The sequence below is a fragment of the Chryseobacterium gwangjuense genome (genome assembly GCF_021311115.1).
Classification (GTDB): Bacteria; Bacteroidota; Bacteroidia; order Flavobacteriales; family Weeksellaceae; genus Chryseobacterium; species Chryseobacterium gwangjuense.
Map to the genome: position 1 here is coordinate 57,672 of NZ_JAJTNP010000001.1, position 57,671 is coordinate 115,342.

Annotated in this window: 60 protein-coding genes (2 of these 60 cut by a window edge); 32 read left to right on the plus strand and 28 right to left on the minus strand. The window is 33.9% G+C overall.

What is annotated here, in order from left to right; genetic code table 11:
* Positions 1–191, minus strand: the beginning of a protein-coding gene (locus tag LV842_RS00175) for an MFS transporter (RefSeq protein WP_233109441.1). The gene continues 1,009 nt to the left of window position 1, outside the view; only the first 191 of its 1,200 coding nucleotides appear in the window; the start codon lies at positions 189–191; its stop codon lies off the left edge, out of view.
* Positions 192–447: 256 nt separating this feature from the next.
* Between LV842_RS00175 and LV842_RS00180 the strand changes: the two genes are divergently transcribed.
* The 7 genes from LV842_RS00180 (at position 448) to LV842_RS00210 (ending at position 7,407) form a co-directional block, all read left to right on the plus strand.
* Positions 448–1,704 (plus strand): aminotransferase class I/II-fold pyridoxal phosphate-dependent enzyme, encoded by a 1,257-nt coding sequence (locus LV842_RS00180; RefSeq protein WP_233109442.1) that lies wholly within the window; start codon positions 448–450, stop codon positions 1,702–1,704.
* An 8-nt stretch (positions 1,705–1,712) separates the two neighbouring features.
* Positions 1,713–2,351, plus strand: a complete 639-nt coding sequence (locus LV842_RS00185) for a TetR/AcrR family transcriptional regulator (RefSeq protein WP_233109443.1) — start codon at positions 1,713–1,715, stop codon at positions 2,349–2,351.
* Between the two features lie 91 nt (positions 2,352–2,442).
* Positions 2,443–3,528: a DNA polymerase III subunit gamma/tau gene (gene dnaX / locus LV842_RS00190; protein WP_233109444.1), complete on the plus strand. Its 1,086-nt coding sequence runs from the start codon at positions 2,443–2,445 to the stop codon at positions 3,526–3,528.
* Between the two features lie 290 nt (positions 3,529–3,818).
* Positions 3,819–4,139 carry a hypothetical protein gene (locus LV842_RS00195; RefSeq protein ID WP_233109445.1) on the plus strand — a complete coding sequence of 107 codons (321 nt, stop codon included), beginning with the start codon at positions 3,819–3,821 and terminating at the stop codon, positions 4,137–4,139.
* Between the two features lie 388 nt (positions 4,140–4,527).
* Entirely contained in the window at positions 4,528–5,607 is a 1,080-nt protein-coding gene (locus LV842_RS00200) for a chorismate mutase (protein ID WP_233109446.1), read from the plus strand.
* 124 nt (positions 5,608–5,731) lie between these two features.
* Positions 5,732–6,658: a ribosome small subunit-dependent GTPase A gene (gene rsgA, locus LV842_RS00205; RefSeq protein WP_233109447.1), complete on the plus strand. Its 927-nt coding sequence runs from the start codon at positions 5,732–5,734 to the stop codon at positions 6,656–6,658.
* A gap of 332 nt (positions 6,659–6,990) precedes the next feature.
* The gene (locus LV842_RS00210) at positions 6,991–7,407 is read left to right on the plus strand and encodes a nucleoside-diphosphate kinase (RefSeq protein WP_047483315.1); all 417 of its coding nucleotides are present in this window, start codon (positions 6,991–6,993) and stop codon (positions 7,405–7,407) included.
* An 89-nt stretch (positions 7,408–7,496) separates the two neighbouring features.
* Here LV842_RS00210 and LV842_RS00215 read toward each other — a convergent pair whose 3' ends face one another.
* From LV842_RS00215 to chrP, 3 genes are all read right to left on the minus strand, one after another.
* The gene (locus tag LV842_RS00215) at positions 7,497–9,341 is read right to left on the minus strand and encodes an alpha-L-fucosidase (RefSeq protein ID WP_233109448.1); all 1,845 of its coding nucleotides are present in this window, start codon (positions 9,339–9,341) and stop codon (positions 7,497–7,499) included.
* Between the two features lie 288 nt (positions 9,342–9,629).
* Positions 9,630–10,280, minus strand: a complete 651-nt coding sequence (gene rpe / locus LV842_RS00220) for a ribulose-phosphate 3-epimerase (RefSeq protein WP_233109449.1) — start codon at positions 10,278–10,280, stop codon at positions 9,630–9,632.
* Positions 10,281–10,375: 95 nt separating this feature from the next.
* Positions 10,376–11,452 carry a chryseobasin maturation metalloprotease ChrP gene (chrP, locus tag LV842_RS00225; RefSeq protein WP_233109450.1) on the minus strand — a complete coding sequence of 359 codons (1,077 nt, stop codon included), beginning with the start codon at positions 11,450–11,452 and terminating at the stop codon, positions 10,376–10,378.
* A 51-nt stretch (positions 11,453–11,503) separates the two neighbouring features.
* On the opposite strand from chrP, the gene LV842_RS00230 reads away from it, so the two are divergent.
* Entirely contained in the window at positions 11,504–12,208 is a 705-nt protein-coding gene (locus LV842_RS00230; RefSeq protein WP_233109451.1) for a DUF4294 domain-containing protein, read from the plus strand.
* Between the two features lie 30 nt (positions 12,209–12,238).
* Here the strand turns inward: LV842_RS00230 and LV842_RS00235 are convergent, their stop codons facing one another.
* Together LV842_RS00235 and mnmD are read right to left on the minus strand one after the other, a co-directional pair.
* Complete coding sequence (locus LV842_RS00235) at positions 12,239–12,655, minus strand: NUDIX domain-containing protein (protein WP_233109452.1); 417 nt, start codon at positions 12,653–12,655, stop codon at positions 12,239–12,241.
* Positions 12,656–12,813: 158 nt separating this feature from the next.
* Positions 12,814–13,488 carry a tRNA (5-methylaminomethyl-2-thiouridine)(34)-methyltransferase MnmD gene (gene mnmD, locus LV842_RS00240; protein ID WP_233109453.1) on the minus strand — a complete coding sequence of 225 codons (675 nt, stop codon included), beginning with the start codon at positions 13,486–13,488 and terminating at the stop codon, positions 12,814–12,816.
* An 84-nt stretch (positions 13,489–13,572) separates the two neighbouring features.
* Between mnmD and LV842_RS00245 the strand changes: the two genes are divergently transcribed.
* The 4 genes from LV842_RS00245 (at position 13,573) to LV842_RS00260 (ending at position 17,299) form a co-directional block, all read left to right on the plus strand.
* A complete protein-coding gene (locus LV842_RS00245; RefSeq protein ID WP_233109454.1) occupies positions 13,573–14,643 on the plus strand; it encodes a branched-chain amino acid aminotransferase in 1,071 nt (356 codons plus the stop codon).
* Between the two features lie 318 nt (positions 14,644–14,961).
* Entirely contained in the window at positions 14,962–15,474 is a 513-nt protein-coding gene (locus tag LV842_RS00250; RefSeq protein WP_233109455.1) for an FKBP-type peptidyl-prolyl cis-trans isomerase, read from the plus strand.
* Positions 15,475–15,555: 81 nt separating this feature from the next.
* Entirely contained in the window at positions 15,556–16,593 is a 1,038-nt protein-coding gene (locus LV842_RS00255) for a peptidylprolyl isomerase (RefSeq protein WP_233109456.1), read from the plus strand.
* Between the two features lie 127 nt (positions 16,594–16,720).
* Positions 16,721–17,299, plus strand: coding sequence for a hypothetical protein (locus LV842_RS00260; protein WP_233109457.1), 579 nt, complete (start codon positions 16,721–16,723; stop codon positions 17,297–17,299).
* 72 nt (positions 17,300–17,371) lie between these two features.
* On the opposite strand, the gene LV842_RS00265 is transcribed toward LV842_RS00260, so the two are convergent.
* From LV842_RS00265 to LV842_RS00285, 5 genes are read right to left on the minus strand one after another with little or no spacing between them, the layout of a single operon-like run.
* The gene (locus tag LV842_RS00265; RefSeq protein ID WP_233109458.1) at positions 17,372–17,947 is read right to left on the minus strand and encodes a hypothetical protein; all 576 of its coding nucleotides are present in this window, start codon (positions 17,945–17,947) and stop codon (positions 17,372–17,374) included.
* Positions 17,948–17,978: 31 nt separating this feature from the next.
* Complete coding sequence (nudK, locus tag LV842_RS00270; RefSeq protein ID WP_233109459.1) at positions 17,979–18,560, minus strand: GDP-mannose pyrophosphatase NudK; 582 nt, start codon at positions 18,558–18,560, stop codon at positions 17,979–17,981.
* A gap of 9 nt (positions 18,561–18,569) precedes the next feature.
* Complete coding sequence (locus LV842_RS00275; protein ID WP_233109460.1) at positions 18,570–19,481, minus strand: TIGR01777 family oxidoreductase; 912 nt, start codon at positions 19,479–19,481, stop codon at positions 18,570–18,572.
* 12 nt (positions 19,482–19,493) lie between these two features.
* Positions 19,494–19,838: a hypothetical protein gene (locus LV842_RS00280; RefSeq protein ID WP_233109461.1), complete on the minus strand. Its 345-nt coding sequence runs from the start codon at positions 19,836–19,838 to the stop codon at positions 19,494–19,496.
* Positions 19,839–19,844: 6 nt separating this feature from the next.
* Positions 19,845–20,447: an HPP family protein gene (locus LV842_RS00285; protein ID WP_233109462.1), complete on the minus strand. Its 603-nt coding sequence runs from the start codon at positions 20,445–20,447 to the stop codon at positions 19,845–19,847.
* Positions 20,448–20,622: 175 nt separating this feature from the next.
* Between LV842_RS00285 and LV842_RS00290 the strand changes: the two genes are divergently transcribed.
* The 3 genes from LV842_RS00290 (at position 20,623) to hisS (ending at position 23,004) form a co-directional block, all read left to right on the plus strand.
* The gene (locus LV842_RS00290) at positions 20,623–20,955 is read left to right on the plus strand and encodes a single-stranded DNA-binding protein (protein ID WP_233109463.1); all 333 of its coding nucleotides are present in this window, start codon (positions 20,623–20,625) and stop codon (positions 20,953–20,955) included.
* A gap of 83 nt (positions 20,956–21,038) precedes the next feature.
* Positions 21,039–21,491, plus strand: a complete 453-nt coding sequence (locus LV842_RS00295) for an HRDC domain-containing protein (protein WP_233109464.1) — start codon at positions 21,039–21,041, stop codon at positions 21,489–21,491.
* Between the two features lie 163 nt (positions 21,492–21,654).
* Positions 21,655–23,004, plus strand: coding sequence for a histidine--tRNA ligase (hisS, locus tag LV842_RS00300; RefSeq protein WP_233109465.1), 1,350 nt, complete (start codon positions 21,655–21,657; stop codon positions 23,002–23,004).
* Between the two features lie 88 nt (positions 23,005–23,092).
* Here the strand turns inward: hisS and LV842_RS00305 are convergent, their stop codons facing one another.
* Complete coding sequence (locus LV842_RS00305; protein ID WP_233109466.1) at positions 23,093–23,755, minus strand: TerD family protein; 663 nt, start codon at positions 23,753–23,755, stop codon at positions 23,093–23,095.
* Positions 23,756–23,958: 203 nt separating this feature from the next.
* Here LV842_RS00305 and LV842_RS00310 point away from each other — a divergent pair, with 203 nt between their 5' ends.
* Positions 23,959–24,759 (plus strand): class I SAM-dependent methyltransferase, encoded by an 801-nt coding sequence (locus tag LV842_RS00310; RefSeq protein ID WP_233109467.1) that lies wholly within the window; start codon positions 23,959–23,961, stop codon positions 24,757–24,759.
* A 45-nt stretch (positions 24,760–24,804) separates the two neighbouring features.
* Here the strand turns inward: LV842_RS00310 and LV842_RS00315 are convergent, their stop codons facing one another.
* Complete coding sequence (locus tag LV842_RS00315) at positions 24,805–25,041, minus strand: YtxH domain-containing protein (RefSeq protein WP_233109468.1); 237 nt, start codon at positions 25,039–25,041, stop codon at positions 24,805–24,807.
* Positions 25,042–25,356: 315 nt separating this feature from the next.
* On the opposite strand from LV842_RS00315, the gene glgB reads away from it, so the two are divergent.
* From glgB to apaG, 7 genes are all read left to right on the plus strand, one after another.
* The gene (gene glgB / locus LV842_RS00320) at positions 25,357–27,303 is read left to right on the plus strand and encodes a 1,4-alpha-glucan branching protein GlgB (protein WP_233109469.1); all 1,947 of its coding nucleotides are present in this window, start codon (positions 25,357–25,359) and stop codon (positions 27,301–27,303) included.
* A gap of 43 nt (positions 27,304–27,346) precedes the next feature.
* Positions 27,347–28,756 (plus strand): glycogen synthase, encoded by a 1,410-nt coding sequence (locus LV842_RS00325; RefSeq protein ID WP_233109470.1) that lies wholly within the window; start codon positions 27,347–27,349, stop codon positions 28,754–28,756.
* Between the two features lie 14 nt (positions 28,757–28,770).
* Entirely contained in the window at positions 28,771–30,039 is a 1,269-nt protein-coding gene (locus LV842_RS00330) for a glucose-1-phosphate adenylyltransferase (RefSeq protein WP_233109471.1), read from the plus strand.
* Between the two features lie 345 nt (positions 30,040–30,384).
* The gene (locus LV842_RS00335; protein ID WP_233109472.1) at positions 30,385–31,425 is read left to right on the plus strand and encodes an SRPBCC domain-containing protein; all 1,041 of its coding nucleotides are present in this window, start codon (positions 30,385–30,387) and stop codon (positions 31,423–31,425) included.
* 123 nt (positions 31,426–31,548) lie between these two features.
* Positions 31,549–34,362, plus strand: coding sequence for a 2-oxoglutarate dehydrogenase E1 component (locus LV842_RS00340; RefSeq protein WP_233109473.1), 2,814 nt, complete (start codon positions 31,549–31,551; stop codon positions 34,360–34,362).
* Between the two features lie 38 nt (positions 34,363–34,400).
* Positions 34,401–35,648 carry a 2-oxoglutarate dehydrogenase complex dihydrolipoyllysine-residue succinyltransferase gene (odhB, locus tag LV842_RS00345; RefSeq protein ID WP_233109474.1) on the plus strand — a complete coding sequence of 416 codons (1,248 nt, stop codon included), beginning with the start codon at positions 34,401–34,403 and terminating at the stop codon, positions 35,646–35,648.
* An 85-nt stretch (positions 35,649–35,733) separates the two neighbouring features.
* The gene (gene apaG, locus LV842_RS00350; RefSeq protein ID WP_233109475.1) at positions 35,734–36,120 is read left to right on the plus strand and encodes a Co2+/Mg2+ efflux protein ApaG; all 387 of its coding nucleotides are present in this window, start codon (positions 35,734–35,736) and stop codon (positions 36,118–36,120) included.
* Positions 36,121–36,146: 26 nt separating this feature from the next.
* Here the strand turns inward: apaG and LV842_RS00355 are convergent, their stop codons facing one another.
* Genes LV842_RS00355 through LV842_RS00370 form a run of 4 tightly spaced genes read right to left on the minus strand, consistent with a single transcriptional unit; the run spans position 36,147 to position 39,080 of the window.
* Positions 36,147–36,701, minus strand: coding sequence for a 3'-5' exonuclease (locus tag LV842_RS00355; RefSeq protein ID WP_233109476.1), 555 nt, complete (start codon positions 36,699–36,701; stop codon positions 36,147–36,149).
* 3 nt (positions 36,702–36,704) lie between these two features.
* A complete protein-coding gene (locus tag LV842_RS00360; protein WP_233109477.1) occupies positions 36,705–37,217 on the minus strand; it encodes an endonuclease V in 513 nt (170 codons plus the stop codon).
* A gap of 3 nt (positions 37,218–37,220) precedes the next feature.
* Positions 37,221–38,189: a glycosyltransferase family 2 protein gene (locus LV842_RS00365; RefSeq protein WP_233110053.1), complete on the minus strand. Its 969-nt coding sequence runs from the start codon at positions 38,187–38,189 to the stop codon at positions 37,221–37,223.
* 6 nt (positions 38,190–38,195) lie between these two features.
* A complete protein-coding gene (locus LV842_RS00370) occupies positions 38,196–39,080 on the minus strand; it encodes a lysophospholipid acyltransferase family protein (RefSeq protein ID WP_233109478.1) in 885 nt (294 codons plus the stop codon).
* Between the two features lie 79 nt (positions 39,081–39,159).
* On the opposite strand from LV842_RS00370, the gene LV842_RS00375 reads away from it, so the two are divergent.
* Positions 39,160–39,747 (plus strand): thioredoxin family protein, encoded by a 588-nt coding sequence (locus LV842_RS00375; protein ID WP_233109479.1) that lies wholly within the window; start codon positions 39,160–39,162, stop codon positions 39,745–39,747.
* 34 nt (positions 39,748–39,781) lie between these two features.
* On the opposite strand, the gene LV842_RS00380 is transcribed toward LV842_RS00375, so the two are convergent.
* From LV842_RS00380 to LV842_RS00390, 3 genes are all read right to left on the minus strand, one after another.
* Positions 39,782–41,344 (minus strand): MFS transporter, encoded by a 1,563-nt coding sequence (locus LV842_RS00380; RefSeq protein ID WP_233109480.1) that lies wholly within the window; start codon positions 41,342–41,344, stop codon positions 39,782–39,784.
* 560 nt (positions 41,345–41,904) lie between these two features.
* The gene (locus LV842_RS00385) at positions 41,905–42,951 is read right to left on the minus strand and encodes an HlyD family secretion protein (RefSeq protein WP_233109481.1); all 1,047 of its coding nucleotides are present in this window, start codon (positions 42,949–42,951) and stop codon (positions 41,905–41,907) included.
* A gap of 5 nt (positions 42,952–42,956) precedes the next feature.
* The gene (locus LV842_RS00390) at positions 42,957–44,294 is read right to left on the minus strand and encodes a TolC family protein (protein WP_233109482.1); all 1,338 of its coding nucleotides are present in this window, start codon (positions 44,292–44,294) and stop codon (positions 42,957–42,959) included.
* Positions 44,295–44,431: 137 nt separating this feature from the next.
* Here LV842_RS00390 and LV842_RS00395 point away from each other — a divergent pair, with 137 nt between their 5' ends.
* Positions 44,432–45,235, plus strand: coding sequence for a helix-turn-helix domain-containing protein (locus LV842_RS00395; protein WP_233109483.1), 804 nt, complete (start codon positions 44,432–44,434; stop codon positions 45,233–45,235).
* A 133-nt stretch (positions 45,236–45,368) separates the two neighbouring features.
* Here the strand turns inward: LV842_RS00395 and rplI are convergent, their stop codons facing one another.
* From rplI to LV842_RS00425, 6 genes are all read right to left on the minus strand, one after another.
* Entirely contained in the window at positions 45,369–45,878 is a 510-nt protein-coding gene (gene rplI / locus LV842_RS00400; protein ID WP_233109484.1) for a 50S ribosomal protein L9, read from the minus strand.
* 110 nt (positions 45,879–45,988) lie between these two features.
* Positions 45,989–46,291 carry a 30S ribosomal protein S18 gene (gene rpsR, locus LV842_RS00405; protein WP_007844708.1) on the minus strand — a complete coding sequence of 101 codons (303 nt, stop codon included), beginning with the start codon at positions 46,289–46,291 and terminating at the stop codon, positions 45,989–45,991.
* Positions 46,292–46,322: 31 nt separating this feature from the next.
* A complete protein-coding gene (rpsF, locus tag LV842_RS00410) occupies positions 46,323–46,664 on the minus strand; it encodes a 30S ribosomal protein S6 (protein WP_233109485.1) in 342 nt (113 codons plus the stop codon).
* Positions 46,665–46,798: 134 nt separating this feature from the next.
* Positions 46,799–48,151, minus strand: a complete 1,353-nt coding sequence (locus LV842_RS00415) for a chloride channel protein (RefSeq protein ID WP_233109486.1) — start codon at positions 48,149–48,151, stop codon at positions 46,799–46,801.
* Positions 48,152–48,531: 380 nt separating this feature from the next.
* Positions 48,532–49,842: a dihydrolipoamide acetyltransferase family protein gene (locus tag LV842_RS00420; RefSeq protein WP_233109487.1), complete on the minus strand. Its 1,311-nt coding sequence runs from the start codon at positions 49,840–49,842 to the stop codon at positions 48,532–48,534.
* Positions 49,843–49,905: 63 nt separating this feature from the next.
* A complete protein-coding gene (locus tag LV842_RS00425; RefSeq protein ID WP_233109488.1) occupies positions 49,906–50,733 on the minus strand; it encodes an SAM hydrolase/SAM-dependent halogenase family protein in 828 nt (275 codons plus the stop codon).
* Positions 50,734–50,863: 130 nt separating this feature from the next.
* Here LV842_RS00425 and LV842_RS00430 point away from each other — a divergent pair, with 130 nt between their 5' ends.
* The 5 genes from LV842_RS00430 (at position 50,864) to LV842_RS00450 (ending at position 54,939) form a co-directional block, all read left to right on the plus strand.
* Positions 50,864–51,820, plus strand: coding sequence for a PhoH family protein (locus LV842_RS00430; protein WP_233109489.1), 957 nt, complete (start codon positions 50,864–50,866; stop codon positions 51,818–51,820).
* A 74-nt stretch (positions 51,821–51,894) separates the two neighbouring features.
* The gene (locus LV842_RS00435; protein ID WP_233109490.1) at positions 51,895–52,551 is read left to right on the plus strand and encodes a porin family protein; all 657 of its coding nucleotides are present in this window, start codon (positions 51,895–51,897) and stop codon (positions 52,549–52,551) included.
* A gap of 112 nt (positions 52,552–52,663) precedes the next feature.
* Positions 52,664–53,173 carry a hypothetical protein gene (locus tag LV842_RS00440; protein ID WP_233109491.1) on the plus strand — a complete coding sequence of 170 codons (510 nt, stop codon included), beginning with the start codon at positions 52,664–52,666 and terminating at the stop codon, positions 53,171–53,173.
* Between the two features lie 403 nt (positions 53,174–53,576).
* The gene (locus tag LV842_RS00445) at positions 53,577–54,239 is read left to right on the plus strand and encodes an outer membrane beta-barrel protein (RefSeq protein WP_233109492.1); all 663 of its coding nucleotides are present in this window, start codon (positions 53,577–53,579) and stop codon (positions 54,237–54,239) included.
* Between the two features lie 76 nt (positions 54,240–54,315).
* A complete protein-coding gene (locus LV842_RS00450) occupies positions 54,316–54,939 on the plus strand; it encodes an outer membrane protein (protein ID WP_233109493.1) in 624 nt (207 codons plus the stop codon).
* A gap of 75 nt (positions 54,940–55,014) precedes the next feature.
* Here the strand turns inward: LV842_RS00450 and LV842_RS00455 are convergent, their stop codons facing one another.
* Positions 55,015–55,278 (minus strand): TM2 domain-containing protein, encoded by a 264-nt coding sequence (locus LV842_RS00455; protein ID WP_233109494.1) that lies wholly within the window; start codon positions 55,276–55,278, stop codon positions 55,015–55,017.
* A gap of 51 nt (positions 55,279–55,329) precedes the next feature.
* A complete protein-coding gene (ffh, locus tag LV842_RS00460; RefSeq protein ID WP_233109495.1) occupies positions 55,330–56,691 on the minus strand; it encodes a signal recognition particle protein in 1,362 nt (453 codons plus the stop codon).
* 324 nt (positions 56,692–57,015) lie between these two features.
* Here ffh and LV842_RS00465 point away from each other — a divergent pair, with 324 nt between their 5' ends.
* Positions 57,016–57,288: a hypothetical protein gene (locus LV842_RS00465; protein WP_233109496.1), complete on the plus strand. Its 273-nt coding sequence runs from the start codon at positions 57,016–57,018 to the stop codon at positions 57,286–57,288.
* 53 nt (positions 57,289–57,341) lie between these two features.
* A protein-coding gene (gene atpB / locus LV842_RS00470) for a F0F1 ATP synthase subunit A (RefSeq protein ID WP_233109497.1) crosses the window boundary here: on the plus strand, positions 57,342–57,671 show its 5' end (the start). 771 nt of this gene lie beyond the right edge of the window; 330 of the gene's 1,101 nt are visible here — the first part of the coding sequence; its start codon is at positions 57,342–57,344; its stop codon lies off the right edge, out of view.

Below are 57,671 nucleotides of genomic sequence, written 5' to 3' on the forward strand. Positions count from 1 at the left end.
ATTCCAATGGTAGAAGAGGATACTAAAAGAGAACTATTTCCGGCTCCTGTATTAAAATATTCACTTACTAAAGGAAGAAGAGGCTGAAAAAGATACAACTGTGCAAATACAGAAAGTCCGGATAAGAAGATGCCTGCTTTTATAAGTTTAAATCTATTACTGTTCTTGTCCGCTTTTTCTAAATTATTCATAATACTGTAGCTGAAATGAGATTTTTTGAAACGTACAAATTTCCTATTATTTTTTGAATGTATAAAATAATAAAGGATGGTGAAATATATAGATAAAATTGATTGAGTTATTGATTTTCATAATAAATGTTAATGTAATATATAACGTGCTGTAATTGTGAATAAAAATATGTGAAAATTTTTTTAAAAAAAGTGGAATTATTTAAGTTTAAATTATATATTTGTTATAAATAACTCCACAAACTAATAATCAAAAATGAACATAGATTTTTCTACAGCAACTTTCAAAGACTTTGAGAATATTCCGGATCTGGATATGATGGAGCGTGCTAATATTTATTATGATTTTTTAGATTATATGAAATCTAATGGGCATCGCTACAGATTACAGAATAATACAGGATGCAGTTCGGTAATGAGCGTTACTGCAGGAAATACTACAAAAGAATTCATAAGCTTTGTTACGAGTGATTATTTAGGTTTTACACAACATCCTAAGGTAAAACAAGCAGCCATTGAAGGGATAGAGAAGTTTGGCGCAGGTACTGCTGCCACTCCGCTCATCGGTGGTTATTATTCTTATCACAACGATTTAGAAGAAAAAATAGCCTCTTTTTTCGGGAGAAAGCAGGAAGAGGCGGTTATTTTTACTACAGGATATACTGCAAATAGTGCCACATTACAGATTCTGCTTCAGAAAGAAGATATTGCAATTGTAGATATGGCGGTACATGCAAGTGTATATGAAGGATGTATTTTAACAAATAGGAAGACATTTCCGCATAATAATTTAGAGGCTTTAGAACAGATTTTAAAAACCTCGGAAAATCAATATCGTACCAAATTGGTGGTTGTTGATGGAGTCTATTCTCAAGATGGAGATACAGCACCGATTGAAGAAATATATCAATTGGTAAAAAAATATAATGCTTATTTGATGGTTGATGATGTGCATGGAGTAGGGATTTTAGGAAAGACAGGAAGAGGAACCATTGAAAACACCGGGTTGCTGGATAAAATTGATATTATCACAGGAACATTCAGTAAAACATTTGGTAACTTGGGAGGATATGTGATTGCCAATAGGAGATTGACTAATTTCATCAGATTTCAATCCCGTCAACAGATATTTTCTGCAACAACTCCGCCACCTACCGCTACTGGAATTATTAAAGCCATTGAACTCATAGATGAAGAGCCGCATTGGCGCTTGAAGCTTTGGGATAACATCAATTATTTCAAAAAAGGGCTTGATGATATGGGATTAGATACCGGAACTACCTGCTCAGCAGTTATACCTGTAAAAATTGGTGACCCGCATATTACAGGAGATGTAGGGAGACTTCTTTTAGATCACGGAATATATACCAATCCGATAATATATCCCGCAGTGGCGAGAAAAGATGCGCGTATAAGGATGAGTATGACGGCAACACACGAGAGAGAGCATCTCGACAAAACATTGAACGCGTTTGAGGATATCAAAAATAAATTGCATATTGCAAAAAAATAATAAAAAACATGCCTAGAAAAGTTGTACAAGGTCCTATCCGAGATAAAGAGAAGACCAAACAAAAACTATTAGCCGCAGTTGGAAAAATTTTACGAGTTAAAGGTTATTCTGGACTAAAAGTAAGTAAAATTGCTGCAGTAGCGGGATTTGATAAAAAACTGATCTATGAGTATTTCGGAAGTACAGATAAGCTGATTGATGAGTATATCAAATCTCAGGATTACTGGAGCAGAGTAAACCAGGATAATGTAGAAGTAGATATTTCCGATGGAGGTAAAGAATTATCTAAAATGGCCATTCTGAGCCAATTTGATAATCTGAAAAAAAATAAAGAACTTCAGAAAATTATACTTTGGGGGCTTTCTGAAAATAAGGCTATTCTTAAGAAAATTGCAGATGAAAGAGAAGAGATGGGAGAGATGCTTTTTTCAAATATTGTAGATCCTTATTTTGGTGAAGAAGATGCTGTAAGATATCGTGCCATTACTGCACTCCTTGTTTCCGGAGCTTATTATCTTAATCTTTATACAGGTTATAATGCTCATAAATTCTGTGGAATCGACTTGAAAACAGAAGAAGGAAGACAGGAAATCGAAAAAGCTATCATCGAAATTATTGATTTTGCTTACAGTAAAAAAGAAAAATAAAATCATCTTTAATATTGTAAGGAGATAATTTTGTGGATAATTTGAAAACATTACACTTTCAGATTAAAACTTTATTTCTTATTTTTGACCAATGGAAAATTTTATTGTATCTGCAAGAAAGTACCGCCCACAGGAGTTTGATACCGTTGTTGGGCAATCGCACATTACAGATACATTAGAGCACGCCATTGAAGAAAACCAATTAGCTCAGGCTTTGCTTTTCTGTGGACCGAGAGGTGTGGGTAAAACCACTTGTGCCAGAATTCTGGCAAGAAAGATTAATGAAAAAGATGGGTCTGTTTCAGAAGATGGTTTTGCATACAATATCTATGAGCTGGATGCGGCGTCTAACAACTCTGTAGATGATATCAGAGAATTGATAGATCAGGTTCGTTTTGCTCCTCAGGTTGGTAAATACAAAGTATATATTATCGACGAGGTTCATATGCTGTCTTCTGCTGCGTTCAATGCATTTCTTAAGACATTGGAAGAACCACCTGCGCACGCTATTTTTATTTTAGCAACGACTGAGAAGCATAAAATCATTCCTACGATTTTGTCTCGTTGTCAGATTTATGATTTCAAAAGAATTATCATTGAAGACATTCAGGAGCATCTTAAAAAGATTGCTCAGAAAGAGAATATACAATATGAGGACGATGCTTTATATTTAATTGCCCAAAAAGCAGATGGTGCATTAAGAGACGCGCTTTCTATTTTTGACAGGCTTTCTACTTTCTCTCAGAAAAATATAACGCTGGCTAAAGCAGCGGAAGTATTAAATATTCTGGATTATGATCAATATCTTAATATCGTTGATTTAGCAAAAGAAAATAAAATTCCTGAAGTTTTATTTGCATTCAATGAAATTGTAAAGAAAGGATTCGATCCGCATATTTTTATTGCTGGGTTGGGAAATCATTTCAGAGATTTGATGATGGCTCAGAATGCTTCTACAATTGAACTGATAGAAGTTGGGGAACAGACAAAAGTTAAATTTGTGGAGCAGGCTCAGAAGTGGAATGCTCAACAGTTAATTGATGCTATTGAAATTTGCAATCACGCAGACATCAATTATAAAAACTCAAAAAATCCTAGGCTTACTGTAGAAATTGCTTTGATGCAGTTGGCCTCTTTAACGGCTAATGGAGACGTTACAAAAAAAAAAAGTTCATAATATTAGCTCCGTTTCTTAAAGAGAAACTGGAAGTTAAAATCCCTGTTCCTGCAAAACCTCAGGAAATAAAAGAAAAGCAACCTGAAACAGTAGTTGCTGTACAAGAGGAAAACATTGTTGTAAAAACTTCGAAACCTTTATCAAAACGTCCGTCTACATCAGGATTCAGCATCAATTCTTTTTTAACTAAAGAAGAAAAAGTAGAAGTAGATGAAAATGTTGCCGTAAAAACTGAAAACCTTCCTCAACATCATTTCACAGATACCGATCTTCAAGCGGAATGGAATCTCATGCTAAAACAGCTACAGAAGAAAGATCCATTTGTTTTTAATGCAGTTAAGACCTTTAAAATGTTCAAGTCAAATGAACATCAGATTACAGTTTCGTATCCTTCTGATTCTGCAAAAGTAGAATTTGATAAAATCAGCGGTGAATTCTTTAACCATTTTAAAAGAAAAGTTCATAACTATTCTATTGAAATTGAATACAAAAGAGACTTTGAAAATCTGAAGGTAGAAGTGATGACCAAAAGGAAAGTCTTCGAAAAATTTACACAAAAAAATCCGCTTCTTAAAGATCTTGATGATTTAATGAGGTTTGATTTGACATAAATTTTATATATTTGTCAAATATTTGTCCGGAAAAACATTTTTCGACAAAAACAAATTAATACAGAAAAGCTAGAAATAGACGACTTACAGTGGAAAATTTATTAAAACCATACCTGTCTACTTTTGCACCCGCTAATCACTTTTTTAGCGGTTATTTTAGTTTTTCTTCTGCTTATTTTAGAAATTTCAGAAATTATTACCGATTTAGTTATTGGTATTGCTAACTGAATTTCTTTCCAAAAAATAAATAGGATCATTGAAGTCTTCAATTCCTGTTTCCTTTAATAATAATTTTTAACGGCATTTTTTTGAAAGAATTATAAATTAACTTTATAATGAAATTGCTATTGACCCCTATTAAAAATAAGAATAAAATAAATTAACGATAATGAATTTAAAAGATTTAAAAAACGATTGGATTAATGAGTTTGCTCAACCCATGATGATTGCAGGACCATGTAGCGCGGAAAGTGAAGCTCAGATGTTGGAAACGGCAAGGAGAATAAAAGAAACCAATGCTCAGGTGCCGATTTTCCGTGCAGGAATCTGGAAACCACGTACAAAACCCAACGGATTTGAAGGAGTAGGGGTAATTGGCCTGAATTGGCTGAAAAAAGTGAAGGAAGAATACGGTTTTAAAACAGCGACGGAAGTTGCCAATGCACACCACGTTTTTGCAGCTTTGGAGGCGGATGTAGATATCCTTTGGATCGGAGCCCGTTCTACAGTAAATCCGTTTACGGTTCAGGAAATTGCGCAAGCTTTGAGAGGAACAGATAAAATCGTTTTGGTGAAAAACCCGGTCAATCCGGATTTGGCTTTGTGGGTAGGAGCTTTGGAAAGACTTTTGGGGCAAGGTATTAAAAACCTTGGAGTTATTCATAGAGGATTCTCTACGTACCAAAAAACAAAATACAGAAATAATCCGAATTGGCAGATTGCATTAGACTTTAAAAGCCAGTTCCCTAATATTCCAATGTTGATTGATCCTTCTCATATTTGTGGAAACAGAATAGGTTTGGCGGATATTACTCAGGAAGCGTTGAACGTGGGTTACCAAGGTGCTATTATCGAATCCCATAGCAATCCTGATGAAGCTTGGAGTGACGCTTCTCAGCAAATTACTCCTGAAGTTCTGGCAGAATTGATTGGTAATTTAAAAGTCAGAAATACAAATCTGGCAGGATTTGAAGGAGAAATGGGAAGACATAGAACACTGATTTCAGATCTTGATTTTCAACTGATTGAATTACTTTCGCAAAGAATGAAAATTTCCGAGAAAATTGGTAAGCTTAAAAAAGAGAATGATATTGCGATTTTTCAGCCAGAACGTTGGAAAGTAATTACTGAGTACGCGATTCAAAAGGCATTGGAAACCGGAATGTCTCAGGAATTTATAGAAAAAGTCTTCAAGGCAATTCATGAAGAATCTATTGAAGTTCAGAATAATATTATGATAGACAGATAAGACGTTGTAGAGAAAAAGTTTTAGGGCTTAGCATTTAGGAGTTGGATTTTTACACAGAACGTGTGAATTTACCTAATTCTTAAATCCTAAGCCCTAATTCCTTATATTTGCAGCAATATTGTATATGAAAGGAAAAGTCATTAAATCTACAGGAAGTTGGTATCAGGTTTTAGAATTCGAAACCGGAAAGATTTTTGAAGCCAGAATTCGTGGAAAATTCAAATTAATTAAAACCAGACTTACCAATCCGCTTGCTGTGGGAGATTTTGTTGAATTTCAATTGGAGCAGGATGATGTTGCCTGGATCACGAAAATTGAACCTCGTAGAAATTACCTGATCAGAAAATCTGTAAACCTTTCAAAAGAAGCTCATATCATTGCTTCAAATATCGATTTGGCATGTTTTATCTTTACATTAAAACATCCTGAAACTTCTCTTGGTTTTCTAGATCGTTTTTTGGCATGTTGTGAAGCTTACAATATTACCCCTTTACTCTTATTCAATAAAATTGACGTATTAAGTGAAGAAGAAATTGAAATTGTAAAAGATATAGAATTTCTGTACAATGAGATAGGATACGATTCTTTGGAAATTTCTTCATATTCAAAATTAAACTTAGACCAATTACAGGATATTCTTAAAGATAGAACTTCAGTTTTTTTCGGTCACTCAGGATGTGGAAAGTCTACTTTGGTCAATGCTTTGCAGCCGGGACTGAACTTAAAAACGTCTGAAATTTCAGATACTCACCTAAAAGGAAAACATACGACTACTTTTGCACAGATGCATTTCTGGGATTTTGGCGGAAATGTAATTGATACACCCGGAGTTCGAGAGTTTGCCATGATTGATATTGAAAAAGAAGAGGTTCAACATTACTTCCCTGAGATTTTCAAAAAAAGGGAAGAATGTAAATACCACAATTGTCTTCATGTGAATGAACCGAAATGTGCTGTTTTGGATGCTCTGGAGACAGGAGAAATTCAACATTCCAGATATTCTACCTATTTAAAATTGATGGAAGAGGCAGACGAAGCTTCTTTAAAATAACTTTAAGCTCAATTTTTATCGTTTCATATTGTATTATTGCTTTGTAATGAAGCAATAATTGAATAATTGTGTTTTATGTTGTTAATAGTTTTGCGAAATTGATAAAATAATAGCTTTTTTTTAAGGATATAAAAAAACCCAGCCGAAGCTGGGTAAAAACTAATAACCATGAAAACTCAAATTAAACATGAGAATCGCAAAAGAATAAACAATTACTGTGCCAAAATTTTCATTGTGAATTCCTCAAAAAGTTAATTTTTTGTTAAAAAAAAATTAAAATTAAAATCGGATATTTTTTTGTAATTTTGGTCACTTAAAAAAATATAACATTTATGTCTAACATTACATTCACTATGATTAAGCCTGACGCAGTTGCAGACGGACATATCGGTGCGATATTAGGTAAAATCTCTGAAGGGGGCTTTAAAATCAAAGCTTTAAAATTGACTCAGCTTACTGTTGCTGATGCTAAAAAATTCTACGAAGTACACGCTGAAAGACCATTCTATGGAGAATTGGTGGAATTTATGAGCTCAGGACCAATTGTAGCTGCTGTTTTAGAAAAAGATAATGCAGTTGAAGATTTCAGAACTTTAATTGGTTCTACTAACCCTGCAGAAGCTGCAGAAGGTACAATCAGAAAAATGTTTGCAAGAAGCATTGGAGAAAATGCTGTGCATGGTTCTGATTCTAATGAAAATGCTCTTATTGAAGCACAATTTCATTTTTCAGGAAGAGAAATTTTCTAAGAAAAAAGATTTCAAAATAAAAAGTCCGGAGAAATATCTTCGGACTTTGTTTTTTTATAAGACATAATGTCTTGATTTAAAATAATATATTACAGATTGCTTTCTATGGCTCCTACCTTTTCCCGATATAGTTCAACAGGCTTATCGAGTAAAACTGCGATTACGGTCATGTTTTTATCCAGCCTTTCTTTAGGGGTATCAATATAAATAATTCCGGGCCTGTCGCTCCAGTAGAGTTTATTATAAATATTGTGGTTAATCATAGAACCTTCCCCAACAATACGGATTCTGGAGATATTGTTTTTAATTCCTTTTAAAGCGATGGGGCCAGTTGGAACTCCTTCCACAAAAAGATAAAGGGTTTGTTGGTCTTTTGATAGAGCGCTCATTCCTGGATAATGTCCGTTGGGTAATCCTTTTCTGGTTTCGAAAAGAGCTTCAGAATGTTTACTAATCCAGCTTAAGGTTTCTTTATTTGTTTTTGAAGCTGTTGGGATTTTCATATTCAGTCCATCATTGGTTAATCCTGAGTTATTGAACATGTTTTTTCCATCATAAAGCTGTTCTGCAATTTCAAAAACGGAATTTTTTATGTTTTTATCTACTAAAATACTTTGAAGAGAGGGAGTTTCTTTCTTTACAGAATTGGAGAAACTAATTTTTTCGTTAAAGCTAAGTTCGACAACAGTAACATCCTGATCAAATTTTATGTTTGAAAAATGTACAACTAAATTTCCGTTACCTTCAGTTTTAAAATCAACTTTAGCGTTGTTGTCTCCAATAATTTTTACAGTTGTGGGAAGTGTATTTAAACCGTAAATTTTTGTAAAATCTTTTGCTTCTTCCAAGTATAAGAATAATTTTTTTTCATCTTTTGAAATGGCAGATTTTCCTTTATAATTTTCAAATGGCAATCCTTTTCTTGTTCCATAGATTGCTTCTTTATGTTTTGAGGTCCATCTTCCAAGATTCCGTAAGATTTCAACCTGTTCAGCAGGAATGCTTCCGTCTGCTTTTGGACCGATGTCTAATAATAAATTTCCACCCATGCTGATCACATCTGTCAATGTTCTTACGATCATGTTAGGTGTTTTGTAATGATTGTCAAAAGGCTGAAATCCCCAGGAATCATTCATGGTGTAGCAAAGCTCCCAAAATTTGCTTTCCGGGCTGATGACGGGAATTCCCTGTTCCGGAGTTTCATAATCACCATGGTTGTTAAGTCTTGAATTGATAATGATATTGGGATTGTATTTCTTTAAATTTTCAAGAGTTTCCGGAGCGTGCCATTCTGCTGAACTGTGTTCCCAATCTCCATCGAACCAAAGAAGATCAGGTTGGTATTGAGTCGAAAGTTCATTTAACTGGGTCTGATAATAGGTAATATAATTTTGCCAGCGCTTTGTGTCGTCTTTTAAATCATATCTTTTTTCAGTTCTGGTTTTAATATCATAATAAGGATGGCTCCAATCCGGAAGAGAGTAGTAAAGTCCGGTTTTTAACCCTGATTTTTTAAGTTCAGAAATAAACGGAGTTAATACATCTTTTTTTGCTAAAGAATTCTGAGGAATGGTAGTTGCTTTTTCAGCTTTAGAATTCCAAAGAGCTACACCATCATGATGTTTGGTGGTAATAACGGAATATTGAGCCCCGGAATCTTTTATGAGTTGAACCCAATTTTCAGGAGAATATTGTGAGGCTGAAAACCCATTCAGTTGCTTCATGTAGTTTTCATGATTGATGTAATTATTGAAAAAAGACCAGGATTCGGAAATACCGTTTACTGAATAAATTCCCCAGTGAATAAAAATTCCCAGTTTAGCATCCTGAAACCATTCCATTTTTTTATCAGTAGGTAGATGTTTTTGAGCATTGAGGTGGGAAACGGCTAAAAGTGTACCTAATAAAAAAGTTCTGGTCAGTTTATTTTTCATTTTTATTTTTTTACTAAAATAAGGAAACTAACTATGCTATAAAAGGTGGATTTGTTTTGAAAGAATTGTTTGAAGAATATGAAATACTACCGTAAAAATACGATGAAAAAATCCGTGTTTTTACGGTGTTTTTGTATAGCTATTTATTTGGAAATTTATATCGGTCTTAAATAGAGGTAATTTATTCAGGACTGATAAACACTAATAACGATTATAACTCTATTTTTTTTGAGGAAATGATAAAGGCAACCTATAGGCTGCCTTTTCATTTTATATTTAAAAATCAATTTAGATTTTTAGTAATTCAATTGTTTTTTCAGGGCTTTCAGTTGAAAATACAGCATTACCTGCAACCAAAACATCAGCTCCGGCTTCGAAAAGCTTAGAAGCATTGTCAAGATTCACCCCTCCGTCTACCTGAATAAGAGCAGTAGAGTTATTGCTAAGAATCAAATCTTTGGTTTCAGCTATTTTTTTGTAAGTATTTTCAATGAATTTCTGTCCTCCAAATCCTGGATTTACACTCATTAATAATACCAAATCTACATCGGCAATAATATCTTCCAACATTAAAACAGGTGTAGAAGGATTTAAAACAACTCCTGCTTTTGCACCCAAACTTTGAATATGATGAATGGTTCTGTGAAGGTGTGTACAAGCTTCATAATGAACAGAAACTAAATCTGCACCATGGTTGATGAATTCTTCAACATACTTTTCCGGTTCAACGATCATTAAATGCACATCTACAAACTTTTTAGCATGCTGCTGAATCGTTTTCATCACCGGAAAGCCAAATGAGATGTTGGGAACAAATCTTCCGTCCATCACATCTACGTGAAGCCAGTCTGCTTGAGAGTTGTTCAACATTTCAATGTCTCTTTGCAGATTCCCAAAGTCTGCAGATAAAAGGGAAGGAGCAATAAGCTTCGTTTTCATTTTTACTTTTTATTTTATATTAAGATATTAGTAAAAGATCAGGTACCTCTGACTTTTTACTTTTAACATCTCACTATTAGCCTTATTGTTTTTATTTAATGATACTTCAGCTTCATTTCCGGCTGTATCTTCAGAAGAGTTTCGTAGATTAATTTAATAACGTTTCCTACATCTTCTTTAGAAACCATTTCTACCGTAGTATGCATATAGCGCAAAGGTAGGGAAATTAATGCACTTGGTACACCGCCGTTGGAATGGGCAAAAGCATCAGTGTCTGTTCCCGTAGCTCTGCTTGCTGCAGCTCGTTGGTATGGTATTTTTTTAGTTTTTGCCGTGTCAATAATTAATTCTCTGATCGTGTGATGAATGCTTGGAGCAAAGAAAACAACAGGACCGGCTCCGCATTTCTGATCGCCTTCTTTTTTCTTTTCAATCATTGGAGTCGTGGTGTCGTGAGTAACATCCGTAACGATTGCGATATTAGGTTTAATGGTATCTGCAATCATGTCTGCTCCGTATAAACCTACTTCTTCCTGTACGGAATTGGTAATATATAAACCGAAAGGGATTGTTTTTTTATTTTCTTTTAAAAGACGTGCTACTTCTGCAATCATAAATCCTCCGATTCTGTTATCTAAAGCACGACAAACAAAATATCTGTCATTCATTTCAAAAAACTCATCAGGATAAGTGATCATGCAGCCTACGTAAATTCCTAAGTCTTCAACTTCCTTTTTGGAAACGGCGCCACAGTCGATAAAAATATTTTCGATTTTGGGAGTGGGTTCGTTTTGATTAGCACTTCTTGTATGAATTGCAGGCCAGCCGAAAACTCCTTTTACAATACCTTTTTCACCGTGGATATGAACTACTTTGGAAGGAGCGATAGTCTGATCTGAACCACCGTTTCTAATGACATAAATCAACCCGTCATCTGTAATATAATTTACATACCATGAGATCTCATCTGCATGAGCTTCTATTACCACTTTGAACTCGGCTTCAGGATTGATGATGCCATAACATGTGCCATAATGGTCAACCTCTATTTTATCGACATAAGGTCTTATATAATCCATCCAGATTTCCTGTCCTTTATGCTCAAAACCTGTCGGAGATGCTGTATTTAAATATTTTTCTAAAAACTTTAAAGATTTCTTTTCAAATTTCATAAAAAGGAATGATTTTTGTAGATAATTTTTGTTCTAATAAGTGTAAAAGTAATGAATTTTAGTAAAATTATTTGCCTTTTTCTTTTCTTTTTTGGAGTGGGTGTTTTTGGGCAAAAAGACTCTCTTGGGAATATTCCTTTAAGTCAATATCCACCCGAACTATTAAAAGTAGATGAATTTGGGAATAAATATTATTATGATGAAAGGCAAAAGGCCAGGTTCTATGAAATAAATGGTGAAACCGTGGTCGTAATGGATGAGCTGATGCTATTAAACAAGCCTAAATTTAATAATCAACTTGATAAAAATTACTATTACTTCCTTAATAAAAAGCTCTATAGAGTTTATCCGTTGTTTATGACAGCTTTAACTCAATATCGTGATATCCAGAAAGAAATGACTAATTTGGATAGTAAAGCGAAGAGGAAATATGTGAGAGACAGACAAAATATGCTGGCTGATCAGTATGAGAAACAGTTGAGAGATTTAACAACTACAGAAGGCCAGGTTTTTGCCAAACTTATGAATAGAGCGACTGGGCAAAATGTCTATGAGATCATAAAAGAATTAAGAGGAGGATGGAGTGCATTTTGGTGGAATGTAAAAGGTAAAATGGCAGATATTGATCTTAAAGATCAGTACAATCCACATGTGAACAGGACGGATGAATTTTTGGAGTCACTGTTGCAGTCTAACTGGAATTCAGGTTTTCTTCAGCCTTATCCGGGAGCTTATCAGTTTAAAGTAGGAAAATAGAAAAAGCATAAAAAATTCCTGTAAATTTATTTACAGGAATTTTTGTTTTAATTTATCGAAGACAATTCTGTCAATGGGTAATGAAAACGGATTGTCGGGTTGGTCTATATCAATCCATTCTGTCTTTTCTATACAAGGATCAAGAATCAAAAAATCTTCTTCATTCATAATGTTTACCATATAATATATAGTAAGTAACTGTTCGTTTTCTCTGAAACGGGAAACTAAAAAGTCTTCCTGAGTATAAAGATGTTCTATGATCTCAACCTTTACATTGAGTTCTTCATCAAACTCACGATGAAGACATTCTATAACTCCTTCTCCGTATTCCAATCCGCCTCCCGGAAATTTCATTAAAGGTTCACCTGCATATTCTTCAAATAAGGTCAGTACTTTTTTGTCTTTTACTGCACAGGCATACACTCTAATGTTGATCTTGTCTATCATATATAATAATTTGTATAGCTAAAATAAGGAAATTTAGAAATAAGTAAGAGGTTAGAAGATGGAAATTAGTTTGGTTCTGCTTAATACCACTTATTATATATATATATGATATTCTGTCGACCTCTTACTTCTGACTTTTCACTTCTAACTTCTAACTTTTACAATTTAACAGCATTGATCATTTCTCTTTTTCCAGGAGGCCCTTGTTTCTTTTCTACTTTAAAATTCAGTTCCTGAAGAATTCTCCTTACACTGCCCTTTGAAGAGTAGGTTGTTAAAAGCCCGTTTATTGCCATTTTGTCTGAAACCATTTCAAATAAAGGTTTTTCCCAAAGATCAGGTTGTACTCTAGCTCCGAAACAATCGAAGTAAACCAGATTAATTCCAGGTAAATCAATGTTTTTCAGGTCGAAGAAGTCACATTCTATCTTTTTGAGGTTAAATCCTTTAATGATTTCTACTGATTTTTCCCATTCTGCTCCATGAATTTTATGATAAATATTTTTGAATTCCGGGTTATCAAAAAGTTCAAAATAGGATAATTCGTTAATTTCGGATTCATTTATGGGGTATTTTTCCAGTGAAAAATAATTAATGATATGATTTTTGTCAGTTTTTAAATATTCATTAATTGTTACCAAAACATTTAAACCTGTTCCAAAACCGAGTTCTAAAATATTAATTTCGCAATCATTTAATAAATTCAGTCCATTTTTGATAAACACATGTTCTGCTTCTTGAAGAGCACCGTGATGAGAATGGTAGTTTTCGTTTAATTCATTGATAAACAATGTTTTACTTCCGTCGTTTGTGGTTTTGATTTCTCTTTTCAAGCTATTTTTTCACAAATTTACTCTAAAATTTTTATATTTAGAAAATTATGTTAAATTTGTAGAACATCATAAAAAATTTTAGAAATGATAATTCAAAAAACTGAAAACTCCAGAATTTCTACATTCGACCCAAATAATTTTTCATTTGGAAATACTTTTATTGATCATATGGTGATTTGTGAGTATGAAAATGGGAAGTGGGGTGATGTGAAATTAGTTCCTTATGGTCCAATACCATTTACACCTGCCATGATGGGAGTAAATTACGGACAGGCTTGTTTTGAAGGTATGAAAGCCTACAAAGACAAAGACGGGCAGGTTTTCCTTTTCAGGCCTGAAAAGAATTTTGAACGTATCAACAAATCAGCGAAGCGTCTTGCAATGCCTGAAGTTACAGAGGAAATGTTTTTGGATGGATTGAAAGCTTTGGTTGATATCGACAGAGATTGGATTCCTCAGGGAGAAGGAATGTCTTTATATATTAGACCATTGATTTTTGCAACTGAAGAAGCATTAAAAGCAAGAGTATCTGATAAATATATGTTTGCCATTGTTGCAACACCTGCGAAAATGTATTACACAGAGCCAGTTTCTGTGAAAATTTCTGACCATTATTCAAGAGCTGCAAATGGTGGAGTAGGATCTGCTAAAGCGGCAGGAAATTATGCAGCAGCATTCTATCCGACTCAATTGGCTATGGAAGAAGGATATGAGCAAATTATCTGGACAGATGATGCTACTCACGAATATTTCGAAGAAAGTGGAACAATGAACGTATTCGTAAGAATTAACGATACAATTTATACACCTCCTACTTCAGAAAAAATCTTGGATGGTGTTACCAGAGATAGTTTCATTCAATTGGCTAAAAAGAGAGGTATTGAAGTGAAAATAGAGCCAGTAAAAGTAAAAGATGTTGTAGAAGCTCAGAAAAACGGAACTTTGAAAGAGGTTTGGGGAGTAGGAACAGCAGTTGTAACTACAGTGTTCCAGGCGCTAGGATTTAACGGAGAAAAATTGGAATTACCAAAACTTTCTGCTGAAGAAAGCTATGCTGAAACGTTGAAAAAAGATCTAGTAGATTTACAGACGAATCTTACTGAAGATACATTTGGATGGAGAGTGATGGTAGATCACGCATTGGAAACAGTTTAATTGAATTCAATAAAAATCTATATAAAGTCGGGTATTACCCGACTTTTTTGTTTGTAAAGTTTTTTCTTTTTTCTGTCATTCTGAAAGGAACGAAGTGGAGTGAAGAATCTAGGTTTAAGTATCTAAGATTCTTACTTTGTCAGAATGGCAGCAGTTGAATGGGAACGTTTTAAAATATCATCAAGAAAAAAATCTTTGCGTTAAAAAAACGTATAAAATTAAATTTTAAATTATTTTCAACTCTCCTAAAACTTTTGTTCCAATAAGTTCAACAACTTTTGTAATTAATTCCCGAAATGTGTATTTTCGCAAATGTTTATGAAAAAAATACTCTTCATATCGATATTGAGCTTATTGAGCTGCAATAGAAATACACAACAGGCGCATCCTCCTGTAGGTGGTGTTTTGGATAAAAAAGATTTGGATATTTCAAGAGAAAGAATGAGAAATCTGAATTCATTGGAAAGAAGCCAAATTCAGGATTGGATTGGCGGACAAACTGAAAAATTTTATCCTACACAACTTAATTACTGGGTGAATGCTGAAAGTTTTGATAAAAGAGAAAGAAGGAAAGATGAAAGTCTTATTTCTTATTCTTATGATCTTTATGATTTTGATCAGACTAAAATTTACGATCAGCCTGTAGAAAGGAGAGAAGCTAAATTCGGACATTTTGATGAATTAAAAGCGGTAGAGAATGCTTTACGTTTTATACATGATGGTGAGGAAGTGACCCTTTTGGTTCCATCTTCTCTGGCTTACGGAACTTTCGGAGACGAGAAGAAAATTGACAACGATATCCCTTTAATCATAAAATTAAAAGCTTTATAATAAATGAAATTGTTTAACAAAAATATAATTCTGGCAGCGGCAAGTATTTCGCTGATGAGTTGTACCCCAATTTATAAAAAAATGAACGTAGACAAAGAAACTTACGAAGGTCTTAATGACGGACTTTATGCAAATCTTCAGACAACTAAAGGAAATATGATCCTAAAGTTTGAAGATAAGAAAGCACCTGTAACTGTAGCGAACTTTATTGGTCTTGCAGAAGGTAAAATCGACAACAAAGCTAAAGCGAAAGGAGTTCCTTACTATGACGGAACTATTTTCCACAGAGTGATTAAAGATTTCATGATTCAAGGGGGAGATCCTCAAGGAACAGGAATGGGAGATCCTGGATATAAATTTGAAGACGAGAAAAATGACCTTAAACATACCGGAAAGGGAGTTCTTTCTATGGCGAATTCAGGACCGAATACGAACGGATCTCAGTTCTTCATTACGGAAGTTGCTACCCCTTGGTTAGACGGAAGACATACTATTTTTGGAAAAATTGTAAAAGGTGAAGAGGTGATCGATGCGATTGCAAATGTAGAGAAAGGACCTCAGGATAAGCCTAAAACTGACATTGTTTTAGAAAAAGTATCTATTTTCAGCAAAGGAGATGAGTATAAAAACTACGATCCGGCAAAAGCTTTCAACGAAGGGAAAGCTAAAATTGCAGAGAAAAATAAAGAATTTATCGCGAAAGAAGAAGCTGATAAGAAAAGAAAAGAAGATGAGTTTAAAGCAAACCAATTGAAAATGGTTGAAGATTTAAAAGCCGGAATGCAAAAAACTGAATCTGGTCTTTACTACAAAATCACAAAAACAACTACAGGAAAAGCTCCAAAAGTTGGTGATAATATATCTGTACATTATGCTGGTAAATTGGTAGACGGAACTGAGTTTGATTCTTCATTCAAAAGAAATGAGCCTATTGAAATTCCAATTGGAATGGGAAGAGTAATCAAAGGATGGGACGAAGGTATTCTTTTGTTAAAAGAAGGTGAAACTGCTACTTTATTGATTCCACCTGCAATGGGATATGGAGAAAGAGGAGCAGGAGGAGTAATTCCGCCAAACGCTTGGTTAGTTTTCGATGTTGAGCTTGTAAAAGTACAATAATCGAATTTTAAAATATATTGAAAGCCGTCCGAAAGGATGGCTTTTTTTATTCAATTAAAATATATCCTGTAACGATCAATCTGTATTCAGCGACTTATTGATTAAAGATCTAATCAAAAAAATAACAATGATGAAAACCAAATCACTTCTATTCCTGTTCGTTTTGTTGTCATTCATTTCTTTTGCCCAGACAAAAGCAAATACGGATGATATGGCAATAAAGAAAAACCTTACTTATTTTGTAAACAGTATTAAAACTAAAAAAATCGATCAGGCGGTAAATTGTATCTATCCAAAATTTTTTACAATTATGCCCAAAGAGCAGATGACTCAGATTTTAAACTTGACCTACAACAATCCATTGATGAAGATCGAAATGCAGGATCTGAGGTTTGGCGCTATTGAAAAGCCTGAATTAATAAATGGTGAATATTTTTCTATTACCAATTATTTTTCTACACTGAAATGTAATGTAAGCTCGATGAATGACGAAATGAAAAAGCAGATGAATGCTGCTCTAGTGAGTAAATATGGTAAAAATAATGTGAAATATTTAGCCAATGAAGGTTCATATCTTATCAATGCCAGTATGAAAGCTTGCGCGGTATCAAAAGATAAGAAATATTGGAAATTTGTAATGCTTGAGAAAGAATATAAAACTCAACTGGTAAAAGTTTTGCCAAAGAAAGTCTTGGATAAAATTTAGATTTCAAATATCTGTAATTATAAAAAGCCCACTCTTGTGTTTCAAGAGAGGGCTTTTTATGTAAAATTAATTTTACTCAATTTGATCCAGATAAGTCAAGGTTGAGCCTTTTATAAATTCATCCAGAGAGGCATTTTCTTTTGTGTTTTTGTTGGTAAGTTCAATCAGATAGAAAATAGTACTATTGATTCTGTTGTCTTTAAAAGTTATTTTGAATCTTTTAGCTTTAGGATTGGAACTAGCAAACGTAAGTTCTTTAATATTGTTCAGTTTTACATTATTTACATCGAAAGATGCACGAGGATCTTTCTGAAGTTTCAAAAATCTTTTTTGGGTTTTATCTGTAGTTTCGTCTAAGAATTTTTCCATTTGATAATCTGTCAACAACTGAGGGTAAACAATTCCTTCTTTTAACAGAGAAGTTATTATTTTATCAGACTTATCATAAAAAATAATTTTATCGTCAAACTGTACCTGAGTATCTTTTGCTGTTATTTTTCCATCAAATCTTTTATAGTTTTTCTTCTTGTATTCAGTTTTAAAATGCTCGACAATAGCTTGATCTTTAGAGTTTAATGTTCCCGTTTTTTGACTGAAAGCGGTGATGGATAATGACAAGCATAGACCTAACGATAATAAAAGTTTCATAATTTAAAATTTTTGCATGTTGTAAGAAATTCTATAAAATACTTTTCAGACGAAGATATTGAATCAGCATGATAGTTTTAGCATCTTTAATATCACCTTTGTCAATTAAATTGAGTGCCTCTTCAAATAGGAGCTCCAAAACCTCAATATTTTCACCTTCTTCCTCAAGTCCGCCTCCATCAGTAATTTTCATTTCATTTGAGTATTCAGCAATAAAAAAATGAAGAATTTCTGTAACTGAACCGGGAGACATGTACGCTTCGAATATTTTTTTTACTTGAGAGATTTTGTAGCCGGTTTCCTCTTCTGTTTCCCTTTTGATGCATTCTTCCGGCTGATTGTTGTCTAATAAACCTGCACAAGCTTCTATCAGCATTCCGTCAGAGTTTCCGTTGATATAGGTGGGTAAACGAAATTGCTTGGTTAAAATAATAGTTTTGTGAGTAATATTATAAAGTAAAATAACAGCTCCGTTTCCTCTGTCATATGCTTCTCTGCTTTGAACTTCTTCGTTACCGTCTTTTTTTTCTATACTGAACGTTACTTTCTTTAACGTGTACCAATTGTCGGATAATATTTCGGTATTTTTAATCTTTATTTTTGGATTTTGCATCTGTAAGTTTTATACTTTTTTTGATAATAAATCTTTTAAACTCTCTTGTAAATTAGGAAATTCAAACCGAAACCCCTCATCCTGAATTTTCTGTGAAGAAGCTCTGGAGCCTTTTAGCAAAGCATTCGCAAGTTCCCCAAAGATAAGTTTTAAAACAAAACCAGGAACATTGGGCATAAATAAAGGTTTGTTTAATACTTCTGCGATTTTCTTTGTTAAATTTTCATTAGTGGTATGTTCAGGTGAATTGGCATTATAAGCTCCATTAATACGAACATTTTTCAGCGCTAATTCATAGATGGAGCAAATATCTTTAATATGAATCCATGACATATATTGTTTTCCTGTTCCCAAAGATGATCCAATGTAATATTGGATGGGTGGAAGCATTTTTTTTAAAGCGCCTTCTTTTTCAGATAATACGACTGCTGTTCTAATTTTTACGACTCTTTCCGCCAGATTTTGTTCTTTAAATTCGTCTGCAGCTCTTTCCCATAGAATAACAACTTCACTTAAAAAATCATTTCCAGGGTTATCTGTTTCCGTAAATATTTTCTCAGAAGTTATTGTTCCGTAATAGTTAATTCCGGAAGCAGAAATAAAGGATTTAAGTTGTGTATTTTTCTTTTTTATAGTTTTTAAAAGAAGATTAGCAGAATCAACCCGGCTGGAGATTAATTCTTTTTTTCTTTCAGGAGTCCATCTTTTTTCTGAAATATTGGCTCCGGCAAGATGAATAATATGGGAAACATTTTCTAAGGCAGCTTCATCAATTGTACCATTTTTTATATTCCATTCATATTCATTCTTTTGTTTTTTATTGCGGGTTAGAAACCTTACTTCATAATCATTTTCAATTTTCTTTGACAATTCTCGGGCAATCAAACCTCCGGCTCCTGTAATCAATACTACTTCTTTCATTTCGTAAGTATTTTATGCTTGATTTTTTACAATAAGTACGTAGTCGTCTTCTAGTAATTTATATCCATAATCGTAGATGAATTTATATTCAGAACCGTTCTTATATACTTTAATATTGGTGAAATAATTGAAATCAAAACCCAAGCCATCCAGTTTAGCTTTTGCGATTTTAGTTTTTCCTTCGGTATTGATATCAGTCAGAATACGGTAATTTTTACGCAATTTGTTGTTGATATTGCGCATCAGATTATTAGAGTCTTTATTCTGCTTATTGTTGTAGGCATTTCTACATGCATCATTGCAGAATTTTTTGTCGGATCTTCCGATGATTTTTTCACCGCATTCTAGACAGTTCATAACTTTTTATTTTTTCATTTTGTGTGGATATGCGTGCTTTTTTTGTAATAATCTCTTAAACCTTGTATGGGTAGGATAATTTCTGTTAGGAGTAATATTGTTGAAAAATAAAGCGACAAGTAATAAGATGATACAACCGGATAAAACGGGTGATAAAACATACCAATATCCCAATTCAGGAATTTTCCCTGTTGAGCTTACAGCAATAAGTGCAGTAGCTCCACCGGGCGGATGTAATGTTTTTGTGTATTGCATCAAAACAATTGAAAATGCAACCGCTAAAGGAGCAGAAAGCCAAATAATATCTGGAACGATTTGATAGACTGTAACACCTACTAATGCTGAGATAACATGCCCACCAACCAGATTTCTAGGTTGAGCCAAAGGACTTTGAATCGCTCCATAAATTAAAACACTGGAGGCGCCAAAAGAACCGATAAGAAAAATATTTTCCGTTGCCGATAATGTATGAGACTGTATAAAAGCAATGATTCCGATTCCAAAGAATGCTCCTAAAAAAGACCAGAAATGTTCCTTGTAATCTACCAGTGTTTCTTTGTATATCACATATTTTGATACTCTGAGTGTTCTTTTAAAGGTTTTCTTCACAATTTTCTTTTTTATAAAGCTAAAGATACAAAATATCCGTTTGCAAACGACTACAAATGAATTTAAATAGTTTTTAACCGATTCAATGTGCAGATTTCCACAACCTTTGCTCCAGAGATTTGAGAATACAGTGAGCGTCTCTTATCTGATTGTTAAACCTTAAAATAATAAAATTATGTCACTAAGAAACAAAGTAACATTAATTGGTTACACAGGAAAAGAAGTCGAAATGATCAACTTCGAAAACGGAAACACTAAAGCGAGTGTGTCATTAGCTACCAATGATCATTATACCAATGCGAAGGGAGAGAAGGTAGAAGAAACACAATGGCACAATTTGGTTTCATTCGGGAAAACTGCGGAGATTTTTCAGAAATATGTTCCGAAAGGAAAAGAAATCGCCATAGAAGGAAAGTTAACCTACAGATCATATGATGATAAGGACGGAATGAAAAAATATATCACGGAAATACGTGTAGATGAAATATTGCTTTTAGGAAGTAAATAATACTTTTGGTTATCAGAAGGATGATGAATCTCCATGATAATTAAAAACTTTTATCAGACTATTAACACATAAAATCACACCAGATGAAAATTAAAGTTTTAAAAGTGAGAATTGCAGAAGAATTTTTGCGTATTGATCAAAAAAAGATTGATCAATTTCTGAATGACCATCAAATACTAAATGTAGAAACCGCTTTTGTTCATGATGGAAATTTTTGGTCGGTTATTTTTTACTATGCGGAAATTGAAAATCCGATTAATAGTGTAAAAGATTCTAAATCTGTAAAATATTCGGCTGAAGATGAGATTCTAAATACAGACGATATTAAGATTTTGGATGCTTTAAAGCTCTGGAGATCGGAAAAAGCTAAAGAAAATAATCTTCCTTCTTATTTTATTGCAACCAATAAAGAGCTGACTTCTGTTGCTAAATATAAACCTGCTAAAAAAGAAGAATTACTAGACATTAAAGGTTTTGGAAAACATAAAATTGAAAATTATGGAGAAGAAATTTTAGAGATTTTAGAAAGTATCTGATTAAATATTGAAATTATAAGAATTGAACTCAACACAAATGATGATTTCTTTATTTTGAAAGCCAAAGGAGATATTTCTTTGGCTTTTTGATGTCGGAAAAGTCTTTTCAAATGCTTACTTTTGCATACTCAATCAGTATCAACTATCAATCATCATTTATAAAATGAAGCCAAGTTTAGCGAAAGGAACGAGAGATTTTACAGCGTTAGAAGTTTCCAGAAGAAGATATATCATCAATATTTTACAGAAAAATTTTGAATTATTTGGTTTTCAGCCATTAGAGACTCCTAGTTTTGAAAACCTGTCAACATTGACGGGGAAATATGGTGAAGAAGGAGATCGCTTGATTTTTAAGATTTTAAATTCTGGAGATTATACATCCAAAGTAAATCAAGAAGATTGGGAAAATAAAAATCATCAAAAATTAACTTCTCAGATTTCTGATAAAGCTCTTCGTTATGATCTTACAGTACCTTTTGCAAGATTCGTGGCCATGAATCATGGGAAATTAACTTTTCCTTACAAACGTTATCAAATTCAGCCGGTTTGGAGAGCTGATCGTCCTCAAAAAGGAAGATTCAGAGAGTTTTATCAATGTGATGCAGATGTTGTGGGGAGTGAAAGCCTTTGGCAGGAAGTTGAATTGGTACAGCTATATTTAAAATCTTTTTCACAGCTTAATGTTTCGGTAACGATTCACATCAATAACAGAAAAATTCTTTCCGGTTTAGCAGAATATGCTGGAATTACAGAAAAATTGATCGATTTTACTGTGGCTTTGGATAAATTAGATAAAATAGGTAAAGAGGGTGTTGTAAAAGAATTGTTAGAAAGAGGAATTGCTCAGGACTCAATCGATAAACTGGATTTCCTTTTTAATCAATCTAATGATGCTCTGGAAAACCTTCTTCAACTGAAAGAGAAATTTGCAGGTAATGAAACGGGTTTAAAAGGAGTTGAAGAATTAGAATTTGTTCTTACACAATCTGTTAATTTAGGAATAGATATTCAGAATCTTGTTTTTGATATTACATTGGCAAGAGGTTTAGATTATTATACAGGAGCTATTTTTGAGGTAAAAGCTGATGAAGCACAAATGGGATCCATTGGTGGAGGTGGAAGATATGATAACCTTACAGAAGTTTTTGGGGTGAAAAATGTTCCCGGAATAGGAATTTCATTTGGTCTTGACAGGATTTATCTGGTAATGGAAGAACTCAACCTTTTCCCGGAAGAAGCAGCGTCAAGTGTAGATTATCTTTTTGCTAATTTTGGAGGAGAAGAAACATTGGAAGCTTTAAAACTGATTAATCAGTTAAGAGAAAATGGTATTTCCGCGGAACTTTATCCTGAGAATGCAAAGTTGAATAAACAATTTACTTATGCAGAAAAGAAAGGAATTAAAAATCTTGCTTTCTTAGGTGAAGAAGAAATTAAAAATAATACAGTAAGATTTAAAAACCTGGAAACTGGTGAGCAAAAAACAATTTCTCAGCAAGAATTTTTAGGATAAAATAAATTACATCAATAAAATAAAATTCCGGCTATTCTTCTGTGAAGATAACCGGAATTTTTTATATACTTTATTTACGTTTTCTTGTTTAGGAAAAATACTCGTGACTTTTTGTCTGCATTACCAATTTTTTATCCTGTAAACTTTTACCAATTGCTTCAAATTTCCATTCATTATTTATTGTAAGAAGTCTTCCTAGAAGTAAACTTCCCTTTTTTACTGAGTCTTCATCCCTTGGAATTTCAAATTGACAATGAGTTTCCGTAATTTGATGAACACTGCCTTCATACATCTGAATTTTTACAGAAGGAATTAATGAAAAATCTAATGTATCGACCTTTTTAGGATTTACATGAAGGTAAAAAAAGATTTGATCAATTTCGTGGTTAATTTTTTCCAGATTTATTTTGATGAGTTTTTTATCAGAATTCTTTACAGTTGGATTTTCGTTCTCCTGATATTTAAAAGCTTCGTCTTTAGACGTAAGTTTTCCTAATGGGAAATTGTTTTGAATAAGCCAGCTGTTGTATTTTGGTGAATGAATCCAGTCAATCTTGCTTCCATCCTTTGCAAACATAATACAACTTAATTCAAGATCTGTTTCGGCTAAATTTTTTCTGTTAAAAAGATTTTGATAAAAAGGTAAAGAAGATTTGATTTCTCCCCAACTAACACCTAAACAGAAGTTGTTAAGGTTTCCTTCAGGGTGTTTTTTCAGAGAAAATTGATCTCCCTTTTTTAAGTGTAACATGATCATGGTTCGTTTTAAATAGCTATAGTTTTTAGTTTTTATAAATTTTTGTTAAAAAATATATGGCACAAATGTAGATATTTTCCTCGTTAAAAGTATGTGAATTTGTGTAAAAAAATTGTAAATTTTCACAAAGTGACAATTGATTCAATAATTAGTGATATATTTGTTAACGAAAATACATTTACTTTATAAATAACATAATGGAGAATTATTTAGAAATTAACAGAAAATCTTGGAACGCAAAAGTAGAACCGCATCTAAAATCCGACTTTTACTTTGTAGATGAATTTATGAAGGGAAGAACTTCATTAAACTCAATAGAATTGGACCTTTTAGGAGATGTCAAGAATAAAAAAATACTTCATTTGCAATGTCATTTTGGGCAAGATTCAATCTCTTTATCCAGAATGGGGGCAGAAGTAACAGGGGTTGATTTATCAGACAAAGCCATTGAAACTGCAAAAAATATGGCTGAAAAATGTGGAGCTGATACACGATTTGTTTGCTGTGATATATACAGTCTTCCTGATTTTTTAAATGAGAAATTTGATATCGTTTTTACGAGTTACGGTACTATAGGTTGGTTGCCTGATTTGGAAAAATGGGCAAATATTATCAATTATTTTCTGAAGGAAGGAGGAAAATTCATCATGGCTGAATTTCACCCGGCTGTTTGGATGTTTGATGATGATTTTACTAAGGTCACTTATAATTACTTTAATGAAAAGCCAATTATAGAAACGTATGAAGGAACCTATGCCGATCAGTCTGCGGAAATTAAAGAGGAATATGTAATGTGGAACCATTCTTTGGCAGAAGTTCTCCAGAATTTGATTAAAAATGGTATGAACCTTCAGGATTTTCATGAGTATGATTGGTCTCCATATCCTTGTTTCAGGCATACAGAAGAATTTGAAAAAGGAAAATGGAGAATTCCTCAGTTTGGAAATAAAATTCCATTAGTATATGCTTTAAAAGCACAGAAAAAGCCATCTATATGATGGCTTTTTCTGTGTGTATATGGATGTTAAATTGTGTTGATATATTTAAAAGTTTGAATCCTGAACTTTCGCTTTAGTTTCTTCAACTTTATCCTGAACCTGAGAAGCTACCTCATTCGCTTTATTCTTAATTTCATTTCCCCATTTGTTAAGATTGTCTTTTGCAGAGTTAAGTTTATCCTTTACAGCTTGCTGCTGTTCAGGGGTAGATTTTTTATATTTCCAATATGCTAAAGCTCCTAAACCTAATAAAGCCAATAAGCCATTTGTTTTATTTCCCATGATTTCTGATTTTAAAAGTTAATAATTAAGATTTGATATCAATATGTAAGTAAAATATGTGCCAAATCAATGATAAATGTAATAAAATAATGTTAAAATTTTATTTTTCTTAATCGATTTATGTTTTCATTGAATTTTAAAATGATTAATTGTCTGCTGTTTTTAATAATAAAAGGTTATTACTTAAATTTAATGATGAAAACTATCAAAAGACAGGGTATAAATTTATATATTTGAGTAACCTCCAAATTTTAAAATAAAATAGATTTTGAAATTTCTTTTTTTCGATATTTTTTGTTTCGAAATCGCTTGAATATGAATTCTGTTAAAACATATACTCTTTTTACCGAACACGATATTTACCTTTTTAAAGAAGGTAAACATTACAGACTTTATGAAAAATTTGGGGCACATTCGGTGGAAAAAAACGGTGTTCACGGAGTTTACTTTTCTGTTTGGGCTCCAGATGCTAAAAAAGTCTCTGTAATAGGCAATTTTAATAAATGGAATTCAAGAGATCATATTTTATATCCAAGATGGGACGAATCCGGAATTTGGGAAGGCTTTATTGAAGGCTTAACATGGGGAACTTTATATAAATATGCTATTGAAACGGCTCATGGAGAAATTTTGGAGAAAAGTGATCCCTATGCATTGAGTTGGGAGCAAAATATACAGGCTGCTTCTTTGGTTTCCACCAATTGGTATGAATGGAATGATCAGGAGTGGATTGAAAACCGATGGAAAAAAAACAGTATAGAAGCTCCGATTTCTGTGTACGAATTGCATTTGGGATCATGGAAAAGAAGAAATGACGAATTGCATAGTTTTTTGAACTATAGAGATATTGCAGCAGAGCTTATTCCTTATATTAAAAAGATGGGTTTTACTCATGTGGAATTTATGCCGGTGATGGAATATCCTTATGATCCGAGTTGGGGATATCAGATTACAGGTTTTTATGCAGCGACTTCACGTTTCGGTTCTCCTCAGGATTTAATGTTTTTAATTGATGAACTGCATAAGAACGATATTGGTGTTATTCTAGATTGGGTTCCTTCTCATTTTCCGGGAGATGCGAATGGACTTCATCGTTTTGATGGAAGTTGTTTATATGAACATGAAGATCCTAAAAGAGGGTTTCATCCGGACTGGAAATCTTATATTTTCAATTATGGAAGAAATGAGGTAAAATCGTTCCTGATTTCAAATGCCATGTTTTGGCTGGATCGTTATCATGCGGACGGATTGCGTGTAGATGCTGTAACTTCAATGCTTCATCTGGATTATTCAAGAAATGAGGGAGAATGGGAACCCAACATTTATGGAGGCAATGTAAATCTTGAAGCTAAAGCTTTCTTGCAGGAATTTAATACTGCCGTTTACAAAGAATTTGGCAATAGTATTATCACCATTGCAGAAGAAAGTTCAGATTTTCCGATGCTGACTAAGCCGGTTCATGATGGAGGGGTCGGTTTTGGAATGAAATGGATGATGGGGTGGATGCATGATACATTGGATTATTTTGAAGAAGATTTTACCAACAGAAAATACCATCATCATAAGCTGACATTTGCATCGATGTATATGTACAATGAAAACTATATGATGCCTTTATCACATGATGAAGTGGTTCATGGAAAATCAAGCCTTATCTACAAAATGGTTGGGGATGAATGGCAAAAATTTGCTAATCTTCGTACGTTATATGTTTATATGTATACTCATCCCGGAGCAAAGCTTTTGTTTATGGGAGATGAATTCGGGCAAACCAGTGAATGGAATTTTACTAAAAGTTTAGATTGGCACTTGCTTAAATATCCTGTTCACATAGGATTGCAGGATTTGGTTAAAGATCTTAACTATATCTACAGAGAAGAACCTGCTTTTTATGAAAATCAGTTTCAGAAAGATGGTTTTGAATGGATTGAAGCAGATGATCTGGAAAAATCAGTGTATGTATATGTAAGGAAAGGAAAAAGAAGAGATGATGTGTTCATGATCGTTTTGAATCTTTTACCTGAAGTAATTGATTATAAAATAGGTGTACATGCAGGAACGCATTGGGAAATAATATTTAATTCTGACGCTGTAAAATACGCAGGAAGCGGAGTAGAACCGGAAGTTTTTAAAGAGCAATATGAAGAATATATGCGGCATCCGAAATCTATCAGTTTGAAATTGCCGCCTCTTGCCGGTATTATTCTTAAAAAGACGAAAGACAGGAAATATAAAAACCACAGGAATAAATTTAGAAAATAGTAAACTCATAGTAGACACAAGAGAAATATTTATAGAAAATCATATGACAATATACCATCTAAGTACAGAATGTTATCCGGTAGCCAAAGTTGGAGGATTAGCGGATGTTGTAGGGGCGCTTCCAAAATACCAGAATAAAGTAGACGGAATTGATGCAAAAGTAGTTATGCCATGGTATGACAAATCTTTTATAAACAATCATGAGTTCGACATAGTTTTTGATGGATTTATTCATCAAGGACCCACTATGCTTCAGATTCAGGTGCTGAAAGAGAAAACCAATGTGTTAGGATTTGAATTGTTCATGATTAAAATACCCGGACTTTTAGATCGGGAAAATCCTTATGGATATTCAGATGAGCATTTTCAGTTTATTGCTTTTCAACATGGTGTGTTGCATTGGCTGACTGCTATGGAAATTCGTCCCGATGTATTGCATTGTCATGATTATCATACCGGATTAGTTCCTTTTATGGTTGAGAATTGTCCCGAATTTGCTTTTTTAAAAGGAGTGAAAACTATTGGGACCATCCATAATGGAGAGTATCAGGGAAATATGAGCTGGGATATGGCTAAATACATACCATCATTCGATTATTACAAATGGGGGCTTCTGGATTGGAAAGGTCAGATAAATCCATTGGCAGCGATGATTAAATGTTCTAATGCTTTTACTACAGTATCAGAAGGATATCTGGAAGAGTTGTTTATAAGTTTTAGAGGATTGGAAGGTTTGGTGCGTCAGGAATTTGGAAAGGCCTACGGAATCATCAATGGAATAGATAGTGAAGTTTGGGATCCGGAAACAGATCCGATGCTGGACTTTAATTATAACATAGATAACGCTGTTCAACAAAAGAAAAAAAATAAAGAAAAAATCTGTAAAGAATATAATCTGAAACCTGAGTTGCCATTATTTGCTTTTATCGGGAGATTTGCAGGAGAAAAAGGAGCAGATTTGTTACCGGATATGGTTTTGAGAAGTATAAAACAAAGCTATGGAGCTTTAAATATTATCATTTTAGGGTCCGGAGATTCTTACATTGAAAATAAGCTTAAAGAATATGATGCTACATATACCAATTTTGCATTAGATTTGGGATATAAAGAGCAGCTTTCTCATAAGATATATGCTTCGGCAGATTTTTTATTAATGCCTTCGCGGGTAGAACCTTGTGGTTTGAACCAGATGTATTCTATGAGATACGGAACGATTCCTGTAGTAAGATATACAGGAGGGTTAAAAGATACTGTAGCTGATATTTCTACAGGAGGAGCCGGGCTCAATTTTACTTTTCCGGGAGTAGACGATATGATTCATGCGATGAATAGAGCAATAAGTCTTTATAACCAAAAAGAATTAATGACTAATCTTATTCATGCTAATATGAATTTTGATTTTGCCTGGGAGAAATCGGCGGAAAAGTATTTAAAATTATATAGTAATAGTTAAAAATGCAAAAATATATGAATCACAATGTAATTTCTATTGTTCTTGGTGGGGGAAGAGGTACAAGACTTTTTCCATTGACGTATACAAGATCAAAGCCGGCTGTTCCTATTGCAGGAAAATACAGATTGGTAGATATTCCTATTTCAAATTGTTTAAACTCAGGGTTGAATAAAATATTGGTACTCACTCAGTTTAATTCGGCTTCTCTTAATTCGCATATCAAGAACTCATATCATTTTGATATTTTTAGTCAGGGATTTGTTGATATTTTGGCTGCAGAACAAAACGTAGAGAATGATAATTGGTACCAAGGAACGGCAGATGCAGTTCGTCAGTCGATGAAACACTTGGAGAAATATGATTACGACTATATTTTAATTCTTTCAGGAGATCAATTATACCAGATGGATTTTAGAGAGATGCTGGATTTTCACATTGAAAAAGGAGGCGATGTTACTATTGCAACCATTCCTGTCAATGCAAAAGACGCTACTGGTTTTGGAATTTTGAGTTCTGATGATGAAGGAAATATCACTTCTTTTGTGGAAAAACCTGCTTATGATGCATTAGATAATTTAAAATCTGAAGTTTCAGAAGAAAACAAACATAAAGGAAAAGAATATCTGGCTTCGATGGGAATTTATATTTTCACGAAAAGTATTCTTAAAAAAATGTTTGAAGACGGAGCTGGAGACGATTTTGGAAAAGATATTATTCCAAGTTCAATCGGGAAATATACCACATTGAGTTATCAGTACGAAGGATATTGGACGGATATCGGAACGATTGAATCTTTTTACGAAGCTAATTTAGACTTATGTCAGGATTTGCCGCAATTCAACTTATTTTCGACATCACCGATCTACACAAGAGCGAGAATGCTACCGCCTTCAAAAATTAACGGATCCTATGTAAGCAAAGCGATCTTTGGAGACGGATGTATCATTATGGCTGATAAAATTGAAAATTCAATTATAGGAAACCGAACGAGAATTGATAAAGGAAGTACAATTGTGAACTCGTATATTATGGGTTCTGATTTTTATCAGAACACAGATGAAATTCTGAAAAACGATAAAAAAGGGATTCCGAATATGGGCGTTGGAAGATATTGCTATATTGAAAAAGCTATTTTGGATAAAAATTGTTATATCGGAGATAATGTGAGAATTATCGGAGGAAAACATTTAAAAGACGGAGATTACGAAACATATTCTGTTCAGGATGGAATTGTGGTGGTGAAAAAAGGGGCTGTTTTGACTTCAGGAACTCATATAGGATAAAAGTAGGAAGTTTGAAGCTGGAGAAGGAAGTTTTTTGAAGTCTTAAATATGGATAGCCTCAATTTAAATGAATTAAAAAAGTTTAATTTTTTTTAAAACCATTAAGGTGAATTGAGCTGTTGAGTTTAATTAAGGAAAAAATCAAAGATTTTTTACAAACGAAACACTTATGAGTGAAGCTCAACTTAATATTCTAAAAATCTTAAGGCAACTTAATGGTGAAAGTTACTCATGATAAAAACGGGTAATTTTAATACTTCCTAAAACTATCAACCTTCAAAATAAACTTAAAAACTGGGTGATCAACATATTGGTCACTTTTTTTATTTGTATTACATTTGTGCGATGCGTTTTTTTAAAATTTTAGCGGTAATTGTTGTTCTTTTGGTAGGAGCTTATGCTGCTTCCATGTATTTTTTTGTAGAGGAAAATAAAAATTTTCAGATTGAAAAAGAGATTGATTATCCACTAGATAAAGTCTTTTCTCAGTTTAATAATCTACAGCATTTTACACGTTGGAACAACTTCTTTACCAACTCTAAGACTATGGATATTGATTATTATACTCCCTATGAAGGAAAAGGGAGTGCAATAAGCTATATAGATACTAAAAACGACAGAGGTGGTGAAATGTTTATCCGCTATGAAAATTTAAATAAGACATTAAAATACCAGCTTTTTGAAAACAAAAACGAAAATCCTACGCTGGTAGATGTGAAATTTAAAGCAGTTTCTCCTGAAAGAACCAAAATTATCTGGTATGTTCATACCCCGAAACTTTCTGTATTGAAAAGGGTTGAAAACTTTTGGACTGAAGACCGATTTGCTGAAAATATTGAAAAAAGCATGGCAAATCTGAAAAATGTTTTAGGGAATAAAGTGGAAAAAGACAATCAGATGGCGGCCATAAAATATGACAGTCTTATGGTGGAAAAAGAAGATGAAAAAATACTGCTGGGAATCAATATCAGTACTTCCAATAAAAAAGATGCGTTATATAAAAATGTGGTGATGAACTACAATAAAGTGTATAACTATGTAACGATGGATTTGGGTAAAAAAGATGATGAAATTGGCTATCCGATAATGATGACGGATGCGGACAATTACAAAGATAAAGAAGTCTCTTATTTCATTGGAATCCCTTTGTCTAAAAAAATGGGAATTACAGATAATAATTTTAGTTTCAGAACGATAAGTCCTACACAGGATTATATTATCTACTATAAAGGAACTTATGCAGGAAGGGTGAAAGCCATTCAGCAGCTTGTTCAAAAAGCTAAAAAAGATGAAATGCGTTTTGGAGATATTCGCCAGACTTTTATAGAAAGACCTATGGAAGATCAGAATGTGAATATGAAGTTATCCTTGTCGGTTTATAAGTAAATTACTGAAATATATCATTTTTATAGTTATTTTTAATAAGTTAGCACTGTTTCACATCGGTTTTTTTATTAAATTTGGGGTTTAATTCTACAAATAAATTTTAATAATAGATAAACTGTAATAATGGACAGATTTTCATTCCTAAACGCAGCTCATTCTCAATTAATTGAGGATTTATACCAACAGTATTTAAAATTCCCGGACTCTTTAGAACCATCATGGAAAGCCTTTTTTCAAGGTTTCGATTTTGCCTTAGAGAACTATGGCGATGATGAAGGTATTCAATATATTCAAGCTTCAGCTGGTTCTGCGCCTGCAGTACAGCAAATTTCTCAGGCAGCAGCCAATGGAGAAGTTCCGGAGCACATTAAAAAAGAATTTAAGGTAGTAAACCTTATCGAGGCATACAGAACTAGAGGACATTTGTTTACAAAAACAAACCCTGTTAGAGAAAGAAGACATTATACTCCGACTTTAGATATCGAAAATTTCGGTTTAGACAAGTCAGATTTAAATACAAAATTCAACTGTGCCGTAGAAACAGGAATGAAAGGTCCTGCAACTTTGCAAGAACTTATCACTCATTTAGAAAACATTTACTGTGATTCTATCGGTGTGGAATACATGCACATCAACAATGTTGAGGAAAAAGATTTCATCAAGCAATGGCTTCAGGTTAACGAAAACCATCCAAGTCTTTCAGCGAATGAAAAAACTGAAATCTTATTAAAATTAAACCAGGCAGTAGCGTTTGAAAATTATCTTCACACAAAATTTGTAGGGCAAAAGAGATTCTCATTAGAAGGAGGAGAGACTTTGATTCCTGCTTTAGATCAGTTGATCTCAAGATCTTCTCAGTTGGGAGTTGATGAAGTGGTATTAGGAATGGCTCACAGAGGGAGATTGAACGTACTTACCAATATTTTCGGTAAATCTTACAAGCAGATTTTCTCAGAATTTGAAGGAAAAGAATTTGAAGAAGATGTATTCTCTGGTGACGTGAAATATCACTTAGGTTCATCTAAAAAAATCAAAACGGCTTCTGGAGAAGAAGTTTCTATCAACCTGACTCCGAACCCATCTCACCTTGAAACGGTAGCTGCTCTTGTAGAAGGTATTTGTCGTGCAAAAGTAGATGATAAGTATAAAGATTATTCTAAAGTTTTACCAATCATTATTCATGGTGATGGTGCAATTGCCGGACAAGGTATTGCATACGAAGTTGCTCAGATGATGACTTTGGAAGGATATAGAACAGGAGGTACAGTTCATATCGTTGTAAATAACCAGGTTTCATTTACAACAAACTACATGGATGCAAGATCTTCTACGTACTGTACAGACATTGCAAAAGTTACGGAATCACCTGTAATGCACGTAAATGCGGATGATGCAGAAGCGGTAGTTCATGCAATCCATTTCGCTGCTGACTTCAGAGCGAAGTTTGGTAAAGATGTTTATATCGATTTATTAGGATACAGAAAATATGGTCATAACGAAGGTGATGAGCCAAGATTTACACAGCCTAATTTATATAAAACAATTTCTAAGCACCCGAATCCAAGAGAAATTTATAAAGATAAATTACTAAAAGACAACGTGACATCGAATGATGTTATCGCGAAAATGGAAACGGAATTCAAAGCGCTTTTAGATAAAGACTTTGATGCTTCTAAAGAAATTGAGAAAAACGTAATGGACGTTTTCATGGCAGAAGACTGGACAAACTATCCGATCGGAAAGAGAGGAGCCGTTCAGGATGCTGTAGATACGAAATATGACTTAGCTAAGCTGAAAGAATTGGCAATTAAAATGTCAACACTTCCGGCTGATAAAAAGTTCTTGAATAAAATTACAAGACTTTTCGAAAACAGAATCAAGGCTATCGAGGGCAATAATTTAGATTGGGCTCTTGGAGAATGGTTGGCGTATGCAACACTTCTTGTAGAAGGTCACAACATTAGAATTTCCGGAGAAGATGTAGAAAGAGGAACATTCTCTCACAGACATGCGGTTGTAAAAACTGAAGATACAGAAGAAGAATATATCCCGTTAAGACAAGTTTCTGAAAGCAGATTTGATGTATTCAATTCTCACCTTTCCGAATACGGAGTTTTAGGTTTCGATTACGGATATGCGATGGCTTCTCCTAATACATTGACGATTTGGGAAGCTCAGTTCGGAGATTTCGTAAACGGAGCTCAGATTATCGTTGACCAATATTTAGCAGCTGCAGAAGAAAAATGGAAAATTCAGGATGGTTTGGTAATGTTATTGCCTCACGGTTCAGAAGGTCAGGGTGCAGAACACTCTTCAGCAAGACTAGAGAGATTCTTAACACTTTGTGCTAATGAAAACATGGTGGTTGCAAATATCACTTCTCCTGCAAACTATTTCCACTTGCTAAGAAGACAATTGAAATGGTCATTCAGAAAACCATTGATCGTAATGAGTCCGAAGTCATTGTTAAGACATCCAAGAGTGGTTTCTCCGCTTGAAGATTTCTCAAACAAAGGATTCCAGCCAATCTTAGACGATCCGACTGCTGATCCTAAAAAAGTTGAAAAATTAGTGTTATGTTCAGGTAAACTATACTTCGAATTATTAGCTAAAAAAGAAGAACTGAATGCAGATAATATTGCATTGGTAAGATTCGAACAATTGTATCCTTTACAAGCAGATGCTATTGATGCGATCTTCGAAAAATACTCAAACAAAAAAGAGATTGTTTGGGCTCAGGAAGAACCAGAAAATATGGGAGCTTGGTCTTACATCCTAAGAAACTTCAGAGATACAGGAATTCAGGTAGTAGCTCCGGTTCCAAGTGGTGCTCCGGCTCCGGGAAGTCACAAGATGTTTGAGAAAAACCAAAATTCAGTGATCAACAGAGTATTCGACAGAAACGATGCTCCTGTAAAAAGACCTGTAACAGCTTAATTATAAATATTAATCAATAAAAAAATAAAAAATACGATATGTCAGTTTTAGAAATGAAAGTTCCTTCACCGGGCGAATCAATTACAGAAGTTGAAATTGCAACTTGGCTTGTGAAAGATGGTGATTACGTAGAAAAAGATCAACCTATCGCTGAAGTAGATTCAGACAAAGCGACTCTTGAATTGCCTGCTGAACAAAGTGGTATTATTACTTTGAAAGCTGAAGAAGGTGACGTGGTACAAGTAGGACAAGTGGTTTGTTTAATCGATATGGATGCTGCAAAACCTGCGGGTAATGCTACTCCTGCTGCAGAAGCTCCAAAACAAGAGGAAGCTCCGAAAGCGGCTGAACCGGCTAAACAAGAAGCTCCAAAACCTGCTGCTGCGCCTCAGACTTATGCAACAGGTGCTCCGTCTCCTGCCGCTAAGAAAATTCTTGACGAAAAAGGAATTGATGCTTCTCAGGTTTCAGGTTCAGGAAGAGATGGAAGAATCTCTAAATCTGATGCTGAATTAGCGGCTGTTCCTGCATTCGGAGGAAACCCGATCACAGCTACAGGTTCTAGATCTACAACAACAACTAAACTTTCAGTTCTTAGAAGAAAAATTGCTCAGAGATTAGTTTCTGTAAAGAATGAAACAGCAATGTTAACTACTTTCAACGAAGTTGACATGTCTGAGATCTTTAGACTAAGAAAACAATATAAAGAAGAATTTGCTCAGAAACACGGAGTTGGACTTGGTTTCATGTCTTTCTTCACAAAAGCAGTTACAAGAGCTTTGGCAATGTATCCTGACGTAAATGCTTCTATCGACGGAGATTTCAAAGTAAATTACGATTTCTGTGATATTTCAATTGCGGTTTCAGGTCCTAAAGGATTGATGGTTCCGGTATTGAGAAACGCTGAAAATATGTCTTTTGCAAGTGTTGAAGCAAACATCAAAGATTTGGCTATAAAAGTAAGAGACGGAAAAATCACTGTTGATGAAATGACTGGTGGTACATTTACAATTACAAACGGTGGTACTTTCGGTTCTATGTTATCTACACCAATTATTAACCCACCTCAATCAGCTATTTTGGGTATGCACAACATTATCCAGAGACCAGTTGCTGTTGACGGGCAGGTTGTCATTCGTCCAATGATGTATGTGGCAATGTCTTACGATCACAGAATTATCGATGGTAAAGAGTCTGTAGGATTCCTTGTTGCGGTAAAAGAAGGTATCGACAATCCTGTTGAAATTCTAATGGGAGGAGACGAAAGAAAAGGTCTTGGATTATAATTTAATATAATTATAACATATTTTACTATCTCGCCTTGAAAAAGGCGAGATTTTTGTATCTAATAAATTATAAAAATGAAAAAAAATGTTCTCAAAAATCACATCTAATATCAGAGTTTCAGTAGTTCCTGAATATGATAGTAAGAACAGTTATCCCTCAGAAAACCGTTATGTTTTCAAATATAACATTGTGATTGAAAATAACGGAGATTTTCCTATCAAAATTCTTAAAAGAAAATGGTTAATTTTCGATGTTGGATTCGGCTATACAGAGATCGTAGGTGATGGAGTAATCGGTTTAACACCGGAAATAGAACCCGACGGAAATTTTGCCTATTTTTCTAATGTAATGCTTCGTTCCGGAGTAGGTAATATGAGTGGTAAATATCTGGTAAGAAATGAACAAACCAAAGAAAATTTTGAAATTGATATTCCGAAATTTAATTTGTTGTCAGAGGTTTTGAGTAATTAATTTTAGATTAGAAATTCTGAAAATAATTACAATTTTTTAATCTTTGCTTTCATGTATTCCGAAACTTCTTCATTGCTTGTGAGAAATAATTTTTCAAAAGCCAGTAAGGATATTTTGGCACAGACTTCAGCATCGTCTCCAGCTCTGTGGTGATTGAATTTGATTTCATGATATTCCGCGAGATGCTTTAAACCATATCTTGGAAGGTAATTCCATGATTTTTTTGCCAACTGAATACTGCACAGATAGTTTAATTTCGGAGTAAACATTCCGTAATGGTCTAAGCAGCCACGTAAAACACCGGCGTCAAAGCTTGCATTGTGAGCAATCATCAATGTTCCGTACATCATTTCTTCCACTTCATACCAGATATCTTCAAAAGTAGGAGCGTCTTTTACATCCTCAGGTAAAATTCCGTGTACATCAATATTTCTTTGACTGAAATAGGGAAAACTGGGAGGTTTGATAAGCCAGGTTTTGGTTTCTACAATTTCTGAATTTTGCACAACACAAACTCCCAACTCACAAGCTGAGTTACGGTCAAAAGTAGCGGTTTCAAAGTCTATTGCGCAAAAATCCATTAATTAAAATTGTCTTGTTAAGGTATCAACTTTCTTCAAAAGAGTTGGGATTCTGAAATCTCCGTGCATCTTTTGAATTAAATCGTATGCGGTATTCATATCAATTCCTACACTGGAAATGTATAGAGGAGTGTCACTGTTTCCTCTTTTTAAAGGTAGTTTATATTTTTCGACGGTGGCAAAATTTGTTTTGGCAACACCAATCACAGGAATTTCATTATGTAAAGAATCAAACAAATGCTTTCCCAGACCAGGTTTCATATCATCATCAAGATAAACAAAACCGTCAATAATAATACAGGAAATCTCTTTAATCTGAGTTTTGATTTTCTCTAAAAGACTCAAAATGCAAGGAAGCTCTCTTTTGTAAAATTGTCCTGGAATATATTCTTCTACACCATCTTTTATTTCAGAAAATTCATAATCAGGAACAGCGTTTTCCCAATTTTCAAATGCTAGACAAATAGTATTGGCTTTGTCATTATCAAAATAATAAGTGTCGAAAACTAGGTTCATTATCTATAAAAAATGTTTAAAGATCAACCATTTAGATTGATAGAAATTATTCTTCTGATGTTGTTGTCTTCGTTTCCAGGTTCCGGAAGCTTGAGCATAAAATCCGAAATGTGCCCTTACAACAGCCCAAAGATGAGGAAAGCCTTGTTTTAAACCAAAATAAATTCCGGCAACTCCATCCAGACATAATCTGAAAAAGATTAACCCTATCAATTGAGGAAAAGGTAAGTTTTTCAGCATCATAGAAAGGTTGTTCCTGATATTTAAATACGTTTTCTGAGCGCTTTGTTTGTTTAAAGTTCCGCCTCCAACGTGATAAACCTTAGATTTTCCGGTATAGAAAATTTTCCTTCCGGAATTGATTAATCTCCAGCAAAGATCGATTTCTTCCTGATGGGCAAAAAACCTTTCATCAAAACCATTCTGATTCCAAAAGTCTTGTGAACGAATAAATAAACTGCATCCTGAAGCCCAGAAAATCTCAGTTTCATCATCGTATTGCCCTTTATCTTCTTCAACATCATCGAAAACTCTTCCTCTGCAGTAAGGATAACCTAAATTATCTATTAAACCACCGGCTGCTCCGGCAAATTCAAATTTATTTTTGTCGTTATAAGACAAGATTTTAGGCTGAATGGCTGCAATATCCTGATTTTTTTCAAAAAGATGTAAAACAGGTTCAAGCCAGTTTTCGGTAACTTCTACATCCGAATTCAAAAGACAATAATATTCTGCATCAATTTGCTTTAAACCTTCATTATATCCGCCTGCAAAACCGTAGTTTTCAGCATTGATTACAATTTTTACCGTAGGAAAATTTGTTTTTAGGAATTCTACTGAATCATCTGTTGATGCATTATCAATAACATAAATATCAGCATCATTAGAAAATTGTACAACATTGGGAAGAAATTTTTCCAACCAGTTTTTCCCGTTCCAGTTTAAGATGGCAACTGCAAGCTTTGGCTTCATCATTTTCTATACTTTTTCTGAATCAAATGTTTTGATGGAGTCCTGATACTTCCATTTTCTGTGAGACCAAAGGTAATTGTCAGGATATTTGTGTATTGTATTTTCTAATAATTTGTGAAACTTTCTCACCACTTCATTATTAACAAACTTCTCCCCATCCGGATAAATTCTATGATAATTTACCTGATAAAACCCTCTTTTCACTTTCTTCATTTCACAGTAAATGAAGATTAAATCCATCCTTGTAGCCAGTTTATCATACCCTATAAAAGCAGGTGTTCTTTGGTTAAGGAATTCAAGACCATAGTTAACATGAGCAACGTGAGGCGTTTGATCCGCTACAAACATATAAATTGATTCACCATCATTCTGGTTCCTGAAAATATTCAGAATAACTTCATTCGCCTCCAATGCTTCGTTTCCGAATTTATTGCGGACTTTCTTCATTTGATCTTCCCAAAAACTACTGTTCACTTTTCTATAAACGGGGTGAGAGTTTTTTTGAGGAGTAAGAAGTGCTAAAGCATTCATCCATTCCCAATTGAAAACATGACCGGCAAGCAGAATAATATTTTTACCTTCCGCTTTAGCTTCATGAAATAAATGCTGATTGATATGCTGCATTCTTACTCGTGATTCAGTTTCACTGATGCTGAAAGATTTTACAGTTTCTACCAAATAATCGGAGAAATTGAGATAGAATTTCTTTAGAATAGCCTGAATTTCTTCATCTGTCTTTTCAGGAAAAGAGTTTTTAATATTTTGTAAGATGACTTTCTTTCTGTAGCCTACGATATAGTAGTTTAAAAAGAAGATGATATCCGAAAAAATATATAATATTTTAAGCGGGATCTTAGAAATTAGGTAAAGTATTTTGATTAGAAAGTTCATAAAGTATGCAAATTTAAGGATAATAAAAATATGGTTTCATTTTTGCAGGTAATAAGTATTATTTTTTTATTTTTATAGTATGAAAAAAGTGTCGTTAATAGCTTTAGTAGTTTTGAGTACTACAATTTGGGCTCAGAATACAGAAATTAAAAAAACTCCTGAAGTAAAGAACTCCGGAGATAAAGCTTTGTTGGTGAAAAGTGATGCAGCAGCAGAACTGGAAGCAAAGAAGAAAGCTGCGGCAGAAGAGAAGGCAAAGTTACCTAAACCTTATGATCCAAAAGCAGATGCACAGGCAGATATTGATAAACTGGTAGCGCAGGCAAAAAAAGAAGGTAAAAATATTATGATTCAGGCAGGGGGTAATTGGTGTATTTGGTGTCTGAGATTTAATCAGTATGTTCAATCAACTCCGGAATTAAAGAATAGTGTTGACAAAAATTATCTGTATTATCATTTGAATTATTCTCCAGAAAATAAAAATGAGAAAGTTTTTGCTCAGTATGGAAATCCTGGCGACAAATATGGTTACCCTGTTTTCATTGTGCTGGATAAAGATGGGAAAATGATACACATACAACCGAGTGATGTGTTGGAGGAAGGAAAGGGGTACAGCTTAGAAAAAGTAAAAGAGTTCTTCAAACAATGGGCTCCAAAAAAATCATAAAAATTAAAACCGGGAAAATTTCCCGGTTTTTTTATTACATAATATTTCTTACAGCAATTTTAACCGAATGATATAGTAATATAATAAATGCCGTAATTAAAGCCAGCCAGAATAATCCGGTAAAAATTTCCATATTGGAAAGTAAAATTGCCTGTGCATTTATTTTTGCTTTAAAAACAGCTCCTGTCATAGATAAAGATTCATTGACAGGTAGTTTTGACAGATTAGCGCCGAATAGCTGATTCCATTGTGAATAAAAAATAGGATTGGTATCTGTAAGATTTGAACTTAAGGTATCAGAATGTTTTAAGGTTAAAAACAACATTAAGTTTTGCATTAAAGCATATCCGATTGCAGTTGTCCAAAATCTGGTTGCAGTTCCGACTGCAGTTGCATTAGAAACATATTGTTCAGGCATTCCTGCAATTAAAAAAAAGACGAGGGGGGTAAAAAGTAATCCTTGACCAATTCCCTGAAGAAATAACGGGGGACAAATCGTCTGAAGAGTTGTATCAGGATAAAAAGTGTATGTGAACCAAGCTGAATCAATTGCTAAAATCAGAAATCCGGTAAAGAACACTAATCTTGAAGAAGCTCCTTTGGTAATACATAACGCAGAAATAAAAACACCCAAAAGGCTTCCGGCGACATTCCAATACTGAATTTTCACAATATAATCCCATGGCCATTTCCAGACGGTGGCCATAATGCTGTATACATTATTAATTGAAGCTCTTAAAATATAAAAAATGAAGAAAAGAACTACTCCCACAATTACATTTTTAGAACTGAAAACTTCAAAATGGAAAAAAGGACGGGGCTGGCTTCTCTGTTTTAGCATAAACAATCCTCCGAATAATAAGAAGATTAAAAAACAAAAGACGATAAGATCAGACTCGAACCACATCAATCTTTTTCCGTAAATTAAGGCATATCCACCTGCCTGAAGACATACCCAAAGCAAAAACCAGCTTGTAATATCCAGTTGGTATAAAGGTTTCTTTGGGAAAAATCTGTTTTTATTGAAAATAGCAAAGGCAATGATCAGGACAAAAACATGGAAATAAACCATCATTAAGATCATATGCTTAAAATCATAATCCTCAATGCTTGATTTTAAAAGAGAAGTCGTCAATGTTCCGCCAGTAAGAATAATGGTATACATGAAAAGATAGGCAATCTCTTTGGCATGTTTGGTTTTGAGTTCTGCAACAATTAATGGTAAGAAAATAGCACCTTCCATCACTCCGAAAATTCCTTCGAGAAAACGAATGACTAAAATAATATGATAATCATTGGTGATGGAGAGTCCGTAGAGAATAAGGATTGAAACGGAAGACATCAGTAAGGTATAATATTTCACGCTGAAATACGCCATAAATCGCTGTATCACCAAAAGGGTAACCACAAATGTCCCGTACATCAAAATCATTAAGTATTGGATGTCGTCTGAATCTACATCCATAAAAGAAGATGTGAAGGCGCTATTAGAGTGTAATATCGACAACAACATCAGGTGGGGAAACAGTGCCAGAATTAAAAGCGGCAGTTTCAGCCATTGTGGTACCCATTTATGATAAATTGTATTGTGTTGCATGATTTTCTTTGTGAAAAAGGGCTAAAAAAGCTGAAAAAAGCAAATTGGCCCAATATGTTTTATAGTAAATTTGTTTAAAATTTTTTGAAGCTTTTTCCCGCTTTTCACTATATCTTTTGTTCCGCTTTGCTGCACAAAAGGATGTCGTTGCAATCGGGGCTATAACTGTGGTCATTCCTTACCATTGTTTTATAATCGCACAAATTTTTGTCATTCCGTTAGGAATCTACGATCGAATCTTTCCGGTAGAATTCTAATTACTATGCTTAGATCCCTACAGGATGACAAACTTTCGGGAAATAATTTGAAAAAAGTTTGAAAAAATCATCATTAATGAAAACGCGAAAAGACAAAAAGGCAAAGGGGTAAAAAAAAGTAAAAGGTAAAATGACAAATATGCTTGAGAAAAAATCTGCAATTTGCTGTTTTGCGGTTCTGTCTTTTCGCTAAAAAATAATTTAATGGGTTGTTTTAAATTTGAGAATGAGGAATTTTAAAAATTTTAAATCTAGTACACTAATCTTTTCCATTACATTCTCAATTCCTCAGGTTCTCAAATCTTATATTTTCTTCGCACTCACCAAAACATTCATTCCGGAAAGCAATTTTTCATTGTTTTGATGAGTACTCAGGATGATTTTTACGGGGAATCTTTGTTCGATTTTCACGAAGTTTCCTGTTGCGTTGTCTGGCTTTACTAAAGAAAACTGTGACCCTGAAGCCGGTGAAACAGAAACTATTTTTCCTTTAAATTCTACATCCGGATAAGCATCTGCAGTGATAATAACCTCTTTATTCTGGTCGATCTGTCCTAATTGCGTTTCTTTATAATTAGCAATAATCCATTTTTCTTTACTCACGATTTGAACCAAAGCCTGACCTTCTTTAATCAACTGACCTTCCTGAATGGTTTTCTTACCAACCCAGCCGTCATAAGGTGCTGTAACTACTGTGTAGGAAAGGAAAAGTTTGGCGTTATTCAAACTTGCAGAACTTTGCTGGATTTGGCTTTTGACCGGGGCAACTTTCGTTTCCTGTTCATTTACACTGGCTCTCACCGCATTTTTTTGTTGCTCTAAAGCTAGAAGATTGGCTTTTGCCTGCTCGTATGAGGCTTTTATATTTTCAAATTGTTGTTCGGTTGCGGCATCTTCAGAAACTAAATTTTTATATCTTTTAAAATCCTGTTCAGTTCTCCAGATGTCAATTCTTGCGGAAGCGATTTTAGCATCAATGATTTTAGTGTCGCTTGCTTTAGTGTTTACTCCGCTTTCAACTGTATTAATACTTTCGGAATTTGCATTGAGATTGGCTTCTGCCATTTTCACCTGATTGACGAATTCACGATTATCAATTACAATTAAAGTATCACCTTTATGCACAAATTGGTTTTCGTTAAATTTAATGGTTTTAATGAAACCTGAAACCTTACTGGAAACAGGTGTAATATATTGTTCTATTTGAGCATCGTTTGTCGTAACATTCTTTCTTGAAAAAAGATAAAAACTTATCATCCCCGTTATTCCGCTGATAATGAGAATCCATGCCAATAAAGTAATCGTTTTGTTGATTCTTTTTTCCTTACGTGTTAATTGCTTTTGTGCCATAGTTTTTATAAGTTTCCAATCACATATTGGAGTTGGTAATATTTAAGTTGTCTGTTGATTTTTACGGAAATAAGGTTAGATTGAGTTTCGAGATAGGTGTTGTCAGCATCAATTAATTCTGTGATTAAGCTTAATTTGTTCACATATTTTGTTCTTACAATGCGATAGTTTTCTTTTGCCTGGATGATTGCTTCTTCGGCAATTTTTACCTTTTGGTCGGTTTCTTCAAACTTTTTGTAAGCTTCGTAAACATGATGTCTGATGTTTTCTTCATTTTCTTCAATCTGCAGTTTTGCCAGATGAATATTTTCCTTAGCTTCCTGCATTTTGTATTTATTTTTATACAAGCTTTCGATAGGATAGGTGAGATTCACTCCGATCATTCCTAAACGATACGCATAAGGTTCTGGAGGAAAAAACATCATATTCGGATATTTCATGAAATATTCTCCGCCTGCTGTAATTTTTGGTAAATAATTCGCTTTTGTAATCTTTTGGTCTAATTCTTTAAGTGAAAGATTTTTATTGGCCATTTCAACAGATTCGTTTTTATGTAAAGCCGTTTCGGTAAGTTCATCTACGTACGGAATTTCTGCTTTTTCAGAAATCAAATCTTCTGTATCTACATGCATTTCCTGATTTTCGGGAAGCGAAAGAATCGTTTTCAGTTTATGTTCCGCAATTTGAATATCATTATCAAGTTCAGTCCAGCTCATGGTATGGTTGGAAAGCTGTAAAGAAGTTCTCAATACTTCATTTGCTGTTACAACCCCATTTGCTTTCAAAGCTTTTACTTGCTTGATGTTCACGGAATCTTCTTTCATTTTATCATTAATCAAGCCTTGCTGCTCCTTTAAATGATGAATCTGAAGAAAAGCGGTGATGATTTCCATCGTTAATTGTCTTTCATCCAAATGGGTCTTTAAAGACGAAATTTCAGTATCAATGGCTGCTTTTTTCTCTGTATTTTTAATCTTTCCACCCATATAAACCGGGATGGAAGCTGAAAGAGTGAAATCATACATTCCATTGATTACATTATATTTTGTAGCTTTTCCAAATACGCCATTTTCATGCTGAAAAAGATTGGTAACCTGGTTATAGCTGGTATGGAATTCAATGTCCGGAAGTTTTTCCATTTTGAGATCTTTCTCTTTGGTTTCGGACATTTCGTTTTTGAGATGACTGATTTGAATATTTTTATTATTCTTGAGCCCTATTTCAACTGCTTGTTGCAAACTGAGATGCTGATAATCGGTCATTTGTGAGTATAAAAGATTGCTTACCAATAATAAGCACAACGCCATACAGTGATATCTGTGTGCGTCAAATATCATTTTCATAAATTAATTAAAGGTTTTTTGCTAAATTGATTTTGATATTGCAAAGTTACGGGGTGAAGCATAGGACACGATTTGTGAAAACAGAAAAAGATTTGTTCATTTACGCCATATTGAAATTTTCTTCATACCTTTATTGTATGAATGACAGTCATTTTGGAGCCGTTGAAGAAGATGATGCCTCTTTTTATGTATATCATGTTCTGACAGGTGATGTGAAAACTGAGATCCATCATCACAGTTCTGCTCAATTGGTGTACGCAGAAGGAGGTATTGTACATGTTTTTACAGATTTGAAGCATTGGTATTTACCTGCACGATGTTTTATGTGGATTCCTGCCGGAACCCCTCATTATATTTTTTCGACAAGCCCAAAAGTAGATTTATATAACTTTTATTTTAAAAAAGAGGAAAATGAAAGTGGCTTTTTTGATGAAATTAATATCTATTCCGTAAGTCATTTACTGAGGGAAATGATTTTATACACCAAAGACTGGGATGGGAAAATCACAAAAAAGGATGGGTCTAAATATGATTTCCTTAAAGCTTTAAAAGGGATTTTACCAGAAAAGAGAGATAAAAAGCTGGCATTTCCTGTGCAACATCCTTTTCCTAATGATGAAACGTTACTGAAAGTGGCTCAATACATCCATGCAAATTTAGAAAAGCCTTTAACAATTGAATCTACAGCAAAAGAATTCGGAATGAGTACCAGAACCTTATCCAGGAGATTTAAGGAGACGCTAGGGATGAATTATGTCCGTTTTTTGCGTGCTTTAAGAATTACACGTTCATTGGAATTAATGCTTGAAGAAAAATATAATATGTATGAAATTGCAATGATGGTAGGGTACAACAGCCTTTCATCTTTTAGTAATATCTTTAAAAAAGTAATTGGAATTCCACCTACAGAGTATCAGCATAAACTGAGAGGGGATGAGTAAGTGGTAGGTATTTTATTTTTTAAAATTAACAATTAGTTTGTCATTCCGTGGAATCTAAACTAACAATAATCTGAAAAAAGAAAAACCACCTCATGAGAGGTGGTTTTATATGTTGAGAAAAATCTCGTCTTGATTAAGCTTCTTCAGAAGGAGCTTCTTCTTTTTTAGCAGGAGCTGCTTTTGGAGCTTCTACCGGAGCGTCAGATACGATATCGAATTCGAAGTTGTACTCAACGTTTCTGTGTAATCTGATGTTTGCAGTTACTTTACCAGTTCTCTTGATAGTGTTACCAGGGATTTTGATATATTTCTTCTCTACAGAAACTCCAGCTTTTTCTAGAGCAGCAGAAAGATCTGCATTGTTGATAGATCCGAATAATTTATCACCAGAACCTACTTTTGCAGGGATAGTAACAGAAGTTTTCCTCAATTTCTCAACTACAGCAGTTGCAGCAGCGATTAATTTAGCTTCTTCTTCTTTTCTAGCTTCCAAAGTAGCTTCTAGAGCTGCAATGTTTTTAGGTGTAGCTAAAAGAGCAAATCCTTGAGGGATTAAGAAGTTTCTTGCATAACCTGGCTTTACGCTTACTGTGTCGAATTCAAGACCTAAGTTTTCTACGTCTTTTTTAAGAATAATGTTCATTGTTGTTGTCCTTTTTTAGATTTTAGACTTCTAAAATCAAGTTAGAATTTAATTATGTATTCAGCAACAAAAGAAGAGATTGCTCTCTTCTTTTATTTATTTTTGTTGTCTTATTTCAATAAGTCAGCTACGTAAGGCATCAAAGCAAGGTGTCTTGCTCTTTTGATAGCAGCAGAAACTTTTCTTTGGTATTTTAAAGAAGTTCCAGTGTATCTTCTTGGTAAAATTTTACCTTGCTCGTTTACGAACTGTAATAAGAAGTCAGCATCTTTGTAATCAACGTGCTTAATTCCGAATTTTTTGAATCTACAATATTTCTTTTCAGATTTTGTATTGATATCAAGTGGAGTAAGGAATTTTACTTCTGATTCTCCTCCAGCTGAGGCTTGTTTAGCCATTTCATCTATTGCCATGTCTTGTCGTTTTAAAAAATTGGGTTAATAATTAAGCTTTAGCCGCTTTTACTTTAGTTCTTCTAGTTACAGCGTACTCAACAGCATGCTTGTCAAGTTTTGTAGTAAGGTAACGAATTACTCTTTCGTCACGTTTGAATGCTAATTCTAGATCAGCAACTACAGTACCTTCTCCTTTAAATTCGATTAAAGTATAGAATCCGTTCTTTTTCAATTGGATCGGATAAGCTAATTTTTTTAATCCCCAGTTTTCTTTAGCAACGATTTCGCAGTTCTTTTCTTTTAAAAGATCTACATACTTGTTCACTGCTTCCTCTACCTGTGACTCAGATAGAACGGGAGTTAAAATGAAAACAGTTTCGTAATTGTTCATAATGTTAAATGAATTTGTTAATTATTTCGAGGTGCAAAATTAAAAAATATATTTGTAATATACAAGGTTAGTAATGATTTTGTTGATGAGTACAGGTAATTGCTATGAAAATACCTGTACATATGGGAAAATACTTAGTCTTTTTCTCGGATTTCTTTTAGAAAGTTTACTTTGATTACATCATATAAAGAATGTCTGCTGACTAATATGGAAGCGATAGATGAAACCATTCCGGCTAACATCAAATGAAATATTAGAGAATGTCTGTCGGTCATTTCCAAAACGATAATAGCTGATGTAAACGGGGCTCTTGTAATTCCGGTAAGAAAAGCAACCATCCCGGCAAGGATAACAACATTGGTTTCATTGGGGCTTAAATGAATAAAACCGGAGATTACAGATCCGATACTTGCTCCGGCCGTTAAAGCAGGTGCGAAAATTCCACCGGCACCTCCGGAAGTAAAAGATAGGGCAGGACCCAACATTCTTAAAATAGGAACATACCAGTCTTCATGTTTATTTTCTGTAAAAAGAACGCGTTCCATGATTTCTTTTCCTGATCCTAAAATTTCTCTGTTAATAAAGAAAGCTATGGAGGCAATGACTAAGGCACAAATCACCAGAAAAATAACATTGGATCTGTCTGTTTTTAATTTTCTTTTTTTCCAATCAGACATTTTTAACATGGTAACCGAAAGCTGACTGGCTAAAATTCCAGCAACTCCCGCTACTAAAATAATAGGAAGCATTACCATTAATGAAACGTCATTCGTTTTAGGATACCCTAAATATAAATAGGAACCGGCTAAAGTTTGAGCAGTCAGACCTGCAATAATAACCGCTGTAAATAAAGCTGTTTTAAAGTAATTGATATGGGTTTTAGAAAGCTCTTCTACCGCAAATACAATTCCACCGAGTGGAGTATTAAACGCTGCTGCAAGTCCGGCTGCTGCACCCGTCATGATCATATTTTTCTTTGAAATTTTTGGCCACCATTCCGGAAGGTACTCGTTTACTTTTCTGAAAACCGAGCCTGCAATCTGAATGGTAGGACCTTCTCGTCCTACTGCACCCCCGCCGATTACCAGAACAACGGATGAAATGATTTTAAAAATGATGATTTTTAAACTTAAAAAGCTGCGTATTTTTTTATGTTCTTTCGGATTGGCCAATTCTACGGCGGCCATAACTTGTGGAATTCCGCTTCCTTTGGCATTGGGAGCAAATTCTTTTACCAGCCACCATGAAAGGACAAAACCAATCGGGGCAATAACGAAAATCATCCACGAATGCCAATCGAGAATGAAATGAAGAAGATTTTCGCCCCATGCAAAAATTTTGGCGTACATCACTGCAAAGAAGCCTGTAATAACTGAACCAATCCAAAAAGGAATGGCCTGAAGCAGGTTGTATTTCAGTTGTTCGTTTCGAATGTTGTCGAAAGATTTTTTCAGAGATCTTCGAATGAGAGCGATAATTTTTAACATTTATCAATTTTGAAGTTTAAAAATACGGGATTTTTATGGATTTTACATTTTTATGTAGTTAAAGTTCTTGAATTATTTTTTATTTTTTTTGAATCGATTGTTTTTGAATTGACTACTCAGTAATCAATTTTTGAAGATATACGTTATATTGTAAATTGAAATTGTTTTTATTGGTGTTTATTTAATGAAATGTTTATTTTGTTGAATAATTAATAAATTGTTTTGGGTTTGTAGGGATTACTATAATTTATTTGTAATGCTAATCTCCATGACAGTAAACGTATATGACTTTGATTTTTGCTAACAAAAAAACCTCCGAAAAATTCGAAGGTTTTATATTGGTGAACAGGCTAGATTAATTATTGCCTATTATTCATTACTTATATTTCCGTGTTCAGATCCCAGTTTTCAAGATAATCGTGAACGTGTTTCAACATCATTCCACCTAGAGATCCGTCTACAACTCTGTGATCGTAAGAGTGAGACATGAACATTAAGTTTCTGATTGCAATTACATCACCATCAGCTGTTTCAAGAACTGCAGGCTTTTTAACGATTGCTCCGATTGCTAAAATTGCAACTTGAGGTTGAGGAATAATTGGTGTTCCCATTAGGTTTCCAAAGCTTCCTACGTTAGAAATTGTGTATGTTGCTCCCTGAGTATCTTCAGGTCTTAATTTTTTGTTTCTTGCTCTGTAAGCCAAATCGTTGATTGCTTTTGCCAATCCTGAAAGAGACAACTGATCTGCGTTTTTAATTACAGGAACAATAAGGTTTCCGTCTGGTAAAGCAGTCGCCATACCGATGTTGATGTTTTTCTTTTTAATGATGTTCTCACCATTTACAGAAACATTGATCATTGGGAAATCCTGGATAGCTTTTACAACTGCTCTTACGAAAATTGGCATGAAAGTAAGTTTTTCACCTTCACGTTTTTCGAAAAGAGATTTGTTTTTATTTCTCCATTTTACAACGTTCGTTACGTCTGTTTCGATGAAAGAGGTAACGTGTGGTGCAATGTGTTTAGCTTTTACCATGTTTTCAGCGATGATTTTTCTCATTCTGTCCATTGGAATGATTTCGTCACCTGCTGCAACAGGGATTGTAGAAGCCGGAGCTGAAGTTGCTACTGGCTGTGGAGCAGAAGCTGCCTGTACCGGAACCGCTTGTGGAGCTGGTTGGTTTCCTCTGTTTTTAACGTAAGCTAAAATATCTTCTTTGGTAATTCTTCCTTCTAAACCGCTTCCTTTGATGGTTTTTAGTTCAGATTCAGCAATATTTTCCTGTTGTGCGATTGATTTTACAAGTGGAGACAGGTAAAGATCTCCTGAAAATTCTGTTGAAGCAGCAACTTGTAAAGGCTGTTCAATGGTTTTTAAGGTTTCAGCATCAGGAGCAGCTGCCGGAGTTTCAGTTTTTACTTCTTCTGTAGCTGTGTTTCCGCCTTCTCCTTCAATTTCTAAAATAGCAATGGCTTCACCTACTTTTGCAACCTCGTCTTTCTGTTTCAAAATCTTTACGATTTTTCCCGAAACGGGTGTCGGAACATCTGAATCTACCTTATCTGTTGCAATTTCTACTACGGAATCATCTTCTTTTACATTATCACCCTCATTGAATAACCAAGTGATAATAGTAGCTTCCATAACACCTTCTCCCATGGAAGGAAGCAATAATTTGTACTCTGCCATTTTTAATTTTTAGATTTTGACAAATATATAAAAAAAATCGGTTTTTTTATGAAATATATAATTTTAGAAAAATTCAATGTAAATATTTTCTCCTACGTTCATTCCGAACAGGCTTTTTGCCCCATTCTTTTTGCTTCCTTTATAGATCGTTAGCTCCAAAAGCTGACTGTCATTGAAGATTGCTGCCGACTGACCATGGAATTCAGTTTCCCGATCCCAATCCGAAACCACTTCTGTATGACTTGAAAAAACTTTTGAAAGGGCTAAGTTCCTGAATTTGATGGTGAAATTTTCATATCCATTCCCAATGGTTTCAAAAAAGTCTTTACTGATATTTGAAATTATATTTCCGAAATTATCAATATAGGTTACTTCCCCGATAATCATTTTTTCAGACTCATTATACACCGGTTTCGGGAATAAAAGCTGTTTGGCGGTATCAATTTTTCGTCCAATCACTCCGGGAAGTCCTCCGTTGGCTAAATGTACCGCTGTAGGAACAAAAATATCCGTTGATGTAAAATTAACGATGTCATCGAACCTGTTATTCAACGTAATTTCAAAAATAGCTTCCGGTTTAATGTCAAAAAATATTAAACTTAGAAGACCGTTATCGGCTGCAATGAAGTAATGACCATCTGCTTTGTATAAAATATTTTTTCTCGATTTGTGCTGAAAGCTGTCGACAGAAATAATATGAATACTGCCTTTCGGAAAATGTTTGTAAGCGTTTCTTACAATATATGAAGTCTGTATAAGGTTGAAAGCCTGAATATCGTGGGTGATATCAACAATATTAACCTTTTGGTTCAGAGAAAGAATGCTGCCTTTCACAGCGGCAACTCTGTAATCCAAATTTCCGAAATCTGAAGTAAGGGTAATAATTGACATTAATTGTTTGTAGGATAATAGAATTGCAAATTTATCTAAAATAAAAAGAAAGCCCGAAATATTCGAGAAAAGAATTTGATAAAAATTTCAAAAAAAGTTTTACATTTAAAATCTAAAATAAAAATACTACATGTTTGAATTGACATATGATTTGGAAGATATCGACATGAAAATCTTCTATGGAGTTAATAACCAATTTTTCAATTTAATAAAATCAAGTTTTCCTACTCTTAAAATCACCGGGAGAGATCATTTTATCTTTGCGATGGGAAATCAGGAGGCTTTAGATATATTTAAACAGAAGCTTGATGATATTGTCGGATTTATTTCGAAAAATAATTCTATCGGGCTTAAAGACGTTGAAAATATACTCAACTTAAAAGACGAAAACGAAAAACAGCTTGTTTTTGATCAGGATATCATCGTAAAAGGGGTAAATGGTAAAGTCATAAAGGCTAAAACAACCAATCTTAAAAAACTGGTAAAAGAAACTGAGAAAAAAGATATGGTTTTTGCAATCGGACCTGCGGGAACAGGGAAGACCTACACCAGTGTTGCTTTGGCAGCAAGAGCTCTTCGGGATAAAATGGTAAAAAGAATTGTATTGACCAGACCCGCTGTGGAAGCAGGGGAGAGCTTAGGATTTTTACCAGGTGATATGAAAGAAAAGTTAGATCCTTATATGGCGCCACTTTATGATGCGCTTCGAGATATGATTCCCCACGAAAAACTGGAAGGTTTTATAGAGAAGAAAGTGATTGAAGTTGCACCATTGGCTTTTATGAGAGGAAGAACTTTGGATGATGCTTTTGTAATTCTTGATGAAGCACAAAATACCACCCATTCCCAAATGAAGATGTTTTTAACAAGAATGGGGATGAATGCTAAATTTATTATTACGGGAGATCCTAGCCAGGTTGATTTACCGCCAAAACAGCAGTCCGGATTGAAAGAAGCCATGAGAATTCTAAAAGATGTAAAAGAAATAGGATTTGTTCATTTAACGGAAGAAGATGTTGTGAGACACCCTGTTGTTAAGAAAATTATTTTGGCATATAACGAAGAAGAAAAGAGACAGAGAGACTAGTTTTAAGAAATTCTTGTTAAATCAGTGAAAAGTGATATATTAGCTCGCTAATTTTTTTAGAAAAACAATATATCATGAAAAAACTTTTACTTATTGCAGCAGTTGCTGTCATGGGAGTTTCTTTACAAGCACAAGAAACAAGATTTGGTGTTAAAGCTGGTTATTCATTCTCAACAATAAAAGTTGATGAAGCACAAGATGATCTGGAAGCAAGAAACACCGATCCGTCTCACACTTTTTATGTAGGTGGGCTTGTTGAACACAAATTTGGAGATAAGTTTGGAATTCAAGGGGAATTATTGTATTCACCACTAGGAGGTAAAGAAGACCTTAATGCAAGTGAAGACGATGTGTATTTTAGAGAAAAAACTAAAATCACTTTCGGAACTTTATTAATTCCTGTTTCTGCAAAATATTTTATTTCAGAAAAATTATCGGTATCTCTTGGAGCTAGTTTTGGTGTAATTCTTTCCGCAAAACAAAAAACAGTTGTAGATGCAGGTATAGGTATTCCTGGTTTAGAATTGGAAGGGGATGATGATGTTGATATTAAAGATGATGTGAATACTTTAAATATTGCCCCATTCTTAGGCGCTGAGTTTGCATTAGAAAACGGATTGTTTTTTGATGCGAGATATAACTACGGAATTTCTGATCTTTCTAAAAGTGACGGTAAAGTTACAAACAGCTTTTTACAGGTTGGTGTAGGTTTCAAATTTGGAGGTAACTAAGATTTTTTTCTTTACTTATAAAATACAGCAGGATTTTTTATCCTGCTTTTTTCATGAACGGCACTTGGTTTGCTATACCTATTTTTTATAATAACATTTTAAATATTAAACAATGAAAAGACTATTATTACTAGGTGCTTTTGCGCTTTTTGGTGGTATTGCTCATGCTCAGGAAGGTTTTAAACTTGGAGGTCACATCGGAGCTCCACTAGGTGACGCTGCAGATGCTGCAAGTGTTACAATAGGTATAGATGCTGCATATATGTGGAATATAACTAAGGGATTAGATATTGGGGTTACTACAGGATATTCTCATTTTTTCGGGAAAGATCACGTAGATGATTTCGGTTTTGTTCCTATTGCTGCATCAGGGAAATATAAATTTGATAAAATTCCACTTTTTGTGGGGTTAGATTTAGGAGCTGCTATTTCTACAAGAGATTATATTAATAGTGGTTTGTATGTAGCGCCAAGAGTAGGGTATCAAATGAAAAATGCTGAACTCTATTTAGGATTCCAAAATATCAGCAGTGGCTATAAAGATCATGGTCCTTATTGGTATAATGATGACAGATTTAATTTCGGTGCCATTAATTTTGGTGTAAATTTCTTTCTGAAATAAAATAATTAAGAAATAATTATCATAAACTCCGGCTGAAAAGCCGGAGTTTTTATTTTTAAACCATAAATATTTTTCAGAGATATACACTCTTTGTTGAAAAGGATTAATTTTTTAGAATTAAGAAGTTATCTATGGTTGTATTTATATAATATTTAATGAAATTATAAACAGATTCAACTTTTTTGACCCCCGGAAATCGTGAAAAATAACTTTTTTTCTGTCTTATTTGTAAAATTGTTATTTTTTTATTCAAAATATTGTGAAAAAATCAAAAAGCCTTATTGGATGGGATTTATTTTGGGAAAACGACAAACTTTAACAATGATATTAATCACATTAACAAATTTTAATATTAAGGCAGACCATTATACATTTGCAGTCAGAAAGTATTAAAATTATTAAAATGAAAAAATTATTATTAGCAAGTGCTATTGCACTTTTCGGTCTATCTAATGCACAGATTGCTAAAGGAACTGCTTATTTATCTGGTCAGGTAAACTATGCTCAAGAAGAGAACAACAATAACGATACTAAAGTAGAAAGCTTCAGAGTTATTCCTACTGCAGGTTACTTCGTAAACACTAACCTAGCTGTTGGTTTAGGATTAGGATATGCAAATGATAAAGTAACAACTACTACAACTTCAAGCGTAGCTGGAGGAACTTTAACTGTTGAAAACAAAGGGACTCAGTCTGCATTTGTTGTAGCTCCATTTGTAAGAAAATATTGGACTTTGGCTGATAAATTATATTTCTTCGGTCAATTAGAAGTTCCAATGGCATTTGGTGAGTACAAAGAAGAGGGAACTCAAACTTTTACTACAGGATCAACTACTACAGTTAACTCTACTTCTGACAAAACTAAATTTACATCTATCGGTGTAAACGTTAAGCCAGGTTTAGATTATTTCTTAAACAAAAACTGGTCTATCGAAGCTACTATCGGTGAGTTTGGATACAACACTTACAAAGAAGATGTAGATGGAGCTAAGAGCATCAATAACTACAAGTTCGGATTGAATTTATCTTCTGTAACTTTCGGAGTTAAATATGTTTTTGCTAAGTAATTAACAATACATTTATACAAAAAAAGTCCTATTTTTTAGGACTTTTTTTTATCTTTAAAACTTTAAATAAATAAACATGAAAAAATTATTACTAGCAGGTGCTGTGGCACTTTTTGGTTTATCAAATGCTCAAATGACTAAAGGAGATTGGGTAATCAGTGGAAATACGGGTATGGGTTTCAACAGTATTGATACTAAAACTAAAGTAGGAGGGGAAAGCTATGATGGACCAAAAGTAAGTACTTTCTCTATCACTCCTTCTGCAGGATATTTCGTAATTGACAAGTTAGCAGTAGGGATTGACCTAGGTTTTACAAGTGTTACAACAAAAGAAGATGGAGATAAATCGACAATTTCTAGCTTTTCTGTAATGCCAACTGCAACTTATTATTTTTCAAATAGTAGCAAATTGGTTCCTTTTTTAGGAGCTGGTATTGGTTATGCATCTAATAAAACAAAAGAAACTTATTCAGGAACCACAGATGAATATACTGCTGATGGTTTAGCTTGGAAAGTAAAAGGAGGAGTAACTTATATGGCTACTCAATCTTTAGGGATCAATCTAGGAGTTTCTTTTGATCAGTTTTCTAATAAAGACACTTTTATGGGAACAGAGTTCAAAAACACTGTAAATACTTTCGGTGTAAACGTAGGTTTTTCTTATTTCATCAAAGCTAAGGCTCAGAAATCTGATAAATAATCCTATTTTAAGATGAAAATAAAGAAACCGACTCAAATCTGAGTCGGTTTCTTTTATTAAAGGCTGATTTTCATTTTAAAACCACTCTTTTTGATTCTGAACATATGTTCTGTCAAATTCCTCATCCGATTTTGTTAAATAGATAATTCCTTCGATTAGACCTACAATTCCTACAATTCCACATGTTACTAGACCAAGAATTAGTTGAATAATTCCTGCTTTTGTATAGCCAAGATAAAATTTATGAATAGCAAAAGTTCCTAGTAAAATTCCTAAGATCCCTGCTACAACTTTTTTTTCCGATTTGTAAGGTGAATTGTAATTTCCTTGTGTTTCCATAATAATATATTTAATGATTGTTGTTTTGGTGTGGTGGTGTGTGATTATTTATTATTTTCCAAACATTCCGCCCATTCCCGGCATATTTGGCATTTTGCTCATCATCTGCATCATTTGCTTTCCTTGAGGACCTTGCATCATCTTCATCATTTTACCCATTTGGTCGAATTGCTTCATCAATTGGTTTACATCTTCAATTTTTCTTCCGGCACCTCTCGCAATTCTGTTTTTTCTCTGAGTATTGATAATAGAAGGTCTTCTTCTTTCTTCAGGAGTCATAGAGTAGATGATCGCTTCGATATGTTTGAATGCATCATCGCTGATTTCTACGTCTTTGATGGCTTTTCCAACTCCTGGAATCATTCCCATCAAATCCTTCATGTTACCCATTTTCTTGATCTGATTGATCTGTTTTAGGAAATCATCAAAACCAAATTCGTTTTTAGCAATTTTCTTGTGAAGTTTTTTTGCTTCTTCCTCATCAAATTGTTCCTGAGCTCTTTCTACTAAGGAAACAACATCTCCCATTCCTAAGATTCTGTCTGCCATCCTTTCCGGGTAGAAAAGGTCTAAAGCTTCCATTTTCTCACCAGTAGAGATGAATTTGATTGGTTTTTCAACCACTGAACGAATCGTTAAAGCGGCTCCACCTCGAGTATCACCGTCTAATTTCGTTAAAACAACTCCGTCAAAATTCAAAGCATCGTTGAAAGCTTTTGCCGTATTTACAGCATCCTGACCTGTCATTGAGTCAACAACGAATAAAGTTTCGTTCGGTTGAATCGTAGAATGAACCGTTTTGATTTCGTTCATCATCTGCTGGTCAATCGCCAAACGACCTGCTGTATCTACAATTACGATGTCGTGACCGTTAGATTTAGCAAAATTAATGGCATTCTGAGAGATGCTTGAAGGATCCATAGAACCTTCTTCTGTGAAAACAGGAACCCCGATTTGTCCACCTAAAACTTTTAGCTGGTCGATCGCAGCAGGACGATACACGTCACAAGCAACCAAAAGAGGTTTTTTATTCTTTTTTGTTTTTAAGTAATTAGCTAATTTTCCTGAGAAAGTTGTCTTACCCGAACCTTGAAGACCTGCAATCAAAATTACAGACGGTTTTCCGGAAAGGTTGATTCCTTCTTGAGAACCTCCCATTAAATCTACTAATTCGTCATGAACGATTTTCGTCATCAACTGTCCCGGAGTAAGAGAGGTAAGAACATCCTGTCCTAGAGCTTTATCCTGAACTCTTTTAGTAAGATCTTTAGCAACTTTATAATTAACATCGGCGTCTACCAATGCTCTACGAATTTCTTTTACGGTTTCCGCTACATTGATTTCGGTGATCTTTCCACGTCCTGAAATGTTATGAAGCGCTTTGTCTAATTTATCCTGTAAACTATTAAACATATTTATTGTAAATTATAGGTTTGCAAAAATAAGGAATTTTTTAGGATATCAAACCTGTATGACGCGTAATATTATATATGATATAAATATTATTGTAGTTTAAATATAATTGAATGGGATGATATAAATCAAATCATGAAAAAATCCGATAGAAAAAGTCTATTTTTGTGATCAATTAAAATTAGCCTAATTGATGTTAGGTAGAAAATAAATTTTAAAATGAAAGCTAATCCGAACATTCTCGTTACAATATTATTTTTTTTAACATTTCTGATTCATTTTTCTTTGTGGAAATTTATATTCCATTTGGATGAAATTATAATCGTGAAGTTTTATTTATTCCTGAGTGTAATGTTCATGATGATGATTACTCTTATTGTTTTAATCAATAGGGTAGTTCCTGAATTTTTAGGATTGTCTGTAATTGGTTTGATTCTTTTAAAATTCGGTTTAATGTATTTAATTAGAAAAAAATTGAACTTTGAGATGATTCCCGGGTATAAATTTCATTTTATAATTCCTTATTTTATCCTGACAACACTGCTTACTTACTATGCAATCAAGCTCATCAATCATGATAAAAAACAGGAAAATTAATTATTGAAACTAGAAAAATTATTATATTTTTGCACAACGAAAAAAACCTATCAATGTTTAAGAAATTCGCAGTTTTATTCTACAGTATTTTTGTATTAAACTTAGTGTCTGCACAGCACGGCGAGGCTACTGCTGAAGCAGGGTCTGCTACTACAGAGCTTTCAGAGAAAGACAAAACAAGTAAAGAAAACAAAGAGTTCATCGATCATCACTTGTTAGATGCACATGACTTTACATTGATGGTGGATAAAGAAGGTCATCATATCGGTTTTCCTCTTCCTGTAATTTTTTATGACAACGGGATTCACGCTTTCATGAGTAACAAAGAAGGTTTCATGCATGGAGAAACTACAGAAGTTGACGGATCTTTCTACAAATTACAC

Coding starts and splice junctions, on each gene's coding strand:
- dnaX (WP_233109444.1), top strand. CDS start 2,443: ATGGAAAATTTTATTGTATCTGCAAGAAAGTACCGCCCACAGGAGTTT.
- odhB (WP_233109474.1), top strand. CDS start 34,401: ATGTCAGTTTTAGAAATGAAAGTTCCTTCACCGGGCGAATCAATTACA.
- LV842_RS00275 (WP_233109460.1), bottom strand. CDS start 19,481: ATGAAAGAAGTAGTATTGATTACAGGAGCCGGAGGTTTGATTGCCCGA.
- LV842_RS00385 (WP_233109481.1), bottom strand. CDS start 42,951: ATGGCACAAAAGCAATTAACACGTAAGGAAAAAAGAATCAACAAAACG.
- rsgA (WP_233109447.1), top strand. CDS start 5,732: ATGAAAGGAAAAGTCATTAAATCTACAGGAAGTTGGTATCAGGTTTTA.
- LV842_RS00210 (WP_047483315.1), top strand. CDS start 6,991: ATGTCTAACATTACATTCACTATGATTAAGCCTGACGCAGTTGCAGAC.
- LV842_RS00195 (WP_233109445.1), top strand. CDS start 3,819: ATGCTAAAACAGCTACAGAAGAAAGATCCATTTGTTTTTAATGCAGTT.
- rpe (WP_233109449.1), bottom strand. CDS start 10,280: ATGAAAACGAAGCTTATTGCTCCTTCCCTTTTATCTGCAGACTTTGGG.
- LV842_RS00355 (WP_233109476.1), bottom strand. CDS start 36,701: ATGGATTTTTGCGCAATAGACTTTGAAACCGCTACTTTTGACCGTAAC.
- LV842_RS00370 (WP_233109478.1), bottom strand. CDS start 39,080: ATGAACTTTCTAATCAAAATACTTTACCTAATTTCTAAGATCCCGCTT.
- LV842_RS00180 (WP_233109442.1), top strand. CDS start 448: ATGAACATAGATTTTTCTACAGCAACTTTCAAAGACTTTGAGAATATT.
- LV842_RS00215 (WP_233109448.1), bottom strand. CDS start 9,341: ATGAAAAATAAACTGACCAGAACTTTTTTATTAGGTACACTTTTAGCC.
- LV842_RS00260 (WP_233109457.1), top strand. CDS start 16,721: ATGATGAAAACCAAATCACTTCTATTCCTGTTCGTTTTGTTGTCATTC.
- rplI (WP_233109484.1), bottom strand. CDS start 45,878: ATGAACATTATTCTTAAAAAAGACGTAGAAAACTTAGGTCTTGAATTC.
- LV842_RS00440 (WP_233109491.1), top strand. CDS start 52,664: ATGAAAAGACTATTATTACTAGGTGCTTTTGCGCTTTTTGGTGGTATT.
- LV842_RS00335 (WP_233109472.1), top strand. CDS start 30,385: ATGCGTTTTTTTAAAATTTTAGCGGTAATTGTTGTTCTTTTGGTAGGA.
- LV842_RS00235 (WP_233109452.1), bottom strand. CDS start 12,655: ATGATAGACAAGATCAACATTAGAGTGTATGCCTGTGCAGTAAAAGAC.
- LV842_RS00330 (WP_233109471.1), top strand. CDS start 28,771: ATGAATCACAATGTAATTTCTATTGTTCTTGGTGGGGGAAGAGGTACA.
- LV842_RS00365 (WP_233110053.1), bottom strand. CDS start 38,189: ATGAAGCCAAAGCTTGCAGTTGCCATCTTAAACTGGAACGGGAAAAAC.
- LV842_RS00425 (WP_233109488.1), bottom strand. CDS start 50,733: ATGTCAATTATTACCCTTACTTCAGATTTCGGAAATTTGGATTACAGA.
- LV842_RS00375 (WP_233109479.1), top strand. CDS start 39,160: ATGAAAAAAGTGTCGTTAATAGCTTTAGTAGTTTTGAGTACTACAATT.
- LV842_RS00325 (WP_233109470.1), top strand. CDS start 27,347: ATGACAATATACCATCTAAGTACAGAATGTTATCCGGTAGCCAAAGTT.
- LV842_RS00290 (WP_233109463.1), top strand. CDS start 20,623: ATGTCACTAAGAAACAAAGTAACATTAATTGGTTACACAGGAAAAGAA.
- LV842_RS00360 (WP_233109477.1), bottom strand. CDS start 37,217: ATGAACCTAGTTTTCGACACTTATTATTTTGATAATGACAAAGCCAAT.
- nudK (WP_233109459.1), bottom strand. CDS start 18,560: ATGCAAAATCCAAAAATAAAGATTAAAAATACCGAAATATTATCCGAC.
- hisS (WP_233109465.1), top strand. CDS start 21,655: ATGAAGCCAAGTTTAGCGAAAGGAACGAGAGATTTTACAGCGTTAGAA.
- LV842_RS00280 (WP_233109461.1), bottom strand. CDS start 19,838: ATGAACTGTCTAGAATGCGGTGAAAAAATCATCGGAAGATCCGACAAA.
- LV842_RS00245 (WP_233109454.1), top strand. CDS start 13,573: ATGATAATTCAAAAAACTGAAAACTCCAGAATTTCTACATTCGACCCA.
- LV842_RS00415 (WP_233109486.1), bottom strand. CDS start 48,151: ATGTTAAAAATTATCGCTCTCATTCGAAGATCTCTGAAAAAATCTTTC.
- LV842_RS00430 (WP_233109489.1), top strand. CDS start 50,864: ATGTTTGAATTGACATATGATTTGGAAGATATCGACATGAAAATCTTC.
- ffh (WP_233109495.1), bottom strand. CDS start 56,691: ATGTTTAATAGTTTACAGGATAAATTAGACAAAGCGCTTCATAACATT.
- rpsF (WP_233109485.1), bottom strand. CDS start 46,664: ATGAACAATTACGAAACTGTTTTCATTTTAACTCCCGTTCTATCTGAG.
- LV842_RS00315 (WP_233109468.1), bottom strand. CDS start 25,041: ATGGGAAATAAAACAAATGGCTTATTGGCTTTATTAGGTTTAGGAGCT.
- LV842_RS00420 (WP_233109487.1), bottom strand. CDS start 49,842: ATGGCAGAGTACAAATTATTGCTTCCTTCCATGGGAGAAGGTGTTATG.
- chrP (WP_233109450.1), bottom strand. CDS start 11,452: ATGAAATTTGAAAAGAAATCTTTAAAGTTTTTAGAAAAATATTTAAAT.
- LV842_RS00455 (WP_233109494.1), bottom strand. CDS start 55,278: ATGGAAACACAAGGAAATTACAATTCACCTTACAAATCGGAAAAAAAA.
- LV842_RS00230 (WP_233109451.1), top strand. CDS start 11,504: ATGAATTTTAGTAAAATTATTTGCCTTTTTCTTTTCTTTTTTGGAGTG.
- LV842_RS00250 (WP_233109455.1), top strand. CDS start 14,962: ATGAAAAAAATACTCTTCATATCGATATTGAGCTTATTGAGCTGCAAT.
- LV842_RS00295 (WP_233109464.1), top strand. CDS start 21,039: ATGAAAATTAAAGTTTTAAAAGTGAGAATTGCAGAAGAATTTTTGCGT.
- LV842_RS00305 (WP_233109466.1), bottom strand. CDS start 23,755: ATGTTACACTTAAAAAAGGGAGATCAATTTTCTCTGAAAAAACACCCT.
- glgB (WP_233109469.1), top strand. CDS start 25,357: ATGAATTCTGTTAAAACATATACTCTTTTTACCGAACACGATATTTAC.
- LV842_RS00185 (WP_233109443.1), top strand. CDS start 1,713: ATGCCTAGAAAAGTTGTACAAGGTCCTATCCGAGATAAAGAGAAGACC.
- rpsR (WP_007844708.1), bottom strand. CDS start 46,291: ATGGCAATAGATGAAATGGCTAAACAAGCCTCAGCTGGAGGAGAATCA.
- LV842_RS00445 (WP_233109492.1), top strand. CDS start 53,577: ATGAAAAAATTATTATTAGCAAGTGCTATTGCACTTTTCGGTCTATCT.
- LV842_RS00310 (WP_233109467.1), top strand. CDS start 23,959: ATGGAGAATTATTTAGAAATTAACAGAAAATCTTGGAACGCAAAAGTA.
- LV842_RS00395 (WP_233109483.1), top strand. CDS start 44,432: ATGAATGACAGTCATTTTGGAGCCGTTGAAGAAGATGATGCCTCTTTT.
- LV842_RS00255 (WP_233109456.1), top strand. CDS start 15,556: ATGAACGTAGACAAAGAAACTTACGAAGGTCTTAATGACGGACTTTAT.
- LV842_RS00380 (WP_233109480.1), bottom strand. CDS start 41,344: ATGCAACACAATACAATTTATCATAAATGGGTACCACAATGGCTGAAA.
- LV842_RS00200 (WP_233109446.1), top strand. CDS start 4,528: ATGAATTTAAAAGATTTAAAAAACGATTGGATTAATGAGTTTGCTCAA.
- apaG (WP_233109475.1), top strand. CDS start 35,734: ATGTTCTCAAAAATCACATCTAATATCAGAGTTTCAGTAGTTCCTGAA.
- LV842_RS00390 (WP_233109482.1), bottom strand. CDS start 44,294: ATGAAAATGATATTTGACGCACACAGATATCACTGTATGGCGTTGTGC.
- LV842_RS00340 (WP_233109473.1), top strand. CDS start 31,549: ATGGACAGATTTTCATTCCTAAACGCAGCTCATTCTCAATTAATTGAG.
- LV842_RS00450 (WP_233109493.1), top strand. CDS start 54,316: ATGAAAAAATTATTACTAGCAGGTGCTGTGGCACTTTTTGGTTTATCA.
- LV842_RS00435 (WP_233109490.1), top strand. CDS start 51,895: ATGAAAAAACTTTTACTTATTGCAGCAGTTGCTGTCATGGGAGTTTCT.
- LV842_RS00265 (WP_233109458.1), bottom strand. CDS start 17,947: ATGAAACTTTTATTATCGTTAGGTCTATGCTTGTCATTATCCATCACC.